At 63.8% G+C, this 44436-nt stretch carries 38 protein-coding genes and 1 pseudogene; 17 read left to right on the top strand and 22 right to left on the bottom strand.

Features of this window, described 5'->3' with window-relative positions; genetic code table 11:
* Positions 1-119 precede the first annotated feature (119 nt).
* The 4 genes from B384_RS0103310 to B384_RS0103295 are packed head-to-tail and all read right to left on the bottom strand — an operon-like array spanning position 120 to position 8507.
* Positions 120-1595: a sensor histidine kinase gene (locus B384_RS0103310; RefSeq protein WP_019481726.1), complete on the bottom strand. Its 1476-nt coding sequence runs from the start codon at positions 1593-1595 to the stop codon at positions 120-122.
* Between the two features lie 13 nt (positions 1596-1608).
* Positions 1609-6453 carry an NAD-glutamate dehydrogenase gene (locus B384_RS0103305; RefSeq protein WP_019481725.1) on the bottom strand — a complete coding sequence of 1615 codons (4845 nt, stop codon included), beginning with the start codon at positions 6451-6453 and terminating at the stop codon, positions 1609-1611.
* A gap of 24 nt (positions 6454-6477) precedes the next feature.
* Positions 6478-7851: an AAA family ATPase gene (locus B384_RS17585; protein ID WP_019481724.1), complete on the bottom strand. Its 1374-nt coding sequence runs from the start codon at positions 7849-7851 to the stop codon at positions 6478-6480.
* Entirely contained in the window at positions 7848-8507 is a 660-nt protein-coding gene (locus tag B384_RS0103295; protein ID WP_019481723.1) for a hypothetical protein, read from the bottom strand. The genes B384_RS17585 and B384_RS0103295 overlap by 4 nt, the downstream gene beginning before the upstream one ends.
* Before the next feature lie 225 nt (positions 8508-8732).
* Between B384_RS0103295 and B384_RS0103290 the strand changes: the two genes are divergently transcribed.
* Complete coding sequence (locus B384_RS0103290; protein ID WP_024476745.1) at positions 8733-8972, top strand: helix-turn-helix domain-containing protein; 240 nt, start codon at positions 8733-8735, stop codon at positions 8970-8972.
* Positions 8973-8977: 5 nt separating this feature from the next.
* Here B384_RS0103290 and B384_RS0103285 read toward each other — a convergent pair whose 3' ends face one another.
* Positions 8978-9529: a hypothetical protein gene (locus tag B384_RS0103285; RefSeq protein ID WP_019481721.1), complete on the bottom strand. Its 552-nt coding sequence runs from the start codon at positions 9527-9529 to the stop codon at positions 8978-8980.
* A gap of 154 nt (positions 9530-9683) precedes the next feature.
* Between B384_RS0103285 and B384_RS20895 the strand changes: the two genes are divergently transcribed.
* A complete protein-coding gene (locus B384_RS20895) occupies positions 9684-10418 on the top strand; it encodes a LysM peptidoglycan-binding domain-containing protein (protein ID WP_019481720.1) in 735 nt (244 codons plus the stop codon).
* Positions 10419-10434: 16 nt separating this feature from the next.
* Positions 10435-10911 (top strand): Rv3235 family protein, encoded by a 477-nt coding sequence (locus B384_RS17580; RefSeq protein WP_019481719.1) that lies wholly within the window; start codon positions 10435-10437, stop codon positions 10909-10911.
* A gap of 3 nt (positions 10912-10914) precedes the next feature.
* On the opposite strand, the gene secA is transcribed toward B384_RS17580, so the two are convergent.
* From secA to mtrA, 7 genes are all read right to left on the bottom strand, one after another.
* Positions 10915-13656: a preprotein translocase subunit SecA gene (gene secA / locus B384_RS0103270; RefSeq protein WP_019481718.1), complete on the bottom strand. Its 2742-nt coding sequence runs from the start codon at positions 13654-13656 to the stop codon at positions 10915-10917.
* A gap of 95 nt (positions 13657-13751) precedes the next feature.
* The gene (locus B384_RS0103265) at positions 13752-14963 is read right to left on the bottom strand and encodes a winged helix-turn-helix domain-containing protein (protein ID WP_026040934.1); all 1212 of its coding nucleotides are present in this window, start codon (positions 14961-14963) and stop codon (positions 13752-13754) included.
* Between the two features lie 35 nt (positions 14964-14998).
* Complete coding sequence (gene hpf, locus B384_RS0103260) at positions 14999-15733, bottom strand: ribosome hibernation-promoting factor, HPF/YfiA family (RefSeq protein WP_019481716.1); 735 nt, start codon at positions 15731-15733, stop codon at positions 14999-15001.
* 167 nt (positions 15734-15900) lie between these two features.
* Positions 15901-16521 carry a ComF family protein gene (locus B384_RS17575; RefSeq protein WP_019481715.1) on the bottom strand — a complete coding sequence of 207 codons (621 nt, stop codon included), beginning with the start codon at positions 16519-16521 and terminating at the stop codon, positions 15901-15903.
* A gap of 364 nt (positions 16522-16885) precedes the next feature.
* The gene (locus tag B384_RS0103250; protein WP_019481714.1) at positions 16886-18622 is read right to left on the bottom strand and encodes an LpqB family beta-propeller domain-containing protein; all 1737 of its coding nucleotides are present in this window, start codon (positions 18620-18622) and stop codon (positions 16886-16888) included.
* Positions 18612-20285, bottom strand: coding sequence for an MtrAB system histidine kinase MtrB (gene mtrB, locus B384_RS0103245; RefSeq protein ID WP_019481713.1), 1674 nt, complete (start codon positions 20283-20285; stop codon positions 18612-18614). The genes B384_RS0103250 and mtrB overlap by 11 nt, the downstream gene beginning before the upstream one ends.
* Before the next feature lie 43 nt (positions 20286-20328).
* Complete coding sequence (mtrA, locus tag B384_RS0103240; RefSeq protein WP_019481712.1) at positions 20329-21006, bottom strand: MtrAB system response regulator MtrA; 678 nt, start codon at positions 21004-21006, stop codon at positions 20329-20331.
* A gap of 151 nt (positions 21007-21157) precedes the next feature.
* Between mtrA and B384_RS17570 the strand changes: the two genes are divergently transcribed.
* From B384_RS17570 to B384_RS17565, 7 genes are all read left to right on the top strand, one after another.
* Positions 21158-22450 (top strand): hypothetical protein, encoded by a 1293-nt coding sequence (locus tag B384_RS17570; protein WP_019481711.1) that lies wholly within the window; start codon positions 21158-21160, stop codon positions 22448-22450.
* Positions 22426-23157 (top strand): DUF4129 domain-containing protein, encoded by a 732-nt coding sequence (locus B384_RS0103230; protein WP_156808944.1) that lies wholly within the window; start codon positions 22426-22428, stop codon positions 23155-23157. The genes B384_RS17570 and B384_RS0103230 overlap by 25 nt, the downstream gene beginning before the upstream one ends.
* Positions 23157-24359, top strand: a complete 1203-nt coding sequence (locus B384_RS0103225; protein ID WP_019481709.1) for a DUF4350 domain-containing protein — start codon at positions 23157-23159, stop codon at positions 24357-24359. The genes B384_RS0103230 and B384_RS0103225 overlap by 1 nt, the downstream gene beginning before the upstream one ends.
* Complete coding sequence (locus tag B384_RS0103220) at positions 24356-25357, top strand: AAA family ATPase (RefSeq protein WP_019481708.1); 1002 nt, start codon at positions 24356-24358, stop codon at positions 25355-25357. Before B384_RS0103225 ends, B384_RS0103220 begins: the two co-directional genes overlap by 4 nt.
* 12 nt (positions 25358-25369) lie before the next feature.
* Positions 25370-26662, top strand: coding sequence for a DUF58 domain-containing protein (locus B384_RS0103215; protein WP_019481707.1), 1293 nt, complete (start codon positions 25370-25372; stop codon positions 26660-26662).
* Complete coding sequence (locus B384_RS0103210) at positions 26662-27672, top strand: aminoglycoside phosphotransferase family protein (protein WP_019481706.1); 1011 nt, start codon at positions 26662-26664, stop codon at positions 27670-27672. Before B384_RS0103215 ends, B384_RS0103210 begins: the two co-directional genes overlap by 1 nt.
* A gap of 122 nt (positions 27673-27794) precedes the next feature.
* Entirely contained in the window at positions 27795-28346 is a 552-nt protein-coding gene (locus B384_RS17565; RefSeq protein WP_019481705.1) for a DUF4166 domain-containing protein, read from the top strand.
* Here B384_RS17565 and B384_RS21365 read toward each other — a convergent pair.
* From B384_RS21365 to B384_RS0103175, 6 genes are all read right to left on the bottom strand, one after another.
* Complete coding sequence (locus B384_RS21365; RefSeq protein WP_337459677.1) at positions 28343-28621, bottom strand: hypothetical protein; 279 nt, start codon at positions 28619-28621, stop codon at positions 28343-28345. The genes B384_RS17565 and B384_RS21365 overlap by 4 nt on opposite strands.
* 737 nt (positions 28622-29358) lie before the next feature.
* Positions 29359-29733 carry a chorismate mutase gene (locus B384_RS0103195; RefSeq protein ID WP_019481704.1) on the bottom strand — a complete coding sequence of 125 codons (375 nt, stop codon included), beginning with the start codon at positions 29731-29733 and terminating at the stop codon, positions 29359-29361.
* A gap of 81 nt (positions 29734-29814) precedes the next feature.
* Entirely contained in the window at positions 29815-30954 is a 1140-nt protein-coding gene (gene mnmA / locus B384_RS0103190) for a tRNA 2-thiouridine(34) synthase MnmA (RefSeq protein ID WP_019481703.1), read from the bottom strand.
* Between the two features lie 13 nt (positions 30955-30967).
* Positions 30968-32176 (bottom strand): cysteine desulfurase family protein, encoded by a 1209-nt coding sequence (locus B384_RS0103185; RefSeq protein ID WP_019481702.1) that lies wholly within the window; start codon positions 32174-32176, stop codon positions 30968-30970.
* Positions 32177-32185: 9 nt separating this feature from the next.
* Entirely contained in the window at positions 32186-33118 is a 933-nt protein-coding gene (locus B384_RS17555; protein ID WP_019481701.1) for a diacylglycerol kinase family protein, read from the bottom strand.
* Positions 33115-33702 carry a pentapeptide repeat-containing protein gene (locus tag B384_RS0103175; RefSeq protein ID WP_019481700.1) on the bottom strand — a complete coding sequence of 196 codons (588 nt, stop codon included), beginning with the start codon at positions 33700-33702 and terminating at the stop codon, positions 33115-33117. The genes B384_RS17555 and B384_RS0103175 overlap by 4 nt, the downstream gene beginning before the upstream one ends.
* A gap of 201 nt (positions 33703-33903) precedes the next feature.
* On the opposite strand from B384_RS0103175, the gene B384_RS0103170 reads away from it, so the two are divergent.
* From B384_RS0103170 to B384_RS0103150, 5 genes are all read left to right on the top strand, one after another.
* Entirely contained in the window at positions 33904-34851 is a 948-nt protein-coding gene (locus B384_RS0103170) for a J domain-containing protein (RefSeq protein WP_019481699.1), read from the top strand.
* Positions 34852-34860: 9 nt separating this feature from the next.
* A complete protein-coding gene (locus tag B384_RS0103165; protein ID WP_019481698.1) occupies positions 34861-35328 on the top strand; it encodes a tRNA (cytidine(34)-2'-O)-methyltransferase in 468 nt (155 codons plus the stop codon).
* A gap of 24 nt (positions 35329-35352) precedes the next feature.
* On the top strand, positions 35353-36156 hold the full coding sequence (locus B384_RS0103160) for a class I SAM-dependent methyltransferase (protein WP_019481697.1): 804 nt from the start codon (positions 35353-35355) through the stop codon (positions 36154-36156).
* Positions 36157-36403: 247 nt separating this feature from the next.
* Positions 36404-37021: an ECF RNA polymerase sigma factor SigK gene (sigK, locus tag B384_RS0103155; protein ID WP_019481696.1), complete on the top strand. Its 618-nt coding sequence runs from the start codon at positions 36404-36406 to the stop codon at positions 37019-37021.
* A 1-nt stretch (position 37022) separates the two neighbouring features.
* On the top strand, positions 37023-37847 hold the full coding sequence (locus B384_RS0103150; RefSeq protein ID WP_019481695.1) for an anti-sigma factor: 825 nt from the start codon (positions 37023-37025) through the stop codon (positions 37845-37847).
* A 74-nt stretch (positions 37848-37921) separates the two neighbouring features.
* On the opposite strand, the gene B384_RS0103145 is transcribed toward B384_RS0103150, so the two are convergent.
* The 4 genes from B384_RS0103145 to B384_RS0103130 all read right to left on the bottom strand — a co-directional run bounded on the left by B384_RS0103145 (position 37922) and on the right by B384_RS0103130 (position 42141).
* Entirely contained in the window at positions 37922-38680 is a 759-nt protein-coding gene (locus B384_RS0103145; RefSeq protein ID WP_019481694.1) for a PIG-L deacetylase family protein, read from the bottom strand.
* Between the two features lie 5 nt (positions 38681-38685).
* Positions 38686-39633 (bottom strand): electron transfer flavoprotein subunit alpha/FixB family protein, encoded by a 948-nt coding sequence (locus B384_RS0103140; protein ID WP_019481693.1) that lies wholly within the window; start codon positions 39631-39633, stop codon positions 38686-38688.
* A gap of 45 nt (positions 39634-39678) precedes the next feature.
* The gene (locus B384_RS0103135; protein WP_019481692.1) at positions 39679-40506 is read right to left on the bottom strand and encodes an electron transfer flavoprotein subunit beta/FixA family protein; all 828 of its coding nucleotides are present in this window, start codon (positions 40504-40506) and stop codon (positions 39679-39681) included.
* 66 nt (positions 40507-40572) lie between these two features.
* Entirely contained in the window at positions 40573-42141 is a 1569-nt protein-coding gene (locus B384_RS0103130; RefSeq protein WP_019481691.1) for a S1C family serine protease, read from the bottom strand.
* A 315-nt stretch (positions 42142-42456) separates the two neighbouring features.
* Here B384_RS0103130 and B384_RS17550 point away from each other — a divergent pair, with 315 nt between their 5' ends.
* The gene (locus tag B384_RS17550) at positions 42457-43989 is read left to right on the top strand and encodes a TPM domain-containing protein (RefSeq protein ID WP_019481690.1); all 1533 of its coding nucleotides are present in this window, start codon (positions 42457-42459) and stop codon (positions 43987-43989) included.
* Positions 43967-44436: pseudogene (locus B384_RS20450) on the top strand (TPM domain-containing protein); the annotation flags it as partial. The gene B384_RS17550 and the pseudogene B384_RS20450, both read left to right, overlap by 23 nt.

Below are 44436 nucleotides of genomic sequence, written 5' to 3'. Positions count from 1 at the left end.
CCCCCGGGGTGGCGATCCGTTCCTATTACCTAATGCTGTGGAAAATCAATGCTGTGGAGAATCACCGCTGTGGAGAATCAATGCTGTGATGGACTGACTGCTGCTATGAGCGACTGCTGTCATGAGCGGTTGTCATGCAATCCCAGCTCAATAGACACGGCTGTCCCGCCGCCCTCCCGTGGCGCCCACTCGATGGTGCCATCCAACTCGCTGGTGACCAAGGTCCTGACGATTTGAAGGCCAAGGCCCTCCTTGTGGTTTTCGTAGGGCAGGCCGATCCCGTCGTCGGCGACCGTGACGTTCAGGATTTCGTCGCCGTCGCTGCCCGTCCGTCGATTGGCGAGAAGCCACACCGTACCGGTTCGTTCCGCGAGCCCATGCTCCACCGCATTGGTGACCAGTTCATTGATCACCAGGGCCAACGGCGTGGCGAAATCACTGGGCAGTTCGCCGAATGACCCGGCGCGTTCGGTACGCACTACGTGGGCGGGGGACGCTACTTCAGCCGACAGCCGGAATTGCCGTGCGATCAGCTCGTCGAAGTCGACGCTCTGGGATAGTCCCTGCGAAAGGGTCTCGTGCACCAGGGCGATAGTCCCTACCCGGCGCATCGCCTGCTCCAGCCCCTGCTTGGCTTCGTCGCTCACCATGCGCCGGGATTGCATCCGCAGCAATGCGGCAACGGTCTGCAGGTTGTTCTTCACCCGGTGGTGGATTTCCCGGATGGTGGCGTCTTTGGAAACCAACTCCATTTCCCTGCGGCGCAGCTCAGAGACATCCCGACACAGCACCAAAGCGCCGAACCGGTCCTTCTCGTCGCGCAGGGGAATGGCCCGCAGCGACAGGCTCACACCACGTGATTCGATTTCCGTCCGCCAGGGCATCCTGCCAGTAACCACCAGCGGGAGGGTTTCATCGACCATGCGCCGGTCGGTGAGAAGCGAGGTGACTATCTCCGCTAAAGACCTGCCTTCCAGTGTCTCAACATCGCCGAGCCTCCTGAATGCCGAGACGCCGTTCGGGCTCGCATACTGAATAACTCCTTCGACGTCCAGCCGAATCAAACCATCGCCAACGCGTGGGGCCCCGCGCCGGGAACCGGTGGGGGTTGCGAAATCCGGCCACAGTCCGAGCGTACCCATCCGGAGGAGATCGTGAGCGCATTGGCGGTAAGTCAGTTCAAGCCGCGACGGCATTCGGGAACTGGAGAGGTCCATATGTGTGGTGACCACCGCGAGGGTCCGACCGTTCCGCACCATCGGTACCGCTTCGACCCGCATAGCCATTTCGGTGGTCCAGTTCGTATCCCCGGACCGTTCCATCTTTTGGCTCATCCACGCTTTGTCGACCAGCGGAAGCAGGTCGGCCCGGATCCGCTCCCCCACGAAGTCCGTGTGAAAGACGGTGTGGGAGGTGGACGGCCTTACATGGGCCAACGCTACGTACCCACCGTCGTCCAGGGGAAACCAGAGCGCAAGGTCGGCGAAGGCGAGATCAGCAACCATCTGCCAATCCCCGACCAGAAGATGCAACCATTCCGCATCGCCTGGTCCGAAGTGCGCGTACTCACGGATTGGATCAGTGAATATTGCCACGAGCTTTCCGGCCCTACCGTCGGACGATCGACCGGAGCAACCGGAGCGCAACCGACAGCGACGCCATGTCGTCGCGTTCGAGGCGGTTGATCTCGGCGAACATGTGACGGGCGCGCTCAAGCATTTCGGCGTTCTGCTGTTCCCAGGCGACGAGCCGATCCCCTGCTTCTGCCCCCTCCATGGTCGACGAAGCCTTCATCACCGAGACGGTCATATCGGCAATCGCCGAGTACAGATCGTCCCGTAATGCTGCCCTGGCCAGTGCCTGCCACCTGTCCCTGCGCGGAAGGGTGGTAATCCGCTCCAACAGGTTGTCGACAGCAAACCTGTCGTAGACGGCGTAGTAGACCTGCGCAATGCGTTCGACTGGTTCGTCGATTTGCTGGGTGATCAGGGCGACATCGAGCAGACCGAAAGACTCGAACTGTTCGGCCCAGTGCCGGGCAATATCGTCCGGCAAACCCCACTCTTCTGCGCGGGCAAACCACTCGTTGACCCGCTCCTTGTCCCTCCCACGCACGTAGTCAACAAGATGGGTACGCAGCGGGTCCATCAGCGGCTTGAATGTCTCGATGTCGTCGGCCACTGACGTGCCCTGCCCGACATTGTTGACGAACCACCTGACGGCCCGGTCGAGTAGCCGACGCATGTCCAGATGCACGGCTGACCATCGTTCGGTCGGGAAACTCGCCGGAAGTTCGCCCAGCGCGTCCACCAAAGCATCGAGGTCGTAGATTTCGCGCAGCGCAACGAACGCCCGGGCAATCACCGGCCCCGACACCGAGGTCTCCTCCATCACCCGGAAAGCGAACGTGATACCGCCCAGGTTGATCATGTCGTTGGCGATCACCGTCGAGATAATCTCGCGCCGCAGCGGGTGAGTATCGAGCTGGCTGTCGAAGCGCTCTGCCAGCTGTTTGGGGAAGTACTCCCTGAGAGTGCTGCCGAACCACGGGTCGTCGGCCAGATCGCTATTGGTGAGGGCCTTGGTCAGTTCAATCTTGACGTAGGCTGCCAGCACCGACAGCTCGGGTGAGGTAAGCCCCTGTCCGCTCTCCACGCGGGTCCGCAGTTCCTGCGTGGTGGGCAGCGCTTCAAGTTCCCGGTTCAGGTCCGCGTTCGTCTCCAGCCAATCCATGAGGCGTTCAAAGCTGGGGCTCCATTCCAGAACACGCTGCCGATCGTTCAGGAGCAGAACGTTCTGGTCGATGTTGTCTTTCAGGACCAGCCGTCCTACCTCGTCAGTCATCGAGTGCAGGAATTCAGCGCGTTCCGCCGCGGGTAGCGCACCAGTCCGGACCATCCGGTCAACGAAGATCTTGATGTTGACCTCATGGTCCGAGCAATCTACGCCTGCCGAGTTATCGATCGCGTCGGTGTTGAGCACCACACCAGCCAGTGCAGCCTCGATGCGCCCCAACTGGGTCATCCCAAGGTTTCCGCCCTCACCCACAACCCGGGCACGCAACTGGTTGCCATTGACGCGGATCGCGTCGTTTGCCTTGTCCCCGACTTCTGCATGGGTTTCGCTGGATGCCTTGACGTATGTGCCAATGCCGCCGTTGTACAGGAGATCCACCGGCGCACAGAGGATGGCACGGAGCAGCTCTGGCGGGCTCAGCGTGGTTACTGACTCATCCAGCCCAAGAGCCGCACGGACCTGGGCCGAGATGGGCACAGTCTTGGATTGCCGTGGGTAGATCCCACCGCCCTCGCTGATCAGTGCCGCGTCGTAGTCCTCCCAGCTTGACCGTGGGAGGTCAAACAGCCGACTCCGCTCGGCGAATGATGCTGCCGCGTCTGGGGTCGGGTCGAGGAAGATGTGCCGGTGGTCAAACGCCGCAACGAGCCGAATGTGCTCGGACAGCAGCATGCCATTACCGAAGACGTCACCGCTCATGTCGCCGACGCCCACCACCGTAAACTCTTCGGCCTGGGTGTCGACGCCGAACTCGCTGAAGTGCCGTTTTACCGATTCCCACGCGCCGCGGGCCGTGATGCCCATCTGCTTGTGGTCGTAGCCGACCGACCCGCCTGAGGCGAAGGCGTCCCCTAACCAGAAACCATATTCGGCCGATAGCTCGTTGGCGATATCGGAGAACGCGGCTGTGCCCTTATCAGCTGCCACCACCAGGTAGCTGTCGTCGCTGTCATGCCTCACCACGCGGGGCGGAGGGACGACGGTTTCGCCGTCGTCGCCTGTCACCAGGTTATCGGTGATATCGAGCAATGCCCGGATGAAAGTGCGGTAGCTTGCCTGTCCTTCAGCCAGCCAGGCAGCACGATCCACCGCAGGATTGGGAAGCTGCTTCGCGAAGAAACCACCCTTGGCGCCAGTCGGAACGATCACCGCGTTCTTGACCGTCTGCGCCTTCACCAGACCGAGCACCTCGGTCCGGAAATCCTCGCGACGGTCAGACCAGCGCAACCCTCCGCGGGCGACCTTGCCGAACCGCAGATGGACTCCTTCGACCTGCGGTGAGTACACCCAGATTTCGAACTTGGGCCGCGGGTGGGGCGCCCCGTCGATGGCCGAGGTGTCGAACTTGAAACTGACGTGGCGCTTGTCCTGGAAGTAATTGGTTCTCAGGGTTGCGCCGATCAGGTTTCCGAAGGTGCGCAGGACCCGGTCGGCGTCGAGCGTGGGAACCTGTTCCAGCCCGGACTCCAGGGTGGCCCGCGCACTGTCGGTGAGTGACTCCCGTTCGGCTTCGCTGAGGTCGGGGTCGAACCGGGCTTCGAAGAGCATCACCAGTGCGCGGCTGACCGCTGCGTTGGCGAGCAGGGTGTCCGCGACAAAACCGTAGGAGTTGGTGTTGCCCATCTGCCGCATGTACTTGGCATAGCTGCGCAGGATCACCACCTGGCGCCAGTGGAGGTTTTCGCGAAGGACCAGCCGGTCGAACGGGTCAGACTCGGAAGACCCAGCCACAGCTGCGGCGAACGATTCCTCGAGCAGCCGGCCGGTGCGAACAGGATCAATGCCCGCCGGGTACTTCAGGCCCAGGTCATACAGGAAGAATTCCTTGCCGTCGGAGCGCTCAACCTCGAAGGGGCGTTCATCCAGCACCTCGAGTCCGAGGTTATGGAGGAACGGAAGGATCTGACTCAGGCTTTTGGGCTCCGTCAGGTAGAGCTTTAGTCGGGCGTCCTCCTCCAGTCGTTCGCCTGCTCCCTCGGGGACATACACGTGCATCACCGGCGCGGCTGGGGAGTTCTTCTCGCACCGTTCAAAACGTTCGATGTCCTGAAGGGCGTCCTCCACCTCGTAGTCGACCCGGTAGCTGGCCGGAAAAGCTTCAGCCCACAAACCCGAGACGTCCTCGGCAGTCCGCCGGTCGAACCGTCCACGGACCACCTCATCGATACCTTCGGACCAGGACCGGGCAGCACCCACCAGCCGTTGCTCAAGCGCTGCCGGTTCCACCGGTGCAACCTCAACGCCCCGCGGCAGCCTGATACGGAAGAACAGCCGCGCAAGGGCAGATTCGCTGATCCGCGCCTCGTAGTCGATGGATTCGGCTTTGAAAGTCTGTCGCAGTTCCTGCTCAATCCGCAGGCGCACCCCGGTGGTGTACCGGTCACGTGGCAGGAAGACCAGTGCCGACATGAATCGGCCGTAAATGTCTGGTCGCAGAAAGAGCCGTGTACGGCGACGTTCCTGGAGCTTCAGGATCCCCATCGCCGTCGTGATCAGGTCCTGGACCTCGATCTGGAAAAGCTCGTCGCGCGGGTAGGTCTCGAGAATGGACAGGAGATCCTTGCCTGAATGCGAGTCGGGTGGGAAGCCGCACTGCAACAGGACAGCATTGACTTTGTCACGCACAATCGGCACGCCGCGCACCGAGCCGGTGTACGCACTGGTCGCGAAGAGTCCGATGAACCGGCGTTCGCCGTTGACGTTCCCCTGCGCATCGAATCGTTTGACGCCAATGTAGTCGAGGTAGGCGGCACGGTGGACCGTCGAGCGGGAGTTCGCCTTGGTGATGACCAGGGCTCGCTTCTCCCTGGCCTTGGCTTTGCCGGCGCTGGTGAGTTGCTGGACCTGACGTCCGCCGACGGGGTGCCTCAACAGCCCCAGGCCGTTCCCGTCTGCGATCCGCAGAACGTCCTGGCCGTCGTCGTCGGTCAGGAGGTCATATTCCTTGAACCCCAGGAAGGTGAAGTTTCCGGCATCCAGCCAGGTAAGCAACTCCCGGGCCTGGTCAAGGTCGGGGATGTCGGCGCCACCTGGAACAGAGTCGAGGGACGCGGCGATCTCGCGGACCTTGCTGCGCATGGCGGGCCAGTCTTCTACCGCTGCGCGTACATCGCCGAGAACGTTGGTCAGCCCGGCAATGATTTTCTGGCGACGGTTGTCGTCGAGGATCCGGCCTACTTCGACGGCGATCCATGACTCGATGTGGGCTGCAACGTCGCCGTCGGCGATCAAGTGTGAGACGTTGGGCAGAGCTGCTGTATCACCGCTGGACACGCCTGCCGAGGACGGTACCCGCTGCAATTTGTGCAGCGCCGCACTTGCCCGGTCCCGGGTGGCGATGAAGGTGGGGTGCATGACGAGCCGGATGGCCACCTGATGGCGCACCAGCTCGGCGGCCACCGAGTCAACCAGGAACGGCATGTCATCGGTCACGATCATGATGACGCTGGCGTCGGACTGGTCAAAGATGTCTACCGCCGCTTCACCAACCTGGCGGTTTTCGGCGAGGCCACGGTGTCGCAGGGCGCGCTCTTTGAGCGCTTCAGCTGTGTGTGCCTTGGCGTCCTCTTCAGCGAGATGTTCATAGTAGTGACTGATGAACTCTCCGGTAGAAGTGTCGGAACTTGGCTGGTCCGTCATGCTGGATCCAGACGACATGAAAACGCCTCCATAAAACGAATATTAAAAGCCGCTCCGTTGCGGCCCGTTACCCATGAGCCTAACGCCGTTGCGGGAAAACTTCACTTCGTTGTGGCCTGCTCCAAATGGCCAGCGCCGCAGTTGTTCAATCGGTACACCGGCAAGCGCTGCGATCCCCTCGCGTAAGGGTGATCGGGGTGCAGATTCCAGCAATACTGAACCTCCCAGAAGCGCGGCGTCGACGGTGGTGAAGTCCGCTGGCAGGAAGGCTTCCACCTGCTGAGCTGGACCAAACCGGTCCCAGGCTTCGCGGAGCTGACGCTCCGGTCCCCGGCCGACGGCGGCCGCCCGAACCTTGTTCAGGACCACCCGTGGGACAGTTCCCGGCACGGAAGCTGTCAGGTCCGCGAGCGCACGGACCAGGCGTGGCAGCCCGACGGCGTCCGCCGCGCCCACGGCGAAGATCGTGTCGGCCGTTTCCAGGCAACAGAGCGTGGCCGCATTCCGGCGGGGTGCGACGGTGTCGAAACTCAACTCCTCATCAGTTTCAAGGCAGAACCCGCAATCGATAACCGTCACATCGGCAACTTCGCGAGCGAGCTCAAGCACCCGGGCCAGCGCCGCCGGCCGCAGTTCGGTCCAGCGGTCGGCCCGGGTAACGCCCGTCAGGACGCCAAGCCGAGAGCCCCGCACTGCTACCACCGTGATGGCCCGGCGTAGCCCTGCCCGGTCAAGCGACCCCTGATCCGCGAGCCGGCAGGCCTGCGCAATTCCTGCAGATTCGTCGAGGAGGCCCAGGGATGCAGCAACGCTGGCTCCATAGGTATCCGCATCGATCAGCAACACCGACCGTCCGTCAGCCGCGAGCTCGGCCGCAAGATTCACTGCCACCGTGGTGCGGCCGGGCGACCCCGCCGGCCCCCAGACCGCGAAAATCTCCCCGGAGCCGGTAGCCGTCACCTCCGCCGTGGGGGAGCCCTCGGGATCGACGTCGGAATCGAGCGCAGGCGTGGGATCGGTGTAGGAGATCCCACCGGCCTGCAGGCTGCGGGAGCCACGCTGCTGATCACCGGCAGCCTCCACGGCTGCTTCAATTATTGATGCGAGGGTGACGGCAGCAACATCGCTTGTTGTGTGGCGAATGCCCAGCGCTTCGAGGCGGCTCCGGCTGTCGTCGTCGTCAGCCAGGGCGACGACGACGACGTCTGCGTTATCGAACCGATCGATCAGAGAAGAGGTCAGCTCCCCGGCGTCCGCCGACAGGATGACTGCGCGCGCAAGCCCGGTCTGGCATACCGCGATGACCTCCGCGAGGTTATTGCACCAACGGACCACCGTGACCGGGCCCCGCAGGTTCTCCAACCCGGTGACACACTCACGGGCAGCGCTCCCGCCAGTAACCACGGGAAGATTCACGGCGAGCCGCCAGGGTTGAGAACGATGGCAATTCGCGCCTCGTTCAGCAGTGCGGCCAGCAGCTCGGGCAGTGTCTCGTCGCCTACGAGAACATGAACCAGGGTTGATCCGGTTCCCCCGCCGAGCGCTGACTCGGACACCGTCAACTCCGAGATTTCAGCAGCTTCCAGTAACTGGGTAGGGGGTTCCCAGGTGCCCCCCTCCCCCTCAAGCGACACCCAGACATCGACCCGTGACCCGGTGGCGGTTCCGGCCGGCAGCGGATCGTCAATGGTCAGGCCCACTGGTTTGCGGTCCAGCTCATCGGCGGCGCCCAGGGCGGCCCGCGGCACCAACTCACCCGCCCGCAGCAAGTGGGTGGCAACTGCATCTTCGGGGATCCCCTCATCGACCCCGAGATAGGCCAGCTGGAGATCATCCAACCGCACCGCAACAACTGTCAGGTCGGCGGAAGTTACCACCGCACCCACTGGTATATCCGCGCGGGCCGCGTAGACGCCGGTGGTTTGATCGGCGCTGCCCACCACGGCGGTAACAGCGGCGATGGACGCCAGCACAAGCAGGACGCCTACCAGGAGCCGCGGATCCTTCCACGACGGCTTCCTCAACCGGACCGGGGGCTCATCTCGTTCCGGGGTAACTGCCAATAGGCTCACGATGGCCTCCTACAGACTCCGGCCGCCCAACCGTCCAGCCCCCGGATATTTTTGACCTGATCCAGCAATTCTCGTGGACGACTGCCGCAAAATAAATCCTTTGGAGCCAAATGCTTCCAAACTGTGGATAATCCGGTGAAATCGCGGGCGGTGATGGCAAGATTGGAAGTCAGCGGTATCGAAGGTGCAAAGGTTCTGCGAAACGTGGGACGAAAGGCGGAAGACGTGGCCGAGAAGAGGTTCCTAACCCTCGCTGATGTTGGTGAGGTGCTGAACATTTCGTCGTCTCAGACGTACGCCCTGGTCCGGTCCGGGGAGCTACCGGCCATCCAGATCGGTGGCCGCGGTCAGTGGCGGGTGGAGTCTCACATCCTCGAAGAATTCATCGCCCGCGCCTATCAAAAGTCGGCCGCCGCGGTACGGGAGAGCTCTTTCGGCCACGCCCGGGAAGATAGCACTCACTAGTGCTATCAGGGGCGGGACAGCACCGCCTCCACGTTACTGAACGGAATCAGGACCACACCTGCGACGCTGCCCTTGCGCCGCTGTTCCCCGAGCGGCACCGTTGCGAGCTCAAGGAAGTCCTTCCCCACCCGGTCAATAGTGCCGTCTAACCGAACCCCACCAATAGCAAGCTGCAGCGTGAGCAGGGTTCGGTCCCTGGCGAAGGCCCGGTAGACAGAGCCTAATCCCAGCCTCGTAGCCACCACGGAGGGCTCGGCGACGGCCTGTCTCCCCATACCCTCGACGGTACTCAGCGCGATGGCTGGAATCATCGCGGCGCCGGATCCGGTCGCCAATACTAGCCATTCAGATCCGACCTGCCGGACGATGCCACTGAACAAGGCTCCGCTGGGAGTCCGAATTCGCAGGGTGACACCCTGCTGTCCCCGGAGGCGGTCCATCGCCGTAAGAGCCGCAAATTCCAGTCGAGACCGCTCGGTAATTTCGCCCTCCACGGCGATCAAGCGGGCCGCAGCGAACTGGGCCTCAAGGTCCTGGAACAAGGATTCCCACCGCACCGGGCCAGCCTAGGACTCCCTGCAAGCCGGGTCAAGGATAGACACCGAACAACATTAAGGTGTACAAACTACCTATACAGATTTAAATGAGACTAAACAGCATCAAACAACAACAAACAACCTACTGACGGTAGCCCAGCGTTCAGGAGAAAAGGTGAAAACTTTCAGCGAAAAAGCTGTTGCAGCGAGCATCCCGCTGCTGGGGGTGGGGCTTTACGCGTGCGGTCAAGTGATTCTCGCCAACGCCGGACCGCTCACCGGGTACCAGCGAATTGAAGGGCTGCTCGGCCTGGCAGCGGCCAGCGCTGGGGTGCTGGTGGTTGGGTGGTGGGTCGTCACGCTGGCTCTCGCCCTTTTGAGTGAGCTGCTGATAGGAGCGGGCTTCCGGAAAGCTGCAAAAGTGGCTGGGCTTTTCACCCCTGGCTTCATGCGAAGGCTTGCCGCCGCCATGGTGGGTCTGCACGTTCTCAGCGGAGTACCAGCGGCGCTGGGCGGAGAACTTCCAGGTCGCCTACTCACTGCGCCGATCGTGTCTGCCCCTGGCGATTCGGTACTTACATCCGGTGCGGAGCCGCGGCGGGATGAACCGCCCACCGTCAGACCACAGTGGAAACCTCTCCCGGCACCCGTCGACGGCCTCCCGTTGCTGCGGGGCCAGACTCGGGCCGCAGCACCAGCGGGCACGGATTCCGGCCTTCCGGTGATCACCGTTCGCACCGGTGATTCGCTGTGGACTATCGCTGCGGCCCACCTCGGACCGTTCGCCACAGATGTCGAGATTGCCGACGCTTGGCCGCGATGGCATCTCGAGAATCGTGGAGTGATCGGCGACGATCCCCATCTACTCATTCCCGGCCAGTTGCTCCGGGTCCCTCCCACCGCGCGGTAGCCACGCCAGGAGCATCATGTTAACCCAGACCCAACTAGTCCGTCCTCCCCTGGCCCCCGACCCGACCTCCGGTTCACTCACCGGATCCGGTCCCGATCGCCAGGTCTCTGCCCCCACACCAACCATTGAGGAGCTCGCTGCAGCAACCCAGGTACAACGCATCACCCGTTCAGTGGTGCAGGCATCCCTCGAAGTCCTCGGTGGCTCCCGGCCACTGCAGCAGCTGGCCGAATGGCTGGATCCGCCCAGCTACGAACGTCTCCAACTTCGCGCCAATCTGGTCCGTAGCCTCAACCGGGGCGCATCCACTGGGCGCCCCGACCATCTGCTGCACCGGAATGTTTCGGTGCGCTCCGTGCGGATCTGTCGCATCACTGAAACCGTCTACGAAGCGTCCGCGGTTGCCTGTGAAAACCACAGAGCCCGCGCCGTCGCTCTCAGACTGGAGCGACGACGCGGGCACTGGAGGGTGACTGCCCTCGAGATCGGCTAGGTGCTACTTCTTTTTGCGCTTCGAAGCCGCACGGGCTTCGGCCCGGTTACCGCCATTGGCTTCGGCCGTCTTCGCCGTACCGGAGCGCCGCTCCACCCGCGTTTCGACCTCGCCCTGCGCGTTCGGCGCCGAGAAGTTCAGGGTTGCTGGCCTTTCCGGGGCGTCGAGGCCGGCTGCTTTGATGGTTGGGCCCTGCACCAGGCCCCGACCATCAGCCACTCCTGGGAGCCCGGTGGGCGCGGGAGCAGCTACCTCAACGTCCAGGTTGAACAGGAAACCGATGCTTTCCTCCCGGATCGCTTCCATCATCGCCTGGAACAGGATGAACCCTTCACGCTGGTACTCGACCAGCGGATCGCGCTGGGCCATCGCCCGCAGTCCGATGCCTTCCTTGAGGTAGTCCATCTCATACAGGTGTTCCTGCCATTTCCGACCGATGACCGAAAGGACCACCCGGCGTTCCAGTTCGCGCATGGTCTGCTCCCCGAGGGCCTCTTCGCGGGCCTGGTAGGCGACCTTCGCGTCCGACAGAATTTCGGCGTGAAGAAAATCCCGGGTGACCTTGGACGGGCCGCCAGCTTCGTCAAGTACCTCGTCAATGGTGAGGCTGATCGGGTAGAGCGTACGGAGGTTGGTCCACAGCTGCTCGTAGTCCCAGTCATCGCCGTGTCCCTGGGCTGTTGCTTCGTCAACCATCGCTGTCACGACGTCTTCCAGGAAGAAACTGACCTTTTCATGCAGGTCACCGCCCTCGAGGATGCGGCGCCGGTCCCCGTAGATGGCTTCGCGCTGACGGTTGAGGACGTCGTCGTACTTCAGGACGTTCTTGCGCTGCTCGGCGTTCCGTCCCTCCACCTGTCCCTGAGCGCTCTCGATTGCTTTGGAGACCAGTTTGGACTCCAGGGCGACGTCGTCGGGCATGGTTGACGAATTCATGATTCGTTCGGCTGCACCGGAGTTGAACAGCCGCATCAGGTCATCGGTCAGCGACAGGTAGAAACGCGACCGCCCGGGATCGCCCTGGCGTCCGGAGCGACCGCGGAGCTGGTTGTCGATACGACGCGACTCGTGGCGCTCCGTGCCGAGCACATACAGGCCACCTAGTTCCCGGACCTCGTTGTGCTCTGCCTCGACCGAGTCCCGAGCGGCGATCAGCGCGTCGGGCCACTGGTTCTCATACTCGTCGGGGTTTTCCGCCGGGCTCAGCCCCCGCTTCTCCAGTTCGGCGATGGCGTTGAACTCGGCGTTGCCGCCGAGCATGATGTCGGTGCCACGACCGGCCATGTTCGTCGCCACCGTGACGGCTCCCTTACGGCCGGCCTGGGCCACAATCGAGGCTTCACGCGAGTGGTTCTTGGCGTTCAGCACCTCGTGCCGGATGCCAGCTTTCGCGAGCTGCTTCGAAAGATACTCGCTTTTCTCCACGCTCGTGGTGCCCACCAGGACCGGCTGACCAGTCTCATGGCGTTCGACGATGTCCTTGACGACGGCGTCAAACTTGGCAATCTCATTCTTGTAGATCAGGTCCGACAGGTCGGCACGCACCATGGGACGATTGGTGGGGATGGGCACGACCCCAAGCTTGTACGTGGCCATGAACTCGGCGGCCTCAGTTTCGGCTGTACCGGTCATCCCCGAGAGTTTTTCGTAAAGCCGGAAATAGTTCTGCAGGGTGACCGTGGCGAGGGTCTGATTCTCGGCTTTGATCTCCACACCCTCCTTGGCCTCGATGGCCTGGTGCATGCCCTCGTTATAGCGCCGCCCCGCGAGAATACGGCCGGTATGCTCGTCGACGATCATGACCTCACCGTTGAGGACCACATAGTCCTTGTCCTTCTTGAACAACTCCTTGGCTTTAATGGCGTTGTTCAGGAACCCGATCAGCGGGGTGTTGGCCGATTCGTAGAGGTTCTGGATTCCGAGGTAGTCCTCGACCTTTTCGATACCGTCTTCGAGCACTCCGACCGTGCGCTTCTTCTCATCGACCTCATAATCGGTGTCCTTGGTGAGCTTCTTGACCACCTTGGAGAACTCGGTGTACCACCTGTTGACGTCCCCGGAGGCCTGTCCCGAAATGATCAGCGGGGTACGCGCCTCATCGATCAGGATTGAGTCAACCTCATCGACGATGGCGAAGTTGTGGCCGCGCTGCACCAGTTCGGATGCACTCCACGCCATGTTGTCGCGCAGATAGTCGAACCCGAATTCGTTGTTCGTGCCGTAAGTGACGTCGGCGTTGTACTGCTCGCGGCGGGTCGCGGGATCCTGCTTGGAAAGGATGCAACCGCTGGTCATCCCGAGGAACCGGAAGACACGTCCCATCAGCTCGGACTGGTACTCGGCGAGATAGTCGTTGGTGGTGACAATGTGAACGCCCTTGCCAGTGAGCGCGTTCAGGAAGGCGGGGGCCACGGCGACCAGCGTCTTACCTTCACCGGTCTTCATCTCGGCGATATTGCCCAGGTGCAGGGCCGCACCGCCCATCAGCTGTACGTCGAACTGCCGCAGCTTCAGCGTGCGCGCCGATGCCTCACGGACGGCCGCGAACGCTTCGGGCAGTAGCGCGTCGAGTGTCTCACCGTCGGCATAACGCTGCTTGAGCTTGTCGGCCTCCCCCCGGAGGTCGTCGTCGCTCATCTCGCGAAACTCGTCCTCCAGGACGTTAATGGCGTCAGCATAATTTCGGAGTTTCTTCAGTGTCTTCTTATCGCCGGTGCGGAGGACTCGTTCAAGAAGTGATGGCACTGGTATTTGCTCCCAATCTAGGTGCGCCGAAATCTGGCCTGTTCAGTCTACGGGAGAGACGACTTATCCTGTCGAACTGGTGCCGCCAGAGCGTGCTATTCGTGGGAAACTGCCAGTTTCAGGGCCTCGGCCAGATCACCATTGGGCTCGACGACTACGTCATCGAGCCCAAGCCAGGTGGCCATGAGCCGTAGCTCGGCCGCCAGTTCGACGACGGTATCTGCTGGCGCGCCGGACTCGCTATGGCTGCCGCGCACCAGAAGCTTTCCCGCAGCCCGGTCGGCCTTGAGATCCACCCGCGCTACCATCGCTTCACGTAATAGGAACGGCAACACGTAGTAGCCGTATCGTCGCGCGGAAGCGGGAGTGTAGATCTCAATCCGGTAATGGAATCCGAACAGTTCCGAGAGTCTCCGGCGTTCGAACACCATCGAATCGAAGGGGCTGAGCAACGCCCTTCCCTCGGCTTTCCGTGGCAATACCGAGTTCACATGGCGGAAGGCTGGCCTGTTCCACCCTGTGATGGTGACGGGCTTGAGGATTCCACTGGTAATCAACGATTCGATGGCACCCGCTGTCGGTTTCAGCGGGAGCCGGAAATAGTCGGCAAAACATTTCAACGTCCCGACCCCGAGCGCGCGGGCCGATAGCTCGGTCAGGTGGAGGTGGGCCTCGGTTGGGTGGACGATTGCCAACGCCGCGCCGGGGTCCGGGAAGACCCGCTCCGTAAGTGCATATTTGCGCTCGAATGACGCGCTACGCCCGGCCGAAGAAACCTGACCCCGTTCGAACATGTCCTCCAGGACCCGTTTCACCGAATTCCAGTTCCAGCCCCACTGGTCCGTGGCCCGAGTCTCAATATGTCCCAACCGTTGTTGCAGTTGTGGAGCGGTTAGAGGACTGCTGACTGCGAGGACGTCGCGAATGCGGGAACGAAGCGATTCCCTCAGCCCCTCGGGCACTGAATGAGCCCCAACCCACCGGCGCTCCTGCAACGGACGAAGGTAGGGAAAGAGCGTGGGTCTGATGAAGCTGGCTTCGTGCGCCCAGTATTCAACCATCCGGCGGGGGTGTGTGCTGGCTAGCCGATCGAGCTGGTCGCGGTCGTACTGACCCAGCCGGGCAAACAGGGGAAGGTAGTGACTGCGAATGAGGACATTGACCGAATCGATCTGCAGCAGCTGCAGCCGGGCAAAGGCAAGGCCCACCTGCCTCGCCGTAGCGGGGCCGACGGGCCTTACCCGTGCCAGTCCCTGTGCCTCAAGCGCGATGCGTCGGGCTTGGGACAGGGAGAGGACTGTGGTCACCCTTTGACCTTACTGGGGTCCTCTCCCCTGCCGGCTCAGGCCGACGCCGAGGCCGCCGCTTCCCGTGCCCGGTAGGCAAGGAGTTCCTCGCGCGGATCTTCAGTTCCCTCAGCGCACCGAGCGTCGAGGGTGATGACGCCGTAGGTCCAGCCCTGCCGGCGGTAGGCAACTGAGGGTGCACCGGTTGCCGAGTCGACGAAGAGGTAGAAGTCATGCCCCACCAGTTCCATGTTGTCGACTGCATCCTCGAGTGTCATTGGAGTGCCGGAGAAGACCTTCCGGCGGATCAGTACCGGCGAGTCGCCGGCCGGGATGTCATTCTCGATCTCGTAGCTGTCGACGACGCTGTCCTGGGCTTCCTGCGGGGCCTGGGTGGACTGCACTTCGAGGTACAAAGGGGCTGTGGTGCTGGCGGGTTCAAGATCAGCTGTGGCTTCACGAACGGCCATGGGGGTATGGCGGCCGTGGTGGACCTTCCGCCGGTCTCTGGCACGGCGTAGTCTCTCCAGCAGTTTGCTGTAGGCAAGGTCGAAGGCTGCAAATTTGTCGGCTGCTGATGCCTCGGCCCGGATCACGGGGCCCTTCGCCAGGACGGTAAGTTCGACGGTGAGCGCGCTATCCGCATTACGGGCGCTGGGCTCCTTGGTAACTTTCGCCTCTAGCCGCTGCACCTTGTCGCCAAGCTGCTCGATCTTGTCGATCTTGTCCTCGGCGTACTCACGAAAACGGTCCGAAACTGACAGATTTCGACCACTGATCAAAAACTCCATGGTGTCCTCCAAAATCCCTTAGGTGACACAACAGCGGCCGGGGAGTCGTGCTTCCAGCCGCTGTCGACGGATATCTAATTGTCCTCGAGATACCCATACCTCACGTTAGTTCACCCACCCCTGATATTCATCCTTCGGCGGTTGTTTTTTTCCGCAAATTTTGTTCGTTACATTCCTTCGGCACGCGACGGCGGCTCGGTGGCGGCAACCACTACCGCCCCGGCCACCTCCGCTCCGGCCAACCGCAGAACCCGCGTCACTTCGGCAATCGTCGCCCCGGTGGTCAGCACATCATCAACCACCAGGCACACCGCCCCGGGGACCAGATGCTGGCCCCGCCGCAGGGTCATGGTGAGGCGGACATTGGCGCGTCGCTGGGCCGATCCGAGACCCTTTTGCTGCTGCTGCCCACCTCGGCCAGCGAGCGCTGACCCCAGTCGGACGGTTATGCCCCGGTACCCCACCAACCTGGCGGGCCGGCAGCCTGCGGGCAGCTCACCTCTTCGAACCAGCCCGTCAAGGAGCAGGCCGAGAGGATCGTACCCGCGGCGGCGCAGCGACGCTCCTTTTGCAGGCACCGGCACCAGAAGAATCTGTGCCGTTTCACCGCCATGGCGGAGCCCCTCCACGGCCGAGTGCAGCGCTCCAGCGAGCGCCGTTTGCAGGGGTCTGCCCACATCGGTGCGGTGATGGTTTTTGTAGGCAAGCACCAACCGCGCGAGTGCGGACCGGTAATGGCCTCCTGCTGTGACCGGCAGTGGGTCACCGAAACCTGTGGCTGACTCCATACGCCCCGGTATCTGAGGCAAGGCGGGCGCACCTCGTTCAACCCTGAGGGGGCGGACCGTCGCTTTGCGGATTGCGGTAAGACACTCGGGGCAAAGTGGGATCAAGAGGCGCCCGCATACAGCACACTCGGTAGGGAACAGGAGCGACCAGAAGCCCACGATGGCACCGGTAAAGCCCTGCACGTCCGGCCTCATCCGGACCGCATCGAGGCGGCCGGCGACGCCCCTCCACAGCGGCGCGGATCGGAATCCGTTCATGCCCTGACTTTGCCACCTCGGCCAGTCCCCGACGTCGCCTTCGTAGCCGAGTGTGGACAAAATCAGTCGCCGAGCCTGGGCAGATCGGGCAAGTGATGTGCAGAGCTCAGCCCGGGAACGCCGGATCCTGGACACCTTCCACCGGCTCGTTCGACCAGGTATCCCCAACCCGGTTCCGGACCCCCTCCGAGGTGCCGGCGAAGATGGCCGTCGGCCCGGTGCCCGCACTGATGTGCAGAATGCCCTCAAGGGACGACAGCGCATCAACAGTCCCGTCAAGACCAAGAAATTCAGGGGTCACCTCTTCCTCTGCGGAGGCCTCGGCGACGATGACGGTGTCCTCGTTGACCCACTTCGCGGTATTGACCGGACCGCTGGCGAAAAGCTCCCGCGGAGTACCAAGACTCTGCGGGGTGCGGTCGTTGCTGCGCACGATCCCGGCAAGGAAAACGCGGCTTAACCCCTCCTGCTCGGTCACGACCAGGGCCCGGGACCCATCCCTCGACACCCTGAGTTCCAGCACCACTGAATCAGCTAGCCAGGGGGCCGTCACCGACACCGCGCTGTCCTGCAACCCGCCGGGAGGAACCGCGGTAACCGTCGATCCCAGGCCTTCGGGCCCGGTGCTGGCCGTCCAAACCCAGTTGTTCGGGTCGAAACTGGGAGAAGTCAGCCTTCGTCCGGTCGCAGCGGTGATGATTTCCTGATCCTGCCCGGTGGTGTAAAGCCGTGTCCGGTTTCCGTTGAGGAACGCAAAGTCCGCCCCGGACAGGGTCATTGCCGGGTCCTGGGGATCCAGTGCCGCCACCGATGGGACGCCTTCAATGGGAACCGTCTCTTCCGTCTGGTACAGGAATAGCTCGTTGCCGGAGACGACAATCTGTTTGTTGCCGACAGCCGGATCGCCGACTGGGATTACCAGGTTCGGGTGGGGGACATTGCCCTCGTCGCCAAGGTACACCGGCTGCCCTTCGACAGTCATCTGCACCGAATTGACCGTGTTCAACCCGGCCAGGTTCTCCCGGAGTTGCTGCTGCATCTGTTGTCGGATCAGGTCACTGGTTTCCTGCAGCACATCGGGGGACAACTCGACGGTTGCCGTCCCCGACACGATGGGCACCGATTCGACGCCGAGGGTGGTACTTTCCGGGAACGCGCTGGTCACCGACCCCTGCAAGTATGGAGCCGGACCGTCAAGCATCGCCTCCACAATATTCGTGGCAATGGCTGCCCGGTTTACGAACCACCTGACGTCGGGCACCCAATGTTCGAAGGAACTGCTGTAGAAGTACAGGCTGTATGTTTCAAGCAACAGCTCAGCCTGGCTCGAAGAAATCATGATGCCGTTGGGGATCGAGGTGATACGCCACTGCCCGTCGGCATTTTGCTCGAGCTTCGCGGTGAGGCTTTCAGTGGTGGTAGCAGGAGCCCCCGTACGGATACCTTCGGCGTTGATGGTCCCCTCGACTTCGAGCTGGATCTGGTAGACACCGTCAGTCGGTGACGCAGAAATCTGCGGGTCAGCTCCGTAGATGATGATGCGCTCTTCTGGCCGCCATTGGGCGGCGAACTCGTCGGTGAGGTAGTCCCGTGCGATCTCGTAGTCGCCGGCGGCACCCGTGCCGGCGTCCACGAAGGAGTTCAGGAGGGATTCCGGATCAGCATCCTGCCGGGGGCCGGGTGGATTGAAAATCAGTGGGTCAGTGGTGTCGGACCCGGTGTCAGCGGTGATGACTCCCACTGGACCAGAGGTAGGTATGGACGAGCAGCCGCTGACCACCAGCACGATCGGCAACAGTAAAAGGGCCAGTGACCGGCTCAGCGGACGCCTGTTAGCGGGCATCGTGGGACTCCTTTGGCAGTGTGGTTAGCTGCGGCAGCGAGTCCGGGGATGTTCCGACCGACGGACGGTCGGGCAGCCCGCCCATCCTTGGCGGCAGCGGCAACGGTGAGACCTTGAGAACGGACTCCCTGAGCTTGGGAAGCGTCAGCCGAAAACAGGCGCCCTTACCCGGGGAGCCCCAGGCCTGCAGCCAGGCTCCGTGGAGATGGGCATCCTCGGTGGCAATTGACAATCCAAGGCCGCTCCCGCCGGTGGTTCGGGCCCGGGCCGGGTCGGCCCGCCAAAACCGATCGAACACCCGGGACGCTTCAAGCGGAGTCATGCCGATGCCGTAGTCACGAACTGCGACGGCGACGGCGTCCGGATTCGAGGCAATATAGATCGAGACAGGCTTCCCATCGCCATGCTCCAGCGCGTTCACCACAAGATTCCTGAGAATCCGGTCAATCCTGCGGGGATCCACTTCGACCAGGCATTCGGTTTCGCGGGAGATAATGCTCAGCTCGGAGCCGCACGCATCCGCTAACGGCTGGGCGCCGTCAATCACGTGCCGAACCACCTGGAAAATGTCGACGGATTCCGCTTCAAGCACCGCGGCGCCGGCATCGAACCGCGAGATTTCCAGTAGATCGGCGAGCAGCGCCTGGAATCGTTCCACCTGGTTGTACAGGATTTCGGCGGATCGGCGGTTGACCGGGTCGAAATTGGCGCGCGCGTCGTGGAGCACCTCGGCGGCCATCCGCACCGTGGTCAACGGGGTACGAAGTTCGTGGGAGACGTCCGAAACGAAGCGTTGCTGCATCTGCGACAGTTGCGCGAGCTGGGTGATCTGATCCTGAAGGCTCTCCGCCATATGGTTGAACGACGCACCAAGCCGCGCCACCTCGTCCTCGCCCTTCACATCCATCCGTTCCTGCAATTCGCCGGCCGCCAGCTTTTCGGACACCACTGCAGCATGGCTGACTGGCCCGACCAGGCTCCGGGTCACGAACCAGGCGATCGCCCCAATGATCAGCAACAGGACGATGCCAGCAATCCAGATCACCCCGTGAATGTAGTCAAGGGTGGCCTGCATCGAGGACAGGTCGTAGATCAGGTAAAGCGCATATTCGGTCTGCCCTGGCGGCAGGGTCACCTTGGTGCCGAACGCCAGCCCCGGCACCCTCTCCCCTGAAGTCGACTCGATCGACGTGGCGGACCAGTATTGGTCATCGCCCGACCTCACCGCGTTGGCCATGGCCGCCGGGATGGCGCTCGACTCGGTCAGGTTGTCGCTCCCGAACGGGGCAACGTAGATATCGGTGGTCTGATCGGGCACTATGGCGAGGATGAACCGCCTGGGTGCATCGGCGCCGCCACCCTCGAGGCTTGGCAGGGTGTCCTGCACCAATCGGAGGGTCGATTCGCTGTCGGTGGTCGAGGCGCTGCTGAAAATTGCTGCGACCTCGCTGAGCCCGTTGCTGGACTCGGCGCGGAACTGTTCGAATCGTTCCTCGTACAACCCGGTCGCAATCTGGTTGGACAGGAAGGCGCCGACGGCAGCGAAGGCTACCGCGGTGAGAAGCAGGGTGGAGACGACAGTGCGGAACTGCAGCGACCGTCGCCACTGCCGGGCGGTCCGCGAAAGCACTGTCCGGATCCAGGACCAGGCATGCGACGCCACGTCACCCAGCCTGTTCCGAACGCTAGCTGCAGCGCGGTCCAACTTACCCCTGTCCTGCCTTGTATCCCACGCCCCGGACCGTCAACACAATCTCTGGCGCTTCCGGGTCCCGTTCAATTTTCGACCTCAACCGTTGCACATGCACATTGACCAGTCGGGTATCCGCCGCGTGCCGGTAGCCCCAGACCTGCTCAAGCAGCAACTCCCGGGTAAAGACCTGCCAGGGTTTGCGTGCCAGCGCAACCAACAAATCGAATTCCAGGGGGGTCAGGGAAATCCGGTCACCGGCGCGGACCACCGAGTGCCCGGCGACGTCGATGGTGACCTCACCGATGCGGAGAGTCTCGGGAGCCTTCTGGTCACCGGGGCGCAGCCGCGCTCGCACCCGTGCCACCAGTTCCGCAGGCTTGAACGGCTTCGGCACATAGTCGTCGGCGCCGGATTCCAGACCTCGCACGATGTCGGAGGTGTCCGACTTCGCAGTCAGCATGACGATGGGGAGGTCGGATTCGTTGCGGATCTGGCGACAGACTTCGATTCCGTCCATCCCTGGCAGCATCAGATCAAGCAACACCAGGTCGGGTTTGGAGCTCCTGAAGATATCCAGGGCCTGAGAACCGTCAGCGCAGAACACGGGATCAAATCCGTCGTTGCGTAGTACGATGCCGATCATCTCGGCCAGTGCTTCGTCGTCGTCAACGACCAGAATGCGTGCCTTCATATCTCCATAGTCTCCCATTGCCACGGCAATGTCGTACTAGCGCAATCGCTCCGCGCGCCCCAGCGCCGGGCAGGTTCCCGGAAATCCCTCCCGGTAACTATAGTTCTAAGAGACGGGTTCACAAGTGGAACAAACGTTCCGGGGGGACAGGATGAGCAACAATCCGCATGAGAGTGAACCAGCCGACAAGTCGCGGGACGATACGGCGGGCGCACCTCTTCCGCCACCTAACGCCCAGCCACCGCAGTGGGGTCAACCACCACAGCCCGGGCAGAACGCCCAGTGGGGGCAGCAACCACAGTGGGGGCAGCACCCCGAACCCACTGGATCACCCCAATGGGGAGCGCAGCCCGGGTGGCAGGGTGTTCCGCACGGCCAGTTCGGCGGCTATCAGGCACCGCCTAAACCGGGAATCATTCCGCTGAGGCCCCTGGGCCTGGGCGAGATCCTCGACGGGGCGTTCCAGGCCTGCCGGAAGAATCCGTTGGCAACCTTCGGCACCGCCATCCTGTTCCAGGTAGTGATATCGGTTCTCACCCTGCTGTTGACGGTCGGTTTGTTCGGCTCAATCGCGCAACTGGATCCCGTCGACCCGTCGATGGACGAGGTTGCAGGACTGGCGACGTCACTGGTTTCCGTCGCCACGGCACTGGTGGTGCTCAGCAGCGTGGGTGTCCTCATTCTGCAAGGGGTGCTGGTCATCCCAATCGCACGTGCAGTGCTCAACGAGCGCACTTCTTTTGTGCAACTGTGGAAACTGGCCGTCCGGCGGATCCTGCCCCTCCTGGGTCTGGGATTCCTCCTGCTTCTGCTGGTCATTGCCGGACTGACGGTTCTGGTGGTGATCGCGGTGCTGCTGGCCATGCTCCTCGGTCAGGACTCGGTCTGGTTGATCGTGCTGGGAACCCTCGGCTCCCTGGCGCTGATTGTCTGGCTCAGTATCAAATTGGTCCTTGCACCGGCGGTACTCATGCTTGAGGGTGCCGGACCGCTCACCTCCCTGCGCCGGTCCTGGACATTGACTTCCCGCAATTGGTGGCGAACGTTCGGGATCCTGATCCTGACCAGCATCATCGTCTCTATCATCACCTCGGTGATTTCCACTCCCCTGAGCCTGCTCGCCACCCAGTTCGTGTCCTTCAGCGACTCGCCGGCCGAGCTCGGCGAGGAGCTGATGAACTCGCTGCCCATCCTTTTGGTCGGTCAGCTTATTACAGCTGTCTTCGGTGCCATTGGTTACGCCTTCCAGGCCGGTGTGACCGCCCTGCTCTATGTGGACCTTCGCATCCGGCGCGAGGGGTTCGATGTGGTCCTGCTGCGCGAACATGAGGAAGCAACTGCGGGCCGGTTCACCCCGATTCCCGGCCAGTCCGCCAACCCCGGCGGTCAACAATTCGGTCACCGGCCGGGTGGACCACCGTGCCCACCCACCAATGGGACCTGAGCCGGGTGCCACTTTCGCCAATGCTGATCCGTTTGATTGAGTCGTCGGTGCCGATCGCTGGTCGGGTCCCGGTCGTGCCCGACGACGAGGAAGCCCGCGGTTGGCTGGAGGATGAGCTCGCCCAGGGCCGCTATCAGGAGGCGGAACCCAATTTCCTGGAACGGATCGCCACCACGATCCTCGAATGGCTGGGGTCTATCTTCGCCGACCTTCGGCCGCTTGAGGCCGGACCCGGTACGTTGCTGCTCGCCCTGGGGGCCGCGGTGGTGATCGCCGCAGCGGTGTGGCTGGTCAAACCTCGCCTCAATGCCCGCAACAAACGCGCCCGCACCGGAGTGTTTTCGGGTGACACCGTCCGCACCGCGCAGGAGCATCGTGGACTCGCCGCGGCTGCGGCGGGATCACGGGAATGGGATATTGCGCTGACCGAGCGGCTACGAGCGGTGATCCGCTCGGCCGAAGAGCGGGGAATTATCGATCGCCAGCCCGGGCGCACAGCAGGTGAGACGGGAGTGCAGCTCAGGGCCGCCTTCGGGGCGATCGGCGCCGACACCCTGTGGCTAGCCGACCGCTTCAACGAGGTGCACTACGGCAACCTGCCGGCGCATGAATCCGACTACCAGCGGGCAACGGCGCTCGATGTACTGCTTGCAACCGCCCGCCCGGACCTGCAGCAGCCGGCAACAGAACTGGCAGCGCCCCGCTGATGGCTGTCGAAATAGACCAGGCCACCACCATCGAGGTCGTCGGTGATGGCGGCAGCGCGGGCCGTACCGCAGCCACCCGCATCCGTAGGCTCGCTCCCTGGCTGGTGCTGGGATTTCTCCTGGTGGCTGTGGTGCTGGTGGGATTTTTCGGACGTTCCGGGCAGGACGGCGTCGCACTCTCCCCCGCCAACCCGGCTCCGGCAGGAGCCATGGCGCTCGCAGAGGTGCTTAGGGGACAGGGCGTCGAGGTGATCCAGGTGGAATCGCTCGAAGCCGCCGCGGCTTCGTCGTCGGCTGGCGCCTCGACCCTCCTGCTGCACGATCCGGATTCCTGGCTCAACTCCGACCAGCTGAGCGCCCTGGACGGTGTCGCCGACCGACTGGTTCTGGTCGAGCCGAACACCCTCATCCTGGGCGAACTTGCCCCCTCCATCCGACAGGCGGGTCTAATCCCCGCCTCCGAAGACACCCCCTTGCCGGCAGACTGTGGGGTTGAGGACGCCGCCGCCGCCGGCAGTATCTCCCCCGGCGGTTTCGCCTACCGGGCCGATCTGATCTGTTTCCCTCCCGCTACTGCGCAGGGCGGCCCACCCTCGGGTTCCTACGCCGCCACGGCTGGCCAGGAAGTGGTGGCACTCGGCCACGGAAGCATCATCAGCAACGAGACCATCGACCAGGAAGGCAACGCGGCACTTGCCCTGCGAACCCTGGGGAGCAGCCCCGTCCTCATCTGGTATCAGCCCACGGCAGCCGATCTGGCGCTGACCGACACACCGGTCGATCCCCTGAACCTGCTGCCCGATTGGGTGAACCTTGTGATGCTGTGGCTACTCGGCACTGGCCTGTTGGCCGCTGTCTGGCGGGGACGCCGCCTGGGGCCGCTCGCCGAGGAACCGCTGCCCGTGGTGGTGCGGGCGGCCGAGACGGCCGAAGGACGGGCGCGGCTCTACCAGGATTCTGGGTCCATTGATCGCGCCGCCGCCAACCTCCGAGCCGCCACCCTCATTCGGCTTGCAGCACGGCTTCGCTTGCCGGCCACCAGCTCGGTCACCGAGGTGGTAGCCGCGGCGGCACGCCACTCCCCGCGGTCCCCGGCCGACCTCGACCAACTTCTGCGGACCGAAAGACCAGCGTCCGACACCCAATTGGTGCGATGGAGCCAAGACCTTGACGCCCTAGAGAAAGAGATCGACGCGAGATGAGTCAACACATCCCGACCCACCAGGACTCCCCGGTGTCACCGGACGGCCCCGGCCCCGAACGCCAGGCCCTGCTGAACGTGAGGTCCGAGGTAGCCAAAGTGATCGTCGGCCAGGACGCGGCAGTGACCGGAATGCTGATCGCCCTGCTCGCGAAGGGCCATGTGCTGCTTGAGGGTGTTCCGGGTGTCGCCAAAACCCTGCTCGTGCGCACCCTGTCGGCAGCTTTGAGTCTCGATACCAAGCGGGTCCAGTTCACTCCCGATCTGATGCCGGGAGACGTCACTGGGTCACTCATTTACGAGGCGCAGAACTCGGAATTCGCCTTCCGCGAGGGGCCGGTCTTCACCAACATCCTGCTGGCGGACGAGATCAATCGGACGCCGCCCAAGACCCAGGCCTCCCTACTGGAGGCAATGGAGGAACGCCAGGTGTCGGTCGACGGCGTTTCGCGGGCGCTCCCCGATCCGTTCATCGTCGCAGCCACCCAGAACCCGGTGGAGTACGAAGGCACCTATCCCCTGCCCGAGGCTCAACTCGACCGCTTCCTGTTGAAGCTCACGCTGTCAGTGCCGGACCGGGACGACGAGATAGAGGTGATCCGCCGCCACAGTGCGGGCTTCGACCCACGGGACCTCGCTGCGGCGGGGGTTCGCCCGGTCGCCTCGGCCCTTGATCTGGCGAAGGCCCGGCGCGCGGTGGCAACAGTAGCGATTGCGCCCGAGGTCATCGCCTACATTGTTGATGTGGTCCGCGCCACCCGCACAGCTCCATCTTTCCAGCTCGGTGTTTCCCCGCGTGGTGCCACCGCGTTGCTCAACACCGCCCGGGCCTGGGCCTGGTTGTCAGGCCGCACCTTCGTGACGCCGGACGACGTCAAGGCCCTCACCCTGCCAGCGTTGCGACACCGGGTGTCGATGCGTCCCGAGGCTGAAATGGACGGCGTCGAAGTGGATGATGTGCTGTTGGGGATCCTCGCTACCGTCCCAGTGCCACGCTAGGCCCCGGGCCGCATGACCATCACCGGACGATTTGTCCTCCTGGCATTTCTCGGGATTGTTCCCGTGGCGCTCTACCCGGGCGCGGTGTCCATCCTGATCTGGACCACTGCGTTGGTCCTGGTGGGAGCCCTGGACCTTTCCCTGGCCGCCTCGCCGAGGAAAACGGGCCTCAGCCGGGATCTACCGGACAGCGTCCGGCTGACCGAGGCTTGCACCAGTACGCTCACCGTCCGTAACTATTCCCGGCGTCAACTGAGGGCCACTGTCCGTGAGGCGTGGCAGCCGTCGGCAGGGGCAGCTGATGCCGTACAGCACGTCTCGGTTCCACCGGGTGAGTCCAGGCAACTGTTGATCAGGTTGCTCCCCGAACGGCGTGGCCATCTGCGGGTGGCACAGGTGACGATTCGCAGCGTCGGCCCGCTGGGGCTGACCGGCCGCCAGGTGAGCATTCCGGCTCCCGGGCTCCTCCGGGTCCTACCCCCGTTCCATTCCAAACGACATCTTCCTTCGAAGCTTCGCCGGTTGCGTGAGCTTGACGGCCGGGCCGCCGTCCAGATCCGCGGTGCCGGCACCGAATTCGATTCGCTCAGGGACTATGTCAGGGGCGACGACGTCCGCTCGATCGACTGGCGCGCGACCGCCCGCCGCCGCGACACGGTGGTACGCACCTGGCGGCCGGAACGCGACCGGCGGGTGGTCATCGTGTTGGACACCTCGCGCACTTCAGCTGCGCGGATTGACGATGAGCCCCGGCTGGACACGAGTATCGAGGCTGCCCTGCTGCTGGGCGTCCTCGCACAGCGGGGTGGGGACCGGGTGGATTTCCTTGCCTTCGACCGCCGTCCCCGGGCCAGGGTGAATTCGGCGGCGAAGGGGAATCTGCTGAGCGCCCTCGTCAAGGCGATGGCACCGTTGGAGCCCGAGCTGATTGAAGCCGACTGGTCACGGGTGCCCGGCCAGGTTCGCTCCATCTCCTCCCACCGTTCTTTGGTTGTGCTGCTGACGTCGCTGGATTCGGGCTCAGTAGAAGAGGGGCTGCTGCCGGTGCTGGCCGATCTGACCTCACAGCATGTGGTGGTGGTCGCGTCAGTTCGCGACCCGCGACTGGATGAGATGCGCGGCGAACGCCAGTCCGTGTCCGATGTGTATCGGGCCGCGTCCGCGGAGCGTGCCCTGCTGGATCGTGCCGCGGTGACAGCCCAGTTCCGTCAGCTGGGGGCAGAAGTGGTCGATGCTACCCCCCACGAACTACCGCCGCACCTTGCTGACATGTATATCCGGCTCAAAGCGGCGGGCCGGCTCTGATGATCCCGACCGAAGGTAGTGCCAGGGTCGACTATTCCCGAACAGCCCACCGCACCCCGTGGGCAGCGTTACCTGCGGCTGTTCGCCACCGAATCGCCGCCGAGCTGGGAAGCCCGACGGAGTCCGTCACCCCGGCTGGCGGTGGCTTCACCAACGGCTTCGCAGCTGTCGTTGGCGCCGGGAACCGCCGCCTCTTCGCCAAGGCGGCGCCGTCAACGGACAGCCACATTTTCGCTGCCTATGTCCGCGAGGCCGAGGTTCTCACTGCACTTTCGGCCGGACTTCCCATCCCGCAACTGCACTCAACCGATCAGGTCCTTGCTGGGGGCGCCCGCTGGCAGCTGCTGTGCTTTGAGGCCGTTGACGGCTACATGCCGGGGCAGCCATGGACGGTCAGTGATCTCAGGGCGGTGCACGCGTCACTCCTAGTGGTGCAGGCAGGGCTGCAGGAAACGCCAGCAAACCTTGCGAACGGGTCAATGGTGGAGGAGTTCTTCGGAGCCAGCTTACGGACCGACCTCGTAGAGTGCTGGGCCCCGAACGGAGCGCTTCCCGCCTATTTGCCGTCGCTGAACGTCCAGCACCTGTCCGAGCTTGAAAAATTGACCGCACTGGGTCACGAGGCGCTGGCCGGCGATGCTGTGCTCCACAATGATCTCCGGGCAGACAACATCATGATTCGCCCCCGTGGCGGGCCCAGCCCGCACGTTGCACTCTTCTGTGACTGGAACTTTCTGTCTATCGGGCCCGCCTGGGCTGACTGGGTAGCCCTGTTGGTTTACCCACGCCAGGCAGGGGTCGACGTCGACAGCTGGCTTGCCGACTCTCCGCTGAGCTGCGGGGCCAACCCCGACGACATTGATGCGTGGCTCGCGGTGCTCGCCGCCTACATGGTCACCAGCGGAGACCAACCCGAACTGGCCACCAGCCCCTACCTGCGGATGCACCAACGCTTTACGGCACGAATCCTGATCGATTGGCTCAGTAAACGACGAAAATGGGAGCTCTAACATGCAGTCCATCTACCAGCGCGCCTTGGGCGCCGATTTCAACAGGTTACAGCCCGAACTCCAGGCCTACTTTGGCCTCCACGCCGACGCGGGCCAGGCGGGAATAGGCAGCGGCACCTTCGATGTGGCAGGNNNNCCCCGCCTGGTTTATCAGGCCCGCCTTCAGGCTGGCAGCTGCCGAGAACTCGTTTTTCCCCGAGTATGGGACCGATGTCCCCTTCAGCATCAGCAATTTCCCGCACCTTGACCCGTTTGGGCGTGCATCCCTGACCGCCCGCCGGATCCTGCACTTCCCGGCTGCTGAGCGGATTTTCGAGGACACCACCTCGGAGGAGAACGGTCAGCTGCTCGACTATGTGGGGGCGCACCGTCTGACGCTCACCGATCTGACCTGCTCGGTCACACCAGCCGGGAGGATGCGGATGGTGTCCACCCGGACCCGGGTATTCGCTGGCCCGGTGCGGCTACCGGTGCCGGACGTCGTCGGGGCGCAGGCCTACATGGAGCAGTGGTGGGATGAGGAAGCCGGTCGGTTCCGGATCCAGACCCGGGTGATCCACCGTCAGCTGGGGACACTCCTGGTCTACGCGGGGGCCTTCGACTACCACCTGGTCGACTTCGACGGTGTCCTGCCCGCTGAGGCGGAGCCGCGACGCTGGGAGAAGCGCCGCTAGTCGTTGGCCATCTCCTGGTTCAGCGCGTCGGCGGTCTGGGTCAACCGGCGCAGGATGTTCGCGGCGGCGGCGGGTGAAACCCCGGCCAGCCCGGTGTCGGGGGTCAACCGCAACTGCGCCAACCGGTTCAACGGCAACCCGAGCATCCGCCAGGGCGACAGGACTGCCCCCGCCAGGGCGGACACCGTTGGGACGGCTCGCGGGTCGGGCATGATGCCCGCCCACAGTTCACCGCCCGCTTCGAGTTGACCGGCCAGGGACTCCCACTGTGCCATCGACAATCCCGCGAGGGGAAGCGCTACCGCGGTGATGCTGCTGGTCGCCAGCACATCGAGCGGAGCGCGCTCGGCGGGGAATGACACCGCCACAGTTCCGCCCCCGGCTGCCCGCACTGCCTCGGCTACGGTGTCCCACGCGTCGGCGGCTTCCTGGTCCGGCACCGCCCGGAGGGTCCGGNNNNCCACTCGCCGTCGGCACACCGCCGGCCAGGACAAACGCGATTTCGGGTTCGTCCAGTTGTACCTGTACCAGGGCGCCTGATGCCGCTGATCTGACCCTGCTGACCAGGTCGGCAGCGCCGGCTGCCAGGGAATCCCTGATTTCGCGGCGCGCCCCGACGTCGAGCAGGGCGCGTTCCCCGCTGTGCAGATGGAGGTTGGCGGCAAGGGACAGTGGGCCCCGCAGGTGGATTTTCAACGCTGGCGCCGGCTCTGATTCGGCACCAATCACATCACCGAGCACGTTCAGGTCGGTGGACAGCGCCGACACTGCCCGTCGATGATCCTTGCCGGGCCGGTCGACGAGGCGCCAGCCGTGGGGCTGCACATCCACTGGCAACTCCACCAGGATGGCTGCTGTCCGCCCGACGGCGTCGCTACCGACCCCGCGGCCCGGCAGGGACACCAGGTGGGGAAGGTGCGGGTCACCGAGCTCACCCCGGACCACCCGCGTAGCTTCGAGAGGGTCAGTTCCTGGCCATTCGCCCAGGGCGGTAGCTGTGACCTGGGCGGAGCTAGGCTCCACCAGGGCCCTCCGGTGACCGGCGGTTCTCGGACAGCGCCTGATGGTGACGGATCACCTCGGAGATGATGAAGTTCAGGAACTTTTCGGCGAAGGCCGGGTCTAGGTTGGCTTCTTCGGCCAACGCGCGAAGCCTGGTGATCTGGGCCGCTTCCCGATCCGGGTCGCCCGCCGGTAGCTGGTGCTCCGCCTTGAGGACCCCCACCCGCTGGGTGGCCTTGAACCGTTCGGCGAGAAGATACACGAGAGTCGCATCGATGTTGTCGATACTGCTCCGCACTGACAGGAGCTCCGCCATCACCTCGGGTTGTACCTGCCCGGCGAGGGAGCTTGCCCCCGGGTCGTAGCCGCTGCTCGATTCAATCATGCATCAAGTCAAACACCAGTTGCAGACTGCCGACTAATCCGGCGTCGACATATTCAACCGGCAGTGCGACGGGGCGTGTCCCTACAGGGCTGGTTGAAGTTCGGGGCGCTCCAGTGACCGGGCAGAGTCGAGGGTCGCCTGGCCCAGGACCCGTGTCCCCTGGTACAGGACGACGGTCTGGCCCGGGGCGACGCCGCGCATCGGTTCGTTCAGCCGGACCACGAGCTCCGCCTGCCCCTCACCGTTGTTCTCCATCCAGGCCACCGCGTCGACAGGGTCGCCGTGGGCTCGCACCTGCGCCATGCACTCGAATTCGCTGCCGGCCAGTACCGCGTCGATCGGCAGTCCGGCCCAGGACACCTTGATGCCCCGCAGCTGGTCTACGGCCAGCAGCCGCTCGGGACCGACTACCACCTTGTTTTCTTTCGGCCGGATCTCCAGCACGAAGCGGGGCTTGCCGTCGTCGGCGGGTGTGCCGAGCTTCAGGCCACGGCGCTGGCCTACTGTGAAGGCGTTGGCGCCGGGGTGGGTGCCCACCTGCTCCCCGTCGGTGTCGACAATCGCACCCTCGGTCATCTCGATGCGTTCGGCCAGCCAGCCGCGGGTGTCACCGTCGGGAATGAAACAAATGTCGTGGCTGTCGGGCTTGTTAGCCACGGACAGTCCGCGGCGCTCAGCCTCGGCGCGGACCTCCGCCTTGGACGGGGTTTCGGCCAGCGGGAACATTGAGTGCTTGAGCTGCTCGTGGGTGAGGACGCCCAGCACATAGGACTGGTCCTTGGCCCAGTCCGCGGCCCGGTGCAGCTCGCGGTTCCCGTCACTGTCCTCAATGACCTTCGCGTAGTGGCCGGTGCAGACGGCGTCGAAGCCCAGCGCCAACGCCTTTTCCAGGAGTGCCGCGAACTTGATCCGTTCGTTGCAGCGCATGCACGGGTTCGGAGTGCGACCGGCGGCGTACTCGGCGATGAAATCGTCGACAACGTCCTCCTTGAATCGTTCCGAGAAGTCCCACACGTAGTAAGGAATCCCCAGGATGTCGCAGGCACGCCAGGCGTCACGGGAGTCCTCGATGGTGCAACACCCACGACTACCGGTGCGTAAGGTGCCAGGCATGCGCGAGAGCGCCAGGTGGACGCCGACGACGTCGTGCCCTGCCTCCACTGCGCGTGCTGCGGCGACGGCGGAGTCCACTCCGCCGCTCATTGCTGCGAGTACCTTCATGAGTTGTCCTTCACTATCGAAAACCTGTTCCAGCTGTCTGAATGTTTGAAGCATGGCCAGCCATTCCAGCCTGCCGGGCGCGGCGGTAGGCCTCGGGCAACGCAGTTCCAAGGACTTCAACGTCCTCGGGGCCTGAGGTATGCCCGAGCGAGAATCGTTGGGCCCCTCGGGCCTCCGACTCGGTGAGGCCCATCGCGAGCAGCACATGGGACGGCCGGGGTACTCCCGCCGTGCAGGCCGAGCCGGTGGAGCATTCCACTCCGGCAAGATCGAGCAGGAACAAGAGGGAGTCCCCTTCGCAGCCGGGAAACGTGAAGTGGGCGTTGCCGGGAAGCCGCAGGGTCCGGTGCCCTCTGAGGACCGCCTCCGGGATAGCGGACTCCACCTGGGTGATCAGCTGATCCCTGAGGGCGGCGATGCGGGCGGACTCCTGGTCGAGATTGCCTGTAACGAACGCAGCGGCCGCAGCGAAAGCCGCGATACCGGCGGCGTCAAGGGTTCCCGACCGGATATCGCGCTCCTGTCCTCCACCATGCTGCACCGGGGTGAGCGTTACCGCCCGCCCGACGAAAAGGGCCCCTACACCCACCGGGCCGCCGATCTTATGCCCACTGACCGCCATCGTCGCGAGTCCTGAATGGCTGAAAGACACCGGAAGGGACCCGAAGGCCTGCACGGCATCCGAGTGCACGGGGATGCCGTGCGCCGCGGCTGCCGCGGTGATGTCCCGAATGGGCTGGATGGTGCCGACCTCGTTGTTGGCCCACATCACGGTGATCAGCGCGATGGTGTCCGGGTCGTCGTCGAGCTCGGCCTGCAGCGCCGTCATGGAGACCACGCCTTCGGAGTCGACCGGTAGCCAGGTGACCAGCGCCGCTTCGTGTTTGGCCAGCCATTCGACCGTGTCCTGGACCGCCGGGTGTTCGATGGCTGAGCACAGGATCCTCAGCCGGCGCGGGTCTGCGGCGCGGCGGGCCCAGAACAGGCCCTTGACGGCAAGGTTGTCAGCTTCGGTCCCACCGGAGGTGAAGATCACCTCCGAGGGATGCGCTCCCGCCGCGGCGGCGAGGGTCTCACGGGAGTCTTCCACCACCCGACGGGCACGACGCCCTGAGCCGTGCAGCGACGAAGGGTTGCCGCTACGGCTGAGTTCGGTGGTGAGTGCGGCGAGCGCGGGCGCCGAAAGAGGCGTGGTCGCCGCGTGGTCCAGGTACACGGGCATCGGTCAATTCTAGCGGTTCCGGCTCGACACTTCACTTTTCACCGGTCGGAGGACTCTGAGCGCCCGGGGAACGACGTCGATCTGGACCGGCGCCGGCCCTACCGGTTCCCCATCGGCGAAGACCGTCAGCCCGGCCACCTCGACACGGACCGAACGGACCTTTTCGATCCGGACCGCCGGGTGAGACACATGGGTTCCCGCGAAGAGCCGGGGCAGCATCGCGATCAGCCGGAGTCGTGAGACTGCGGAGACCACCAACAGATCCAGGAGCCCATCATCACAGAGCGCGTCGGGCGTAATCTTCATTCCGCCTCCAATGGACCTCCCGTTGGCCACCGAAACCAGCATTGCGGCCGTCGACTCGGCAGACCCATCGATGACCAGCCGGTAGCCGATGGGTCTGAAGACTGCCAACTCACGCAGCACGGCGAGGGTGTACCGGCTCTTTCCCCGGGGCCAGGACCAGGTGTTGGCCCGGGCATTCACTATCGCATCGAATCCTGCTGAGCAGGCCCCAGCGAACCAGAGCACTCCCTCCCCGTCCTGGTCCCTGCTGATGCGCCCGAGGTCCATCCAGTGGGGCGGTCCGGGGAGTGCTTCATGGATGACGAGGGCCGCTGCTTCCGGGTCCCTGAGGGGCAGGCCGAGGGTCCGGGCCACATCATTGCCGGTGCCGGTCGCCACGATGCCCAGGGGGACCGTGGTTCCCGCCAGGACATTGGCTCCCAGCTGCACCATCCCGTCACCGCCCACCACGACCAGCGCGTCCGGCGACCTCTCCGCCACAGCTGAGCTCACCCGGTCAACAAGCGTCGCATAGCTTGGTCCGGCGAGGACAGTGACCTCGTGTCCGAGGGCAATGAGTGAGGTGACTGCCGCGCTTGCCGCCTTCTTCGCAGCCCCCGCCCCGGCCGTAGGGTTGACCGCGACCAGCAGCTTCATCTGATCACGGCCCCCAGGGCCTCGGCAATGGTCATCGCCTGCGCGACGTCGATCACGGCACCGCGGAACTGTACGTAGTCCATCGACAGTTCGCCCAGTTCGCTGCCACGTAGGTCGGTTCCCCGGAGCCGCGCTCCTGCCCATTCAGCATTGGATAATTGGCAATTCCGCAGCGACGCCTTGGTGAGGTTGGCCTCGGTGAAGTCGGCTTCGGCGAGGGACACGCCAGTGAAGTCGGCGGTGGACAGGTCCGCACGCACCAGCGAAACATAGGACCAGTTGCCGCCAGTGACCTTGAGGGGGACCAGCGACGAGTTGACGAAGGAACTGCCGGTCAGCCTGCACCCGGCAAAGGTCGAATCGAAGAAGCTGCAGGATTCGAACCGGCAGCCGTCGAATGCCCCCTCGGTGTGGGTTGAGACATTGAACTTGACGTTGCGGAACACACACTTGCTGAAGTTGGCCCCGCTGGACTGGAGTTCGGTGAAGTCACAATCAACGAATAGGGTTCCCGCATAGTCTGCACGGTCGAGCACCTTGCCGTACCAGTCCTCGCCCCTGATCACCTTGTCCCGATTCGTCATTGTCCGATGCTACCGAAGCCGAACCCTTTCGCCCGGTTCGCCGTTGAAGGTACAGCGGGTATTTGGTTGGCAGTCGGGAAACCGTCTACAGTCTTGCCCTGATGAGGCATAGCGTGCCGGCCGCGTCGCGCCCGGAACTTCAGCACATCGGTTCCACCCGCTCCAGGCCCCCAGCATGCCCGCCGAAGATGAAAGGCCCTCATGGCGACCCCGCCCGACCGGACCTACTACGCCGTCCTGGGATTGTCGCGGAACGCGACCGCCAAACAGGTCAAGGACGCCTACCGCCGGGCTGCACGATCAACCCATCCTGATGCTGGCGGGAGCGCCGAAGAGTTCCATGACGTGGCCGTCGCCTATGAGACCCTCTCGGATCCAGAACGTCGCCGCCGGTATGACCACGGGCTGGGTGGCAGCCCGGCCGCCCATGAACCGACGGCGGCCAGTTCGCCCTCACGGTCAAGTGTTCCCTCTCCTGATCGTGCCGCTGATGACGAAGCTTTCCAACGTCAAGCCGTCTACGAGCCGCCCTTCTCACCAGCGCAGCCCCCGGTGATTCCGCTGACCCTCGCGGGCAGCCAGATCCATGGCACCGCTCGACAGCCTGGATTCTTCAAGCGTCTCGGATCCGGCAGCGGCTCACGGTTCGACGGCGAGCGCCGCACCGCTGCCCTGCTGGAACACCGTTTCCTTCCGGGCTTCCCCGCCGCCCGACTAGTTAACGGTTTGCGGTTCGGCGACGACACCGGAACTGAAGCGGGCCATGCGGTGTTGGCGGGATACCGTCTGGCGGTCGTCGATTCGATGCTCGCTCCACCCGGTAACTATCGCTGGGACGGGCGTGCCCTGCGGCACAACGGCAGAATCGCCGGTGACGTGCGCATTACCGAGTCGGTCCGACGGGTCCAGGATCTCTTTCCAGAGTGCAATGTCCAGGCGTGGCTTGTCCTCCACAGGGGTGAAGGCAACCCCTTCGAGCCGATTGTCGATTACCCGCCAACGCTGGACAAATCTGCACTGACCAGCGTTCATGTGGCGAATCCCGGTACGCTCCTCCGCGAGCTCAAGAAATTTCTGGGTGGCGGGCCGCAGCCCTATGTGGTGCAGCTCCCCGTACTGGGCCGTTTGCTACAGTACGCCGAGCGCTAGGATTAACGAGTGTTCCGTATCCTGTTCTACACGCCCGAAATCCCCGGCAACACCGGCAACGCCATTCGGCTGGCCGCTGTCACCGGCGCCGAATTGCACCTGGTGGAGCCGCTCGGCTTCAACTTCGATGATGCAAAGCTGCGCCGAGCGGGGCTCGACTACCACGACCTGGCAGTGCTCCAGGTCCACAAGGACCTGGCGAGCGCGTGGGAAGCTCTCACCCCCCAGCGGGTCTTCGCGTTCACTTCCGACGGCGAGGAATCCTATGCGGACATCAGCTACCAGCCAGCAGACGTGTTGCTCTTTGGGCCTGAGTCGGTAGGTCTACCACCGGAGGTCAAGCATGACCCCCAGGTGACGGCCCGGGTCCGGCTACCCATGCTCCCCACCCGTCGTTCACTTAACCTCGCCAACTCGGCGTCTATTGTTCTCTACGAAGCATGGCGCCAGCACAGCTTCGCCGGCGCCGTCGTCTAGCTTTTTCAGCCCTAAGGAGCCACCATGCCACCACGCCATGCCGAGGAAGTGTCCGAGACCGGCGCCGAGGACTTCGAACGCCTGGCGCCGCTGCTCTGGAACCCGATGGGAAATGCCGTCGCAGCGGCCGCCGATATCGCCCTCGCTGACCGGGTGCTCGACGTTTACTGTGGCAGCGGTGCCAGCACCATCCCGGCGGCGCAGTCCGCCGGTCCGGAAGGCGTGATCGACGCACTCGACCCATCCCCGGGGCTGCTGGACCTGGCGAAGGCGAAAGCCGAAGCCATGAACCTCGCCACCATCCGGTTTGACACGGCCGATGTCACCGAGCGGCCTGCCGACGGCAGCTATGACGTGGTGCTGTCCTGTTACGGACTGACCCGCTTCGCGGATATGGCGCCTGCCACGGCGCATCTGTCGCGGCTACTGCGTCCCGGCGGACGGATTGCCCTCAGCACCTGGGACGCTGGCGCCCACACGGAGTTCTGGCGAATCCTTCAGGACGCATGCTCCGAGGATCCCTCCCGGGATCCAGCGCTGCTCGAGCGGGAGATCGCCAACGTGGCCAGACTGGCCTCGCCCGAGAAATTGGGAGACTGGCTGCTGGCTAACGGGTTTAATACGGTCGGAGTCGATTCGGTAGCCATTGAATTGCCGCTGGATGCCCAGACAGCATGGTCGGTGGTTCAGGGGACCGCCTTCCGTCATCTTCTCCCGGGCGACGAGTCAGCCGTCGAACGGATCCGGGGCAGCTTCCTTGACCGGCTCGGCAGCGGCTTCGTCCTGGCCGCTCAATCCCTGGTTGCTGTTGCGGAGACCGCTGACTAGCAGCTGGGTAAGATCCAGACTCCCCCCACCCCATCCCCGCACCGCCCAGCTCCGAAGTACTAGTGGCAGCAAAACTTGATCCGCCCGTGTCGTTAAGCACCGATACAGGCGGTGAAAGTCCTGTCTACAGAACATCGAAAGGACGGTGATAGGGATGGGTAGGCAGGTGGGAGGCACTGACCAACTGATCCGCGCCGGCGGGTCGCATGTTCTGAATCGCAGACGGGGCGCTTTATGCTTGGAGTATATGGATACGCCACGAGCCAGCAGAACTACTCCGGCCGGTTCACCAGCGGGTGGATTCGCCGTTGAACCCGGTACCGCAGCAACCCTGACTGAGCTGTTGTTGCGAGTCGCAGCCAAGGACCAGCAAGCCTTTGCCGAGTTCTACGCGCAAACTTCCCGACGGGTCTATGGGCTGGCCCGTCGTGTCCTCATTGACCCGGAGCTCAGCGAGGACACCACCCAGGAGGTCTACCTGCAGGTCTGGAACCTCGCGGACCGGTTCCGACCCGAGATGGGGTCACCGATGGCCTGGCTAATGACCCTGACCCATCGCCGGGCTGTGGACAAGGTTCGGTCTGAGCAGAGTTCCACTGACCGCGAAGCACGATACGGCGCCGCGATGCAGGAAATCGATCACGACGACGTCGTCGACACCGTAACCCAGCGCCTCGAGGCGGAGACAGTGGTCAAATGCCTCGACTCGCTGACGGAGACCCAACAGGAATCTGTGAAGCTCGCATATTACGGCGGATTGACCTACCGCGAGGTCGCCGAAAAACTTGGCGTGGCCGTCCCTACCATCAAATCGAGAATCCGTGACGGATTGCTTCGACTGAAAACCTGTTTGGGGGTGAACTGAGATGCAGAACAACGACATGTTTGATGGATCGATTGACGATCTGGAGAGTGACCTGACCCACGGCCGTGTGCTTGACTGGGCCGAGATGTATGCCCTGAACGCCCTGAGTGATCGGGAGCGTCGGGCTATCGAGGACTACATCTCAGCCGCCGACCCGATCCAGCGGGAAGCCTTTGATGAGCGCGTCCGGGGTGCCCGTGAGACCCTTGCCCGGGCGTACGCGATCGACGACGTCGAACCGCCCCCGGCCTTGTTCGACCGCATCCTGGCTCAGTTGCCGGCCGGTCTCCCCGAGCATAGCGCTTCCGCCGCGCCCGCCCGGGCCCAGGCGTCGGCGGGCACCTTCGATGAGCTGGCGAACCGACGCGAGGCAAAGCAACGCCGGCCCGTGGGACGCTGGCTGGCCGCAGCCGCAGCAGCAGTGGTCATCACCGTCGGCGGAGTCAGCGTCGCCCAGAACCTCCAGGAAACCTCGGTTGAACAGGAAGTGTTGCAGGCCCAGGATCTCCAGTCCGAAATCTTCACGATTCCGGCGGGAGGTACCGCGGAGCTGAAGCTCTCCCGTGAGGAAGACGCGGCGGTCATCACCCTCAGTGAGGTACCGGCTCCTCCCGTGGGGAAGGTCTACCAGATGTGGCGGGTTCCCACGGACGGGACCGACCCGGTCTCCATCAGCACCATGACCGCTGAGGACCTGCAGGAATCGCTGGTCACTACCGTCGAGGGCATTGGTTCGTCGATGGGGTTCGCCATCACCGTCGAGCCCGACGGCGGGTCCGAACGGCCAACCCTTCCGATCGTCGCGGAGATCCCCTTCGAGGCCTGATCGGGCGCGTGAGATCGGGTGCATTGAAAGGACCTTACCCAGCTGGACCTGGGCCGCCACCGTTATCGGGGTGGCTAGAATCCGGCAATAGTCTGAGCTGAATTGACTGGCACCACATGGAAAACTTCGGCGCTACGCCCGGCTGGGAGGCCGCCGCGTGCGGCGTTGTCCCGGAGCAGCTGACGCACGACGGCATCCATCCGGTCGGAGTCCGGATGTTGGCTGGTGTGGAAGTGAAGGGCGCGCAGCTTGTCGTCCACCGTGTCAGTAACATCGACGAAGTGGTTTTCCAGGTGTGACGGGCCGGCATAGAGCCACAACCAGGGCACCCGGTGGCTTGCCAGCCCGGCAGCTTCCAGATCCGGGAAGGCAAACGGATTTTCGGCGGCCGGATACACCGCCCGGGTGACCGCTTCGCCGCAGGCCAGATGGTCCGGGTGGCTTTTTTGAATCCGGTCCCAGTTCCGCTCCGGGTGCATTGCCAGCACCACATCAGGACGGACCCGGCGGATCACTGCCACTACCTGCTTGATCACCTCGGTGGAGGCTTCCAGGAACCCATCACGTTCACCCAGATAGTGGATTTCGCGAACTCCCACCTGCTGGGCCGCAGCAAGCTGCTCGGCCCTGCGGGTCCGCACGATTTCACTCTGCCCCTCGGGGTCGAACCCGCCGGCGTCGCCGTCGGTCATAATGCAGTAGTCGACGACGACGCCCGCCCTTGTCCATTGGGCCACCGTTCCGGCTGCACCGAAGTCGATGTCGTCGGGGTGCGCCGCGAAGCACAACACCCGCACGATCTGATCGACGGCGGGATCAAAAACTGTCGCCACCGTGGTCAGGACCTGCGCTTCAGGATCTCGGCGGTTGCCTGCGGCAGCACCTTGAAAAGGTCACCGACCACACCGAAGTCGGCGATCTCAAACACCGGCGAATCGGCGTCCTTGTTGACCGCGATGATGACCTTGGCGGTTTGCATCCCGGCTTTCTGCTGGATGGCGCCGGAGATGCCAGCCGAGATGTACAACTGCGGCGACACTGTTTTCCCGGTCTGTCCCACCTGGGCGGAGTGTTCGATCCAGCCGGCATCGGTGGCCGCACGGGATGCCCCAACGGCGCCGCCCAGCGCATCGGCGAGTTCCTCGACGGGCGCGAAGTTGCCGTCGACTCCCCGCCCGCCGGCAACGATCACCCGCGCCTCGGTCAGCTCGGGTCGCCCGGTTGCCGGCTTCGCCGTTCGACCGGTGATCCGGGCCGTGTTGGCCGGGCTCACCGACTCAACCGTGACGACGCTGGGGACGCCCCCGTCGCCGACCGGTGCTACCTCGACGGTATTGGCCTTCACCGTAATGAGGGGCGTGCCGGTGGTCACCTTCGCCTCGACCGCGTAGGAGCCGGCCAGCACCGACTTGGTGACGGTGAAATCCTCGCCGATGGCGACCGCATCAGTGATCACCCCCGAGGAAAGCTGAATTCCGGTCCGGGCCGCGATCTCCTTCGCCTCGAAGGTATTCCCCAGGAGGACAGCCGCAGGGGCGACCGACCGCACTACTTCGGCAAGGAAGGCAACCTTCCCGGCGACGAGGGAATCCTCGATGTCGGACGCGGCCGGCTGGTAGACGGACCCGACGCCGCGCGCACCCAATTCCTGGAGGACGGCGTCGTTCAGGTCACCGATGAAGGCGACGGCGGCGTCGCCGAAGGTGGTCGCAAGCGTGAGTAGTTCCCGGTGGCTCTTGTGCAGAACCTCACCCGGGTTATCAATCAAAACGAGAACTGTAGCCATTGAGGTGGCTCCTTTGCGTTGTTCGAGCGCGGGTTCGGGGAGGTGCTACAGCAATTTTTGAGTTGCAAGGAAATCCACCAACCGGATCCCTGCGTCACCTTCGTCACTGATGATCGTTCCCTGGCCACGGGGCGGCCTGGGGTCCGCGACCTGAACCGAAGTCCATGCGCCAGCGAAGCCCACCTCGGCTGGGTCCACACCGATGTCCTGCAACGACAGGGTGCTCAACGGCTTCTTCTTCGCCGCCATGATGCCCTTGAAATTCGGGTACCGCGGCTCATTGATCTGATCGGTGACCGAGACAAGGGCGGGCAGGGTAGCCTCAACCGTCTCCGAGTAGACGTCGCCGTCCCGTCGGGCTGTCAGCGTCCAGGAACCATCCGCTGGCTGCAGCTCAAGAGATGAAGCGAACGTCACCTGCGGCAAATCCAGCCGTTCGGCGAGCTGTGCCGGTACGAGTGAGGTCTCGCCGTCCGTCGATGCCATTCCGGTGATGACCAGGTCTACCGACCCGAGGTGGTTGACGACGGCGGCGAGCGCCCGGGAGGTCCCGGCCGCGTCCGATCCGGCGAGTGCATCATCGCAGAGGTGCACCCCGGCGTGAGCACCGATCTGAAGTGCTTTCTTGACGGCGCTGACCGCAGCGGACGGCCCCATGGTGACCGCGGTGATCCGATGGCCAGCCGCCTCTCCGCCATGGGATTCAACGAGTTGCAGCGCTGCCTCGAGCGCGTACTCGTCCAATTCGGACAGGATGCTCTCATTCCGGTCGGTAGTGCGGTCGTCGCCTCTGATGTGGCGGTCGAACTGCGCGTCCGGCACATGCTTGACCAGGACCACTATGTCCAGGCCTGCGTGCGATGCCTCTTCCATTGCTACCTCTTCTGAAGTTGGGGATCTGCCCAGCCCTAGCTAACCATATCGGGATCCCGGCCTGGGTTAGCCGTCGGCCCGGCCCACTGTCACATCAATGGTCTGCACTTCCCCGTTGCGCTGGAATTCAACGCTCACAGTGTCCCCATCGGCCTGCATCCGCACCGCTGCGGTGAGGTCGCGTGGATCGGTGATTGGGCGTCCAGCCACATTGGTGATGACATCGCCTTCCTGGAACCCTGCTGCCTCAGCGGGCGAGCCTGGTTCGACTCCTGCGACCTCCGCCCCTACCGAGAAGGAGGTTTCCCCGTTGGTGTTCTCGGAAGCCGATGGCGAGACCGAAACGCCGAGGAAACCGTGCGAGGCACTGCCGTTGGCGATGATCTCCTGGGCAACCCGCTCAGCATAATTAATGGGAATGGAGAACCCCACACCGATGTTTCCGGTGCTTTCCCCGGAACCCGACGATGCGATCGCCACGTTGACGCCGATCACACTGCCCTGGCCGTCGACCAGCGCACCACCGGAGTTGCCCTGGTTGATAGCGGCGTCAGTCTGAATGACGTTCAGGTAGATCGACCCCTGCGACTGGTTCTGTGGCATTTCGGTGCCTTCCGGGGGGAGGAAGTTGAAACCATCCCCCTCTTCCTCAGGAACGGCATCGGAAAGCTCCTCCGGTACTGCCGAGGAGGCAACGCTGATCGTCCGGTTCAGCGTGGAAATGATGCCGTCGGTGACGGTTCCGCTGAGTCCGAGGGGCGCCCCGATTGCAATGGCGGTGTCCCCGACGTTCAGCTCATCGGAATTCGCCAGGGTAGCGGGTTGCAGATCGGGGGCGTCCACTTTGATCACCGCAAGATCGGACAGCGGATCGGTGCCGACAATCTCCGCTGGGAACACTCGCCCGTCGCTGGTACGAACCTCAACGGCCGCGTCGCCCACCTGACCGCCGAGCGTCACCACGTGGGTATTGGTGAGGATGTGCCCGTCGTCGTCGAGCACTATTCCGGACCCTGAACCACCCGAGCCGGCGCCGCTCACAGCGATAGTGACAACGCTGGGGGAAGCCTTGACAGCGGCCCCAGTGACTTCGTTGACGCTTTCGGTGTCATTGACGACCACCGATTGTGACTGACCCGTGGTCGTAGCGGGGACGGTGCCCTGGTCGCCGAGGAGACGATCGGCCCCGGCGACTACCCCGCCGCCGAGCAGGCCGGCGACGAGCACACCGCTGACGAAGGCCGCTGTTCCAAAGCGTTTCTTGTCCCGTCGGTGGGGAAGGGCTGCCGGGGGCAGAGCGGACCCGTAGAAGCCCCCGCTGGAGTAGGAGCCGTCATCGTAAGCGGTCGCCGTGGACTGGTCCGCGGAATACTGGTCGCTGTGAGCTGCCTGGGAATGAGAAACCTGAGACGGTGACGTAGGCGGCGGCACCGGGTGCGGCTGCGTCGAGGGGTGCTGCCCTGCTGACGGGTGCTGCTCTGCGCTGCCGGAGGGTCCCCCATCGGACGATGCGGCTGAGGCAGCGATCTCGCTCCCGTCGTCGGGACGAGAGGAATCCTGCCACCGGTGAAACGGCGGAGTCTGAGGGCGTGGCGGTATGTTGCGCTCGAACCCGTTGTTATTGTCGTCAGTCATCGGAAAGCCTTTCGTCTCGATGCATCGAACTATGCCAAACCAATCTGGATCTTTGGCGCACATTCGCTGGATGAATACTGTGAGCCAACCGGGCGTCCGTTAGTCCTCATCCATTCTCCCCGGCCAGACTCCGCCGGCAAAGTCCCGGACCAGGTCCTGATTCATTTCGCTAGGGGCAGAGGTCGGTAGGTGGACTGCCTTATCGCGGCACCCTAGACTTCAAAAAGGGCGTGTGACAGCGTTGACGGCATCTACCGCCGACCGCTGGCCCCCACGCGCAGTGAAATTCCGGGGACACTTTTCGAAGGGTATTGAATGCGATCGAGTACCAGGCGCCTTGCGGCACTAGTAGGCGTCACCGCCGGACTGATGCTGCCCCTCACTACACTCCCCGGCGCATTTGCGGTGCCTCCGGTGGACTTCGGTGCAGAAGAGATCATCGATGAGGCAGGGGTGCTCGACGGCGGTGGGCTGGCCGAGCTTGAAGACGCTATTGCCCAGCTCCGGGACGAAGAGGGCTACCGTTTGCGCGTCGCCTACGTGGACTCGTTCACCGACCCGACTGACGCCGACCAGTGGACCGAGGAAACCGCCACCGTCAGCGAACTAGGCGAGTCCGATGTCCTGTTGACCGTGTCCGTCGAGGGACAGGCTAGGTTCGTTGCAAGCAATTCCAGTCCCGTTCGCGCGGACGCACCACAAATTTTCAACTCCTACATTCTGCCTGAACTGGAGGACGGCAACTGGGCAGCAGCCGGTGTTGCTGCAGCCACCGGAGTGTCGGAGTCCTTGTCCGGCGGTTCGGTGTCCGGTGGTTCCGATAACAGCCAGTCCAGTGGCAGCGGTCTCGGGGCAGTCCTGCTGGTTGGCGCGCTGGTGGCGTTGGCAGGTATCGGCGGTTTCTTCTTCCTGCGTTCCCGCAGCCAGAAGTCGCTGACCCGCGGACCGTCCCAGACCGAAGACTTCGGGCCCGGACGTGGCCCGGACGGGGAAGTCCTGGACCCGTTGGCAGCTTTCAGCGTGGAAGAACTGCGCAAGAGGGCGGGAAGCCTGTTGATTGCAGCCGATGACGCAATCAAGTCCAGTGAGCAGGAGGTCGGCTTTGCGCAGGCCCAATATGGCGATGCTGCAGTGCAACCCTTCGTCGATGACATCGCTGCGGCGAAGCGGCATATGAGTGAGTCGTTCAAGTTGCAGCAGCAACTGGACGACCATATTCCAGATACCGAAGAGCAGCAGCGCACCTGGCTCGGAGACATCATCCGGCGTTGCGAATCCGTCAACGGTTCGCTGCAGGAGCACAAGGCCGATTTCGACGCCCTGCGCGAGTTGGAGCGCAACGCTCCCGCAGCGCTTGCCGCCGCGCAGGCCTCGGCTGAAGCGGTCAGGACCCGTGTGTCCGACGCGGAGCAGCTCCTGCAGCAGCTGCAGCAGAAGTACGCTGATTCGGCTACCTCTCAGGTGCGGGACAACGTGGATCAGGCCAACGAACGGTTGCAGTTCGTTGGCAGTGCCGCCGACTCGGCGCAGCAGCACCTGAGTGCTGGCGATACCGGGTCTGCAGTGATCGCGGTGCGCGCAGCCGAAGAAAGCGTCCACCAGACCACCGTGCTGCTGGACGCAATTTCCAAACGGGCCACCGAACTTGATGCGGCGAAGGTAGAGCTGGACCGTTCGGTCTCCGACACGGCACAGGATCTTGCCCAGGCACAGGCGATGCTCAGCACCGGTCAGCACCAGGATCTCGCCGGCCCGGTGGCGTCCGCCGAAGCCGCTCTCACCACCGTCCGCAACGAATCCACGGCTGNCTGGCCGGGTCGACCCGGTGTCGCTCCTGCAACGCATTGAGGCGGCTCACGCCCAACTCGATGCGGCACTGGGCGGAGTCAAAAACCAGACCGAGCAGGCGCAGCGCGCCCGGGAAGCTTTGCAGCATGCAATCATGGCAGCCCAGTCGCGGATTTCCGGCACCTCCGACTACATCCGTGCCCGACGCGGCGGGGTCGGCAGCGAGGCACGCACCAGGCTCGCCGAAGCGGAGCGGAATCTCGACTACGCGGTACAGATCCAATCCGACGATCCAGTTGCGGCACTGTCGCACGCGCAGCAAGCCACCGCGCTAGCTGAACAGGCAGCACAGATCGCTCAACAGGACGTCGATGGCTTTGGCGGCGGCATGGGAGGCTTTGGTGGCGGTGGCATGTTCGGCGGCGGCCGCAATCAGGGTGGCGGAATGGGCGGCGCACTCCTGGGCGGCATCCTCCTCGGCGGTATCCTCAATGGCGGCGGCGGCGG

It is taken from the genome of Arthrobacter sp. TB 23 (genome assembly GCF_000294595.1).
Taxonomy (GTDB): Bacteria; Actinomycetota; Actinomycetes; order Actinomycetales; family Micrococcaceae; genus Arthrobacter_D.
This window is presented reverse-complemented; position numbering and strand designations above follow the sequence as displayed.

Coding starts and splice junctions, on each gene's coding strand:
- hpf (WP_019481716.1), bottom strand. CDS start 15,733: ATGGAGTTTTTGATCAGTGGTCGAAATCTGTCAGTTTCGGACCGTTTT.
- B384_RS17580 (WP_019481719.1), top strand. CDS start 10,435: ATGTTAACCCAGACCCAACTAGTCCGTCCTCCCCTGGCCCCCGACCCG.
- B384_RS0103150 (WP_019481695.1), top strand. CDS start 37,023: ATGCAGAACAACGACATGTTTGATGGATCGATTGACGATCTGGAGAGT.
- B384_RS17555 (WP_019481701.1), bottom strand. CDS start 33,118: ATGAAGCTGCTGGTCGCGGTCAACCCTACGGCCGGGGCGGGGGCTGCG.
- B384_RS0103225 (WP_019481709.1), top strand. CDS start 23,157: ATGGCTGTCGAAATAGACCAGGCCACCACCATCGAGGTCGTCGGTGAT.
- B384_RS0103210 (WP_019481706.1), top strand. CDS start 26,662: ATGATCCCGACCGAAGGTAGTGCCAGGGTCGACTATTCCCGAACAGCC.
- B384_RS17570 (WP_019481711.1), top strand. CDS start 21,158: ATGAGCAACAATCCGCATGAGAGTGAACCAGCCGACAAGTCGCGGGAC.
- mtrA (WP_019481712.1), bottom strand. CDS start 21,006: ATGAAGGCACGCATTCTGGTCGTTGACGACGACGAAGCACTGGCCGAG.
- B384_RS0103170 (WP_019481699.1), top strand. CDS start 33,904: ATGGCGACCCCGCCCGACCGGACCTACTACGCCGTCCTGGGATTGTCG.
- B384_RS0103135 (WP_019481692.1), bottom strand. CDS start 40,506: ATGGAAGAGGCATCGCACGCAGGCCTGGACATAGTGGTCCTGGTCAAG.
- B384_RS17575 (WP_019481715.1), bottom strand. CDS start 16,521: ATGGAGTCAGCCACAGGTTTCGGTGACCCACTGCCGGTCACAGCAGGA.
- B384_RS0103175 (WP_019481700.1), bottom strand. CDS start 33,702: ATGACGAATCGGGACAAGGTGATCAGGGGCGAGGACTGGTACGGCAAG.
- B384_RS0103140 (WP_019481693.1), bottom strand. CDS start 39,633: ATGGCTACAGTTCTCGTTTTGATTGATAACCCGGGTGAGGTTCTGCAC.
- B384_RS0103215 (WP_019481707.1), top strand. CDS start 25,370: ATGACCATCACCGGACGATTTGTCCTCCTGGCATTTCTCGGGATTGTT.
- B384_RS0103250 (WP_019481714.1), bottom strand. CDS start 18,622: ATGCCCGCTAACAGGCGTCCGCTGAGCCGGTCACTGGCCCTTTTACTG.
- B384_RS0103130 (WP_019481691.1), bottom strand. CDS start 42,141: ATGACTGACGACAATAACAACGGGTTCGAGCGCAACATACCGCCACGC.
- mnmA (WP_019481703.1), bottom strand. CDS start 30,954: ATGAAGGTACTCGCAGCAATGAGCGGCGGAGTGGACTCCGCCGTCGCC.
- B384_RS0103160 (WP_019481697.1), top strand. CDS start 35,353: ATGCCACCACGCCATGCCGAGGAAGTGTCCGAGACCGGCGCCGAGGAC.
- B384_RS21365 (WP_337459677.1), bottom strand. CDS start 28,621: ATGGCACAGTGGGAGTCCCTGGCCGGTCAACTCGAAGCGGGCGGTGAA.
- sigK (WP_019481696.1), top strand. CDS start 36,404: ATGGATACGCCACGAGCCAGCAGAACTACTCCGGCCGGTTCACCAGCG.
- B384_RS0103220 (WP_019481708.1), top strand. CDS start 24,356: ATGAGTCAACACATCCCGACCCACCAGGACTCCCCGGTGTCACCGGAC.
- B384_RS0103305 (WP_019481725.1), bottom strand. CDS start 6,453: ATGTCGTCTGGATCCAGCATGACGGACCAGCCAAGTTCCGACACTTCT.
- B384_RS0103195 (WP_019481704.1), bottom strand. CDS start 29,733: ATGATTGAATCGAGCAGCGGCTACGACCCGGGGGCAAGCTCCCTCGCC.
- B384_RS0103185 (WP_019481702.1), bottom strand. CDS start 32,176: ATGCCCGTGTACCTGGACCACGCGGCGACCACGCCTCTTTCGGCGCCC.